The organism is Nitrospirota bacterium (genome assembly GCA_015233895.1).
GTDB lineage: Bacteria > Nitrospirota > Thermodesulfovibrionia > Thermodesulfovibrionales > Magnetobacteriaceae > Magnetomonas.
Genome location: JADFXG010000017.1, coordinates 1 through 57671, shown reverse-complemented (window position 1 = coordinate 57671; position 57671 = coordinate 1). Strand labels below are relative to the sequence as shown.

51 protein-coding genes and 1 tRNA gene (1 of these 52 running past the window's edge) are annotated in these 57671 nt (G+C 41.1%); 28 read left to right on the top strand and 24 right to left on the bottom strand.

Going from position 1 to position 57671, the window contains the following annotated elements:
• The 3 genes in view from HQK88_11630 to gmd are tightly spaced (at most 15 nt apart) and all read right to left on the bottom strand, a layout consistent with a single transcriptional unit that may run on beyond the window.
• Positions 1–361: the 5' portion of a DNA alkylation repair protein gene (locus tag HQK88_11630; GenBank protein ID MBF0617452.1), read on the bottom strand. The gene continues 332 nt to the left of window position 1, outside the view; the window shows 361 of its 693 coding nt (coding positions 1–361); it begins with the start codon at positions 359–361; the stop codon falls past the left edge of the window.
• 15 nt (positions 362–376) lie between these two features.
• A complete protein-coding gene (locus HQK88_11625) occupies positions 377–1327 on the bottom strand; it encodes a GDP-L-fucose synthase (GenBank protein MBF0617451.1) in 951 nt (316 codons plus the stop codon).
• Positions 1328–1335: 8 nt separating this feature from the next.
• Positions 1336–2448 carry a GDP-mannose 4,6-dehydratase gene (gene gmd, locus HQK88_11620; GenBank protein ID MBF0617450.1) on the bottom strand — a complete coding sequence of 371 codons (1113 nt, stop codon included), beginning with the start codon at positions 2446–2448 and terminating at the stop codon, positions 1336–1338.
• 173 nt (positions 2449–2621) lie between these two features.
• Here gmd and HQK88_11615 point away from each other — a divergent pair, with 173 nt between their 5' ends.
• The 4 genes from HQK88_11615 (at position 2622) to HQK88_11600 (ending at position 7995) form a co-directional block, all read left to right on the top strand.
• Positions 2622–3185, top strand: a complete 564-nt coding sequence (locus HQK88_11615; protein ID MBF0617449.1) for a YfiR family protein — start codon at positions 2622–2624, stop codon at positions 3183–3185.
• Between the two features lie 6 nt (positions 3186–3191).
• A complete protein-coding gene (locus HQK88_11610) occupies positions 3192–4826 on the top strand; it encodes a HAMP domain-containing protein (protein MBF0617448.1) in 1635 nt (544 codons plus the stop codon).
• Between the two features lie 17 nt (positions 4827–4843).
• Entirely contained in the window at positions 4844–6385 is a 1542-nt protein-coding gene (locus tag HQK88_11605) for a response regulator (GenBank protein ID MBF0617447.1), read from the top strand.
• Positions 6386–6519: 134 nt separating this feature from the next.
• Positions 6520–7995 (top strand): hypothetical protein, encoded by a 1476-nt coding sequence (locus HQK88_11600; protein MBF0617446.1) that lies wholly within the window; start codon positions 6520–6522, stop codon positions 7993–7995.
• A 9-nt stretch (positions 7996–8004) separates the two neighbouring features.
• On the opposite strand, the gene HQK88_11595 is transcribed toward HQK88_11600, so the two are convergent.
• The 5 genes from HQK88_11595 to fumC form a co-directional block, all read right to left on the bottom strand.
• The gene (locus HQK88_11595) at positions 8005–8685 is read right to left on the bottom strand and encodes an ABC transporter ATP-binding protein (GenBank protein MBF0617445.1); all 681 of its coding nucleotides are present in this window, start codon (positions 8683–8685) and stop codon (positions 8005–8007) included.
• Between the two features lie 14 nt (positions 8686–8699).
• A complete protein-coding gene (locus tag HQK88_11590) occupies positions 8700–9728 on the bottom strand; it encodes an NAD-binding protein (protein MBF0617444.1) in 1029 nt (342 codons plus the stop codon).
• Positions 9729–9789: 61 nt separating this feature from the next.
• Positions 9790–10236, bottom strand: coding sequence for a hypothetical protein (locus HQK88_11585; GenBank protein MBF0617443.1), 447 nt, complete (start codon positions 10234–10236; stop codon positions 9790–9792).
• Positions 10237–10238: 2 nt separating this feature from the next.
• Positions 10239–10811 carry a SocA family protein gene (locus tag HQK88_11580; protein ID MBF0617442.1) on the bottom strand — a complete coding sequence of 191 codons (573 nt, stop codon included), beginning with the start codon at positions 10809–10811 and terminating at the stop codon, positions 10239–10241.
• A gap of 158 nt (positions 10812–10969) precedes the next feature.
• Positions 10970–12364, bottom strand: coding sequence for a class II fumarate hydratase (gene fumC, locus HQK88_11575; protein ID MBF0617441.1), 1395 nt, complete (start codon positions 12362–12364; stop codon positions 10970–10972).
• A gap of 509 nt (positions 12365–12873) precedes the next feature.
• Here fumC and HQK88_11570 point away from each other — a divergent pair.
• The 3 genes from HQK88_11570 (at position 12874) to HQK88_11560 (ending at position 16847) form a co-directional block, all read left to right on the top strand.
• On the top strand, positions 12874–14016 hold the full coding sequence (locus HQK88_11570; GenBank protein MBF0617440.1) for a flagellin FliC: 1143 nt from the start codon (positions 12874–12876) through the stop codon (positions 14014–14016).
• Between the two features lie 178 nt (positions 14017–14194).
• Positions 14195–15337: a flagellin gene (locus tag HQK88_11565; protein ID MBF0617439.1), complete on the top strand. Its 1143-nt coding sequence runs from the start codon at positions 14195–14197 to the stop codon at positions 15335–15337.
• Positions 15338–15704: 367 nt separating this feature from the next.
• Positions 15705–16847, top strand: a complete 1143-nt coding sequence (locus HQK88_11560; GenBank protein MBF0617438.1) for a flagellin FliC — start codon at positions 15705–15707, stop codon at positions 16845–16847.
• A gap of 95 nt (positions 16848–16942) precedes the next feature.
• On the opposite strand, the gene thiE is transcribed toward HQK88_11560, so the two are convergent.
• From thiE to efp, 4 genes are read right to left on the bottom strand one after another with little or no spacing between them, the layout of a single operon-like run.
• Entirely contained in the window at positions 16943–17608 is a 666-nt protein-coding gene (thiE, locus tag HQK88_11555) for a thiamine phosphate synthase (GenBank protein ID MBF0617437.1), read from the bottom strand.
• Entirely contained in the window at positions 17605–18957 is a 1353-nt protein-coding gene (gene accC / locus HQK88_11550; protein MBF0617436.1) for an acetyl-CoA carboxylase biotin carboxylase subunit, read from the bottom strand. The genes thiE and accC overlap by 4 nt, the downstream gene beginning before the upstream one ends.
• Positions 18958–18991: 34 nt before the next feature.
• A complete protein-coding gene (accB, locus tag HQK88_11545) occupies positions 18992–19429 on the bottom strand; it encodes an acetyl-CoA carboxylase biotin carboxyl carrier protein (protein MBF0617435.1) in 438 nt (145 codons plus the stop codon).
• Positions 19429–19989 (bottom strand): elongation factor P, encoded by a 561-nt coding sequence (gene efp, locus HQK88_11540; protein MBF0617434.1) that lies wholly within the window; start codon positions 19987–19989, stop codon positions 19429–19431. The genes accB and efp overlap by 1 nt, the downstream gene beginning before the upstream one ends.
• 233 nt (positions 19990–20222) lie before the next feature.
• On the opposite strand from efp, the gene HQK88_11535 reads away from it, so the two are divergent.
• A complete protein-coding gene (locus HQK88_11535; GenBank protein MBF0617433.1) occupies positions 20223–20639 on the top strand; it encodes a hypothetical protein in 417 nt (138 codons plus the stop codon).
• 400 nt (positions 20640–21039) lie between these two features.
• Positions 21040–21183 carry a tyrosine-type recombinase/integrase gene (locus HQK88_11530; protein ID MBF0617432.1) on the top strand — a complete coding sequence of 48 codons (144 nt, stop codon included), beginning with the start codon at positions 21040–21042 and terminating at the stop codon, positions 21181–21183.
• A 78-nt stretch (positions 21184–21261) separates the two neighbouring features.
• On the opposite strand, the gene HQK88_11525 is transcribed toward HQK88_11530, so the two are convergent.
• Positions 21262–21345: transfer RNA gene (locus tag HQK88_11525), tRNA-Leu, on the bottom strand.
• Between the two features lie 47 nt (positions 21346–21392).
• The gene (locus tag HQK88_11520; protein ID MBF0617431.1) at positions 21393–22379 is read right to left on the bottom strand and encodes a GGDEF domain-containing protein; all 987 of its coding nucleotides are present in this window, start codon (positions 22377–22379) and stop codon (positions 21393–21395) included.
• 336 nt (positions 22380–22715) lie between these two features.
• Here HQK88_11520 and HQK88_11515 point away from each other — a divergent pair, with 336 nt between their 5' ends.
• Genes HQK88_11515 through HQK88_11500 form a run of 4 tightly spaced genes read left to right on the top strand, consistent with a single transcriptional unit; the run spans position 22716 to position 28474 of the window.
• The gene (locus tag HQK88_11515) at positions 22716–23861 is read left to right on the top strand and encodes a hypothetical protein (GenBank protein ID MBF0617430.1); all 1146 of its coding nucleotides are present in this window, start codon (positions 22716–22718) and stop codon (positions 23859–23861) included.
• Positions 23862–24650 carry a FecR domain-containing protein gene (locus HQK88_11510; protein ID MBF0617429.1) on the top strand — a complete coding sequence of 263 codons (789 nt, stop codon included), beginning with the start codon at positions 23862–23864 and terminating at the stop codon, positions 24648–24650. It begins immediately after the preceding gene.
• A gap of 19 nt (positions 24651–24669) precedes the next feature.
• Positions 24670–26418 (top strand): hypothetical protein, encoded by a 1749-nt coding sequence (locus HQK88_11505; protein ID MBF0617428.1) that lies wholly within the window; start codon positions 24670–24672, stop codon positions 26416–26418.
• A 49-nt stretch (positions 26419–26467) separates the two neighbouring features.
• Positions 26468–28474 carry an adenylate/guanylate cyclase domain-containing protein gene (locus HQK88_11500; protein ID MBF0617427.1) on the top strand — a complete coding sequence of 669 codons (2007 nt, stop codon included), beginning with the start codon at positions 26468–26470 and terminating at the stop codon, positions 28472–28474.
• Positions 28475–28542: 68 nt separating this feature from the next.
• Here HQK88_11500 and HQK88_11495 read toward each other — a convergent pair whose 3' ends face one another.
• The 4 genes from HQK88_11495 to HQK88_11480 form a co-directional block, all read right to left on the bottom strand.
• Positions 28543–29412, bottom strand: a complete 870-nt coding sequence (locus HQK88_11495) for a response regulator (GenBank protein MBF0617426.1) — start codon at positions 29410–29412, stop codon at positions 28543–28545.
• Positions 29413–29425: 13 nt separating this feature from the next.
• Positions 29426–30925 (bottom strand): PAS domain S-box protein, encoded by a 1500-nt coding sequence (locus HQK88_11490; protein MBF0617425.1) that lies wholly within the window; start codon positions 30923–30925, stop codon positions 29426–29428.
• A gap of 237 nt (positions 30926–31162) precedes the next feature.
• Positions 31163–32026, bottom strand: coding sequence for an OmpA family protein (locus HQK88_11485; protein MBF0617424.1), 864 nt, complete (start codon positions 32024–32026; stop codon positions 31163–31165).
• A gap of 72 nt (positions 32027–32098) precedes the next feature.
• Positions 32099–32989 carry an MBL fold metallo-hydrolase gene (locus HQK88_11480; GenBank protein ID MBF0617423.1) on the bottom strand — a complete coding sequence of 297 codons (891 nt, stop codon included), beginning with the start codon at positions 32987–32989 and terminating at the stop codon, positions 32099–32101.
• A 214-nt stretch (positions 32990–33203) separates the two neighbouring features.
• Here HQK88_11480 and HQK88_11475 point away from each other — a divergent pair, with 214 nt between their 5' ends.
• From HQK88_11475 to HQK88_11465, 3 genes are read left to right on the top strand one after another with little or no spacing between them, the layout of a single operon-like run.
• Entirely contained in the window at positions 33204–35675 is a 2472-nt protein-coding gene (locus tag HQK88_11475; GenBank protein ID MBF0617422.1) for a hypothetical protein, read from the top strand.
• Between the two features lie 4 nt (positions 35676–35679).
• Positions 35680–36684, top strand: a complete 1005-nt coding sequence (locus HQK88_11470) for a phosphatidylserine decarboxylase (GenBank protein MBF0617421.1) — start codon at positions 35680–35682, stop codon at positions 36682–36684.
• Between the two features lie 14 nt (positions 36685–36698).
• Entirely contained in the window at positions 36699–37757 is a 1059-nt protein-coding gene (locus tag HQK88_11465; protein ID MBF0617420.1) for a prolipoprotein diacylglyceryl transferase, read from the top strand.
• A 501-nt stretch (positions 37758–38258) separates the two neighbouring features.
• On the opposite strand, the gene HQK88_11460 is transcribed toward HQK88_11465, so the two are convergent.
• The 5 genes from HQK88_11460 to HQK88_11440 all read right to left on the bottom strand — a co-directional run bounded on the left by HQK88_11460 (position 38259) and on the right by HQK88_11440 (position 44430).
• On the bottom strand, positions 38259–38750 hold the full coding sequence (locus HQK88_11460; protein ID MBF0617419.1) for a hypothetical protein: 492 nt from the start codon (positions 38748–38750) through the stop codon (positions 38259–38261).
• A 96-nt stretch (positions 38751–38846) separates the two neighbouring features.
• Complete coding sequence (locus HQK88_11455; GenBank protein ID MBF0617418.1) at positions 38847–39497, bottom strand: DUF1641 domain-containing protein; 651 nt, start codon at positions 39495–39497, stop codon at positions 38847–38849.
• A gap of 63 nt (positions 39498–39560) precedes the next feature.
• Positions 39561–40700: an NAD(P)/FAD-dependent oxidoreductase gene (locus HQK88_11450; GenBank protein ID MBF0617417.1), complete on the bottom strand. Its 1140-nt coding sequence runs from the start codon at positions 40698–40700 to the stop codon at positions 39561–39563.
• A gap of 24 nt (positions 40701–40724) precedes the next feature.
• Positions 40725–40970: a sulfurtransferase TusA family protein gene (locus HQK88_11445; protein ID MBF0617416.1), complete on the bottom strand. Its 246-nt coding sequence runs from the start codon at positions 40968–40970 to the stop codon at positions 40725–40727.
• Between the two features lie 244 nt (positions 40971–41214).
• Positions 41215–44430, bottom strand: a complete 3216-nt coding sequence (locus HQK88_11440; protein ID MBF0617415.1) for a hypothetical protein — start codon at positions 44428–44430, stop codon at positions 41215–41217.
• A 222-nt stretch (positions 44431–44652) separates the two neighbouring features.
• Between HQK88_11440 and HQK88_11435 the strand changes: the two genes are divergently transcribed.
• Together HQK88_11435 and HQK88_11430 are read left to right on the top strand one after the other, a co-directional pair.
• On the top strand, positions 44653–44961 hold the full coding sequence (locus HQK88_11435; protein MBF0617414.1) for an antibiotic biosynthesis monooxygenase: 309 nt from the start codon (positions 44653–44655) through the stop codon (positions 44959–44961).
• Entirely contained in the window at positions 44958–46148 is a 1191-nt protein-coding gene (locus HQK88_11430) for an iron-containing alcohol dehydrogenase (GenBank protein MBF0617413.1), read from the top strand. Before HQK88_11435 ends, HQK88_11430 begins: the two co-directional genes overlap by 4 nt.
• A 25-nt stretch (positions 46149–46173) precedes the next feature.
• Here HQK88_11430 and HQK88_11425 read toward each other — a convergent pair whose 3' ends face one another.
• Positions 46174–46872, bottom strand: a complete 699-nt coding sequence (locus tag HQK88_11425; protein MBF0617412.1) for a Crp/Fnr family transcriptional regulator — start codon at positions 46870–46872, stop codon at positions 46174–46176.
• Positions 46873–47435: 563 nt separating this feature from the next.
• On the opposite strand from HQK88_11425, the gene HQK88_11420 reads away from it, so the two are divergent.
• The 10 genes from HQK88_11420 to HQK88_11375 all read left to right on the top strand — a co-directional run bounded on the left by HQK88_11420 (position 47436) and on the right by HQK88_11375 (position 57380).
• Positions 47436–49169, top strand: a complete 1734-nt coding sequence (locus HQK88_11420) for a caspase family protein (protein MBF0617411.1) — start codon at positions 47436–47438, stop codon at positions 49167–49169.
• A 93-nt stretch (positions 49170–49262) separates the two neighbouring features.
• Positions 49263–50636, top strand: a complete 1374-nt coding sequence (locus HQK88_11415) for an outer membrane protein transport protein (protein ID MBF0617410.1) — start codon at positions 49263–49265, stop codon at positions 50634–50636.
• Between the two features lie 129 nt (positions 50637–50765).
• Entirely contained in the window at positions 50766–52205 is a 1440-nt protein-coding gene (locus HQK88_11410; protein ID MBF0617409.1) for a hypothetical protein, read from the top strand.
• 134 nt (positions 52206–52339) lie between these two features.
• Positions 52340–53197 carry a helix-turn-helix domain-containing protein gene (locus tag HQK88_11405; GenBank protein ID MBF0617408.1) on the top strand — a complete coding sequence of 286 codons (858 nt, stop codon included), beginning with the start codon at positions 52340–52342 and terminating at the stop codon, positions 53195–53197.
• 104 nt (positions 53198–53301) lie between these two features.
• Entirely contained in the window at positions 53302–54129 is an 828-nt protein-coding gene (locus HQK88_11400) for a cytochrome c biogenesis protein CcdA (GenBank protein ID MBF0617407.1), read from the top strand.
• 6 nt (positions 54130–54135) lie between these two features.
• Positions 54136–54801, top strand: coding sequence for a hypothetical protein (locus HQK88_11395; protein MBF0617406.1), 666 nt, complete (start codon positions 54136–54138; stop codon positions 54799–54801).
• A gap of 19 nt (positions 54802–54820) precedes the next feature.
• Complete coding sequence (locus HQK88_11390) at positions 54821–55453, top strand: hypothetical protein (GenBank protein ID MBF0617405.1); 633 nt, start codon at positions 54821–54823, stop codon at positions 55451–55453.
• Between the two features lie 12 nt (positions 55454–55465).
• On the top strand, positions 55466–55996 hold the full coding sequence (locus HQK88_11385) for a TlpA family protein disulfide reductase (protein MBF0617404.1): 531 nt from the start codon (positions 55466–55468) through the stop codon (positions 55994–55996).
• The gene (locus HQK88_11380) at positions 55993–56220 is read left to right on the top strand and encodes a DUF4266 domain-containing protein (protein ID MBF0617403.1); all 228 of its coding nucleotides are present in this window, start codon (positions 55993–55995) and stop codon (positions 56218–56220) included. Before HQK88_11385 ends, HQK88_11380 begins: the two co-directional genes overlap by 4 nt.
• Complete coding sequence (locus HQK88_11375) at positions 56217–57380, top strand: DUF3570 domain-containing protein (GenBank protein MBF0617402.1); 1164 nt, start codon at positions 56217–56219, stop codon at positions 57378–57380. Before HQK88_11380 ends, HQK88_11375 begins: the two co-directional genes overlap by 4 nt.
• Positions 57381–57671 lie beyond the last annotated feature (291 nt).

Sequence of the window (57671 nt, the reverse complement as noted above, 5' to 3'; positions counted from 1 at the left end):
CAAATGAGGTTTTAACAAAGAGCTTACTGCAAACCTGGTCACAGACATCCCATGAGTCAAAGTCCTTAACCCATCGTTCCATCTGCTCCTCGGTAACATCCCTCGGAATATCAATAAGGGCAGCAAGGATTCTTGCCTCATGGATTAAGCTATCCCAGAGTTTTAATGCCAGCCCGTGTGATTTGCCAACCTCACGTACGATTGCCTTAAGTGCCGGAATTGTTATGCCAAGGGTGTTTTCCGGATTTATCCCATACCTTGCCATACCCTCTACGTTTTTAGGATTGGAAAGAGACTTTAGTGTCAAAATAATTTCTGAAATTTTTGTTTCAATGTCACCGGTGTAAACGGATTGTTTCATGCCTTTATCAACAGGTTATTTGATATTTTCATAGTTTTTACAAAACCAGTCGTAAGTGCTTCTGATACCGTCCCGCAGGGTTATTTTGGGGCTCCAGCCGAGTTTTGTAAGTCTATATGTATCAAGGAGTTTTCTTGGAGTGCCGTCGGGTTTTGTACTGTCCCATATTACCTCACCCTTAAAACCTACGACATCCTTTACAATTTCTGCAAGCTCGGCTATGGTCTGATCTGTACCGGTACCCACGTTTATTGTTACGTTGTCATTGTAGTTGTCCATTAAAAAGATTAGAGCATCAGCAAGGTCGTCAACGTGTAAAAACTCCCTGCAGGGGCTGCCTGTTCCCCATAGAACGACAGGACTTTCAACGCCTCTTTCCATTGCAGCTTTGCTGTCATGGAATTTCTTTATCATCGCGGGTAAAACATGCGAATTGTTAAGATCAAAGTTATCGTAGGGCCCGTAAAGATTAGTGGGCATTGCTGAGATATAGCCTGTACCGTACTGTCTGTTGTATGACTGACAGAGTATTATACCAGCTATTTTAGCAATAGCGTAGGGCTCGTTTGTGGGCTCCAAAATGCCTGCTAAGAGATACTCTTCTTTCATAGGCTGCGGGGCAAATTTGGGATAAATGCAGGAACTACCCAAAAAAAGCAATTTCTTTACGCCGCTTAAATAAGAGTTGTGAACCACATTTGTCTCTATTACCAGATTGTCATATATGAACTCGGCTGGATATGTGTTATTTGCCATTATACCGCCGACTTTTGCGGCTGCCAAAAAAACATATTCCGGCCTCTCTGCCATAAAAAACTCTTTTACCGCCTCCTGGGATTTAAGGTCCAGCTCCTCCCGCCCCCTTACCACTATGTTAGAGTAACCGCCAACCTCCAAACGCCTCATCACGGCGCGTCCCACAAGCCCTCTGTGGCCGCTTACATATATTTTTGAACCTTTATTCATCATAAAAACTATTTCCTTATCCAGTTAAATCCCTTGTTCTTTAGAATTTGGCGGCTCTCCCCAGGGCTGCTTAATCCATGAGCCTCAAGGTCGGCATCCACCATGATTTTAACAAGCTCGTTAAATATTATTTTAGACTCAAACCCCAACTTGTCTCTTGATTTTTTAGTATTAGCAAGCAGATAGTCAACCTCAGTGGGTCTGAAATACCGGTTGTCGATTTCTATTATAACATCGCCTGCCTTAAATGGCAGCTTATTAACACAGGATTTAACAATACCTTTTTCATTTACGCCTGTGCCTTGCCACTCTAACTCAATCCCGGCATATTCAAATGCACTTACCACAAATTCCCTAACTGAGCGGCTCTCACCGGTACCAATAACATAGTCCTCAGGGGAGTCCTGTTGAAGGATTAACCACTGCAATTGGACGTACTCAGGAGCAAAACCCCAGTCGCGCCTGGCATCAAGGTTACCAAGGAACAGTTTGTTTTGTTTTTTTGTAATCATTGCGGCAAGAGCACGGGTTATTTTCCGTGTCACAAAGGTCTCTCCCCTTCTGGGGGATTCGTGATTAAACAGAATGCCGTTACAGGCAAACACTCCGTAACCTTCTCTGTAGTTTACGGTTATCCAGTAGGCATAGACTTTTGCAGCGGCATAAGGGCTACGCGGACAAAATGGCGTGGTCTCATCCTGTGGAGGATTCGCTGAGCCAAACATCTCAGAAGACGAGGCCTGATAAAACCTTGCTCCTACACCGCTTCTTCTGACAGCCTCTAAAATTCTTACAGTTCCAAGCCCTGTTATATCCCCAGTGTATTCCGGCATATCAAAACTTACCCTGACATGGCTTTGTGCCGCAAGATGGTATATCTCATCCGGTTTTACATTATAGATAAGGTTAGTTAAAGTCCCTGAGTCAGATAAATCTCCGTATTCAAGAAAAAACCTTGCTGCACTTTCGTGGGGATCCACATACAGATGATCTATTCGTACGGTGTTAAACGTGCTGCTGCGCCGTATGAGACCATACACCTCGTACCCTTTATCAAGCAGTAACTCGGCAAGATAGGAGCCATCTTGCCCTGTTATCCCTGTTATCAATGCCCTTTTCATCTGTCGCTCTTATCCTCCAGCCAAATCTTTTGTGTTATCTGTTTATGATTATCCTTATAGCATAATTCTGTCAAGTATTTATCCGGATTTTCCTTTTACATGAACCACTGAAAAAGGTTATATTAGTTTCAACAAGTGTTGCTTGTAACGTATAAAGATAGGAGTGACAAGTTTTGATGCTAAGATATTGCAGCAGAAATTTAATAATTTCTTTAAGTATAATAACGCTGTCGTTTATTTTATTATTGCTTAATCCTAAAGCAGTTTTCTCTGCCCCCAAAAAAGAGCTTGAAACAAAAGCCACTTTTATCCTGAATTTTACAATCTTTGTAGAATGGCCAAGTTCGGTATCTGCTGGCTCAAATGACATTACTACATTAAATATTTGCGTATTTGGCAACACACCGCTTGTTCAGGCACTTAATTTACAAAAAGAAAAATATAATGCTTCAGAAAGAGTCAGTATAATCGCTGTAGATGACACAGATAAAATCTCCAACTGTCACATATTATTTATCGGGCAAGCCAATACCGCCGATATTTCAACAATGTTGGCTCATCTTGAGAATAAGCCTGTTTTAACGATTTCAGACCAACAATCATTTAACAAAAACGGGGGAATCATACAGTTTGTTATAAGAGACAATATGGTCAGGTTCAAGATTAATAATGAAGCAGCAAAGAAAGCCGGGCTTACTATAAGCTCGCAACTTCTTGAGCTGGCTGATGAAAAATAATTAAAGATGTTTAACAACGACTTGCTTATATTTACTAAAGGAAATATCAGAAAAAGATTAATGCAGGTTAATCTTCTTTCCATTGGTGTTGTGGTTATTATGATAGGTTTGGTGATAGTTGTTGAGGGGGTCATCTCATTTAAAATGGCTTTGATCACTGATTTGACGTTAAAGGCCAAAATGATAGCAAAAAGCAGCGCAGCCGCCATATTATTTTCTGACAGTAAAAGAGCGTCTGAGATTCTGAAAATGCTAAAATACTCGCCAAACATTGAGCTTGCCGTACTGTACTCTAAAGAAGGAACTATTTTTGCGCAATACGAAAAGGAAAATAGTGAGACAAAGATGTCCCCGCCTTTGCCGCGAGAGGACGGTTATTTTTTTGAAAAGGGTTCTTTGCTTGTTTTTCAAACAATTACCTACAATAAAAATTATCTTGGTACTGTTTATATCAGATCAAACATAAAAGCCCTCTACCAAAACCTTGTAACTAAATTTCTCTTTGGAATCTCAGTTTCATCTGCTGCATTTTTAATTGCAATATTTTTTATGACAAAGCTTCAGAAGTCGATCATAGGTCCCATATATAGCATCCTGGACGTAATGAATACGGTAGAGGCGCAAAGAAATTACACAATACGGGCAAAAGTGGAAAGTGATGACGAAATTGGGATGCTTGCCCATGGTCTTAACGAAATGCTTTCACAGATTCAGACATGGAACTCCGAACTTGAGTATAACAGGCGAAACCTTGAAGAGCTTGTAAGTATCAGAACACGTGAACTGGCTGAGATAAATGTTAAACTTAATGCAGAACTTATCGAGCGTAAGCGAATAGAGGATGAACTCAGGTTTAACACAGCACTGCTTGAAGATTTAAACCGAACCCTTGAGGAAAGAGTTATTGAGGAGGCGGCAAAACGCACAGAGCAGGAAAAAATGCTTATTCAGCAGTCACGTCTTGCCGCTATGGGTGAGATGATTGGTAACATTGCCCACCAGTGGAGGCAGCCGATAAATGTAATCAGTCTTATCCTATATAAACTTAGCCGGGCCTACAGCGACAATGCACTTACACAGGAAATTATGTCAACCTCAGTGGCTAAAGCGCAGAAGCTTATCGAGGGGATGTCAACCACTATAGATGATTTCAGAAACTTTTTTAAGCCAGATAAGGTCAGGGAAAACTTCTATCTGGCTGCCTCAGTGCAAAACACTGTGTCATTGTTTGATGCAAGCTTTAAAAACAGCGATATAAGTGTACATCTTGATGTCAAAGACAATGGATTGGTAAACGGCTATCCCAATGAGTTTTCACAGGCACTGCTTAATTTGTTTTCTAATTCAAAGGACGTTATAATAGAAAAATCCATTCATCCCGGCCTTGTCTCAATACAAGTCGGAGTGAACGATAGCAAAGCTTTTCTGAAATTCAGTGATAACGGCGGCGGTATCCCTGAAAACACAATTGACAGAATATTTGAGCCCTACTTTACAACCAAAGAGCAGGGCAAAGGAACCGGTGTGGGACTTTATATGTCAAAAATGATAATTGAAAACAATATGAACGGAAAACTTACAGTGCATAATGTTGACGACGGAGCTGAGTTTTTGATAGAATTACCTCTGGTAAATATATAACTGTTCAGCAGAGCCGCATGATTGTGAAAACAGAACAATACGACAAAAGAAAAGTGTTAAAACTCGTCTCTGTCCTTTATGTTGAGGACCAGCCGGATACGAGGGAGGAGCTTGCGGATATTCTTAGAATGGACGTCGGAGTGCTTCTAGTGGCTGAGGACGGCGCTCAGGGGTTACAATTGTTTGAGCAACACAGGCCGGATATTGTTGTTACCGATATTCAGATGCCAAAAATGGACGGCCTTACCATGGCAAAGGCCATAAAAGACTTAGACTACAATGTGCCAGTTATAGTTCTCACCGCTTTTAATGAACCTCGGTATCTGATTCAGGCCATTGACATAGGAATAGACAGCTATGCTACCAAACCCACTAATCCCGATAAACTCCTTGAAACAATTTATAAATCAGCGCTGACAATTTTTCAAAGACGTGAAATAGAGAAAAAAACAAATTCCATGCGGTTTATTCTTGACTCAAACCCCTCCTTTATGATGACAATGGATGGAGATGATATAGAATACATAAACAGGACTTTTCTAAAATTTCTCGGATTTGAAAATCTTGATGAATTTAAAATAAGCTGCATGGATTTGTCCGCTATAGTAGCAAAAATTGACGATGAAACTCCAATTTTGAGCTCAGAAACCTCGTGGCTCAAAACAATAGTTACTGCTGCAGAAAAAGAACACGTGATATATCTTAAAGAGCACGGGCTGGAGGGAAAAGTAAGACCGTTTGTTGCTACAAAATGCAAATTTTCTCTCTCCTACTACATCATAACGCTTACCGAGATAGCGGCTATCGAGGCGGAACGTGGTAAGCTTAAAGACGATGCGGCAAAGGCTAAAAAATTATTGGAGGTCCAGAGCAGAGCAGCACAAATGGGAGAACTGATTAATGCAATAGCACATCAGTGGAAGCAGCCACTTAATTTGTTAGCCCTCATAATTCAGGAGATGGAAAATACCGGACTTGACGGAAAACAATATAAGGATTTTGTGTCTGGTTTGGTAAAGGAAGGGATGAATCAGATATCGTATATGTCAAAAACGATAGATGATTTCAGAGATTTTTTTAAGCCTTCAAAAGAAAAAAAACCTTTTTATCCACTGTATGCAATAAATAACGCCCTGGATATTATTGGTAAACAATACAAAATCAACGACATCGCTATAAACATAGCCGGTGATAAACATGCAACTGCCTTTGGATATCAAAACGAATTCAAACAAACAATAATTAATTTACTTAATAACGCAAGAGACGCCTTTTCGTCAAACCAAACACCAGATCGCAAAGTGGACATAAATGTTAAAGACAATGGTACAAAGATAACGATAACAATACAGGACAATGCCGGTGGAATCCCAGCCCACATATTGCCGACAATTTTTGACCCCTACGTGTCAACCAAAGGCGCAAATGGAACAGGCATCGGACTTTCTATATCAAAAACTATCATAGAGGACAATATGGGCGGCTCTCTTAGCGCCAATAACACGGCAGACGGAGCACTGTTTACAATAGAACTCCCAGTGGAAAAGTGGAATCTATAGATAAGGGCAATGCGATTATAGGGAGGGCAGCGTCCTCCCTTACCACTTTTCCTTACTTATTCCCTTACTTATTTTCCATGAAAAAGGTTATATTAAATGTCATGATATTACTGATATTTTACAAGGACTGCTGAGTGTTAGTTAGGGCATCTGAGGACATCCACATTCCTATGCAGTTTCGGGTTGGCGTTAAAAACATGTTTTTTGACTGGTGGTATGTTGAGGCTGGATATGGGATGCCATTTTGGAGATTCTATCAGGATTTATATGGAACGCATCCGTGGCTCAGTCCGTATGGGATAGAGCTTAAGATAACAAAACCTGAGATTTCAGATTATCCGATTGCGGCAGATGATCCGCTTGGCTTAGTGGGCGCTTACAGCACTCTTATGTTTGACAACGGAAAGTACCGCCTTTGGTATTGCACGTATGATTTCAGTGAAAAAGGAATTCAGGAAAACGATAAACTCTGTTATATGGAATCGGATGATTGTAAGCACTGGCATCGCCCCGAACTTGGCCTTATAGAGTACAAAGGCAGCAAGTCAAACAATATAGTGTATGGCTGGGGTGATGAGCGCACAGGGGGAGTTCTCGGTGCCCACGGCGCAACCGTGTTTAAGGATGACTCAGCACCTGCGCCAGAACGTTATAAACTTGTGCACCTTGGGCAGGCAAAAAAGGTTAAGGATGTGTTTAATTGGCTTTATGGGGCAGTATCTCCAGATGGAATACACTGGACACTACTGGATGAACCTGTACTGGAGTACTTAAGCGATACGCAGTCAGTCGCCTGTTATATAAAGGAAAAAAAGAAGTATGTTTTGTACGTAAGGGGTTGGTCTCCGCAGAATCGTCATGGATTTGGAGGTAAACGGATAGTAAGAAAAACCGAGTCCCGGCAATTTGGCAAATTTCCACCTCCAAAGGCAGTGTTAACACCTGAGATTAGCTGGGGACCCTCTGCCGATATATACACAAACAGCTACAATAAGTGGCCCGGCGCCGACATGGCACACATAATGTTTCCGGCTATCTACCACAGAGACACCGACACTCTAAGTCTGCATCTGGCGCTAAGCAGAGACGGCAACCGGTGGTTTTTCCCTTCGCAATCGGCACTTTATTCAAACGAGGAAAATCCCGAAAAAATCACGACGTATGCCGGAGTTGGTCTGGTTCCGTATGAGGGTAAACAATGGGCACATCCTGTGTTTTTTTCCCGCCGTGCCCATAATGAATACCGTGCCGAGCGGCCTGCCATATACCTTGCCACAGTCAGAGAGGACGGCATTGTGGGAATTGAGGCCCCGCTTATGGGGGAATTTTACACGTATCCGTGTATATTTAAGGGCTCTGAAATGCTGATTAATTCGGTTTCTTACCCCGGAGGGGAAATCAAAATCGAGGTGCTGGAGCTGAAACCCAGACTTGAGGCGCCAGTTTTTGACGGATTTTCATTGAACGATTGTGATGTCATAACCGGCAACAACCACTGGAGTCCGGTAACTTTTAAAGGTAATAAGAACATATCAAAATTAGCCGGTAAAATTATAAGATTCAGATTCAAATTGATTAGGTCCAGAGTTTTTGGATTCATGTTTATTTGATTAATTTTTCTAAAGCGAATCGTTATTACTTATAAGACCGTCTCGTATGTGATAGGCTCTCCTGGCAATCCTTGCCACGGCAGCATCGTGAGTCACCATCAGAATGGTTTTTCCTGCGGTATTTAAGTCAACAAGGGTTTGCATGACCTCTGATGCAGTTTTAGAGTCAAGCTGGCCTGTTGGTTCATCACATATTATAAGGGACGGTGAATTGATAAGGGCGCGTGCTATAGCCACTCGCTGCTGCTGGCCGCCGGAGAGCTGCCCGGGTTTAAAATCCGCCCTGTCGGACAATCCCACTCTGGTAAGTGCATCAAGTGCCAGCTCCCTCGGATTATCCACCGGTGTTTCTGTATAAAGCACTGGTAACAAAACGTTTTCTATGGCTGTTATATAGGGCAGCAGGTAAAAATGTTGAAACACAAAGCCTATTAACTTATTACGTATAGCAGAGAGAGCATCGTCGTTGTAGTGAGACACGTCAGTGCCGTTAAGCTTGTAGCTGCCAGAGGTGGGAACGTCAAGGCAGCCAATTATGTTTAAAAGGGTTGTTTTTCCTGAGCCTGAAACTCCTGTTATAGCAGTAAAATCCCCTTTTTCTATTATCAGATTCACACCCCTTAGAGCCTCCACAGTGATTTCCCCGACACAATACGTTTTCTCTATCATTTTTAACTCACAGTGTGGCATTTTTTGTCGGCTGCTTATAAATCTCTTAGTTCCTCACGGATGTCTATTCTTTGCTGCGGCGTAGCTAAAAAAACAAAAGTATCCAAGGGATTTACAATAAAGTCCTCCTTTGGATTATATGTCCATTCAGAGGCGCTTTTGATAGCAAGGAGCAAGATATCAGGATGCTTTTTAAAATTGATATCAGATAACTTTTTAGGGGTAAAACTCTCCGGCAACGTAAATTCCTCAATGCGGAGATTTTTGGATTTATCCCTGAGCATAACATCAAGAAATGAGACGACAGCAGGGCGGAACATCTCAGAGGACATTCTCATGCCGCCAATAAGATGTGTGGATACGACTACATCTGCCCCGGCTCTTTCCATTTTGGCGATGTTTTTTAACTGTCGGCAGCGGGCTACTATTTTAAGTGAGGGATTTAACTGTCTGGCACTGAGGCATATCACAAGGTCAACGTTATCGTCTCCGGCTGCGGCAAACAGTCCTTTTGCCCTCTCTATGCCGCAATGAAGCAGCACGTTGTTGTCTGTGGCATCCCCCTGTATGTAGAGCTGATCGGGACAGGTCTCCAGCATTTTTTCTATTTTTTTCATATCTATATCTATCAAAACCGAAGGCCGCTTTGTTAAATTTAATTCACCGGCAATGTAAAGACCGTTACCCTCCGCCCCACAGATAATATAGTGATCCGTTAGCTGTTTTATCTTTTTTTCCATCTTATTTATCCAAAATGCCTCCTTCAGGTCTCCCTCTATGATAAAAGCTGTAAAGTTCGAAAGTAAATAGCTCATTGTTCCAATGCCTGCTAATGCCAAAAATATTGTAAACAACCTGCCCTGAGGTTTATCAGACATATCTATTATCTCGCCAAAACCGATAGTGGCTATGGTTGAAAAAGTCATATAAAAGCAATCTAAAAATGTATAATGTTTATTTCCTATATACCAGTACCCAATGGTGCCGATTATGGAGATAAGAACCAGCGGTATTAAGCCCAGTAAGAATTTTTCATAGAAATGTGCAAGTACTTTCTTTTCCAAAATTTTTTACCTAATCTCTGTCCAGTATGTAAAATTTATCTTAAATTTAATAAACATTGTATTAAATTTGTTCCAGCATTTTTTTAATATATTTAGAAATGAGTGGGCTGTTTATTACAGATTGTTTTATTGCATTTCTTAGAAACGAAGGAATTTCCCTTTCTTTAATATCAAAGCCAATATCAGGATTAATCCTGTTAAGCAGTTCTGCTTTTTTAATCAGCTCTGCGCTATTACAATCAACAACGCAGTCTTTTAAAGTAAATGGCAGATCTTGTTTTTTTATGCTAACAAGGCTATCAGCTGCTTTTGGATTTAACCTGTAATAATAATTTTGTCTGCTATTTACTTGCGATGTTATTATACATAACAGCAAACTTGAAGTATCAGTTATTGGCACATTTACATAGTAGTGCGCTGGTGCTTCAGGGTCGTGTTTACAGTCTTTAAAATGACATATACAAAAGTCTGAAAGATATTCAATTATTAGCTCTGCCGGTAATTCCACGCTTAATCATAATTTCCGGTAAGTATTTTCCCAGATTCTGTCAGATGTTCCATCGGCATAGTTAGAGGGTCATTATCAAGTAAAGACAGCAACTCCTTTGTGTTTATAGGTTCACTTCTGCTTTGCCCAGCTTTTAATAACTGTTCGTGTTGATACCACTCAGGGTATTTATGCGTATAATCTCTAAGCTCCCACTGCGTCATACGTCCAAATTGATTAATCACAAAGTCAAAAGATTCTATATCACTTTCAGATAACATGTCAAAATCGCGTTCAGTGGCAGATTGTTTGGCTTTAAAGGTGTAAGTGTCAGTTTCCTCAAACAATGCACAAGCACATCTAAGCTCACTAGCAGAAAGGCTTTTGGAATTAAAACTCAAAACATCTTTAACTACAGAGCCCACTGGCCCGTGCTCCATAGCTAAGTACTTATCTCTGGTAACAGTGCGGCCATAACGAATAAGATGGAATTTATCGGCAAGGTAAATTAACTTAATCAGTTTCAATTTATCTGAAGGTCCAAGCTTACTCAACAGATAAAACACTGCTTCAATTACAGTAGTTGTATTTGTCATTATCAACCACCTCGCTTAGCATTATATATGTTAAAACAAATTGGCATAAAAGTAAATAATAATATTTTACCCATTTTAAATTAGAATTGTAATGGTATATAGCTTTACTCTGTAGAATAAAAGCTCTTCTATACAATAAAAAATATCTGCCTTGTATTTCAAATTGAATTTGAAATCATTTTTGCCGGATCCACATGCCGGTCAAATTCCTCTTCGGTCAAAAGCCCAAGTTTGACGCAAGCCTCTTTGAGGGTAATTTTGCACTGGTGGGCGGTTTTAGCGATTTTTGCGGCATTATCGTACCCCACAACAGGATTTAACGCTGTTACAAGCATGAGAGAGTTTTTTACATGAGAGGCGATAGTGTCCTCATTGGCTTTTATACCGCAAACGAGGTTTTCGTTAAAAGACCGGCATGAATCGGCAAGCAGGTTTATGCTCTGTAATAAATTATAGATAATCACTGGTTTATACACGTTTAGCTCAAAATTGCCTTGAGAGCCGGCAAACGCTATGGTTGCATCGTTTCCCATGACCTGAGCACAGACCATAGTCAGTGCCTCACACTGAGTGGGGTTTACTTTGCCTGGCATAATGGATGAGCCTGGTTCGTTGGCAGGAAGAGTCAGCTCCCCAATTCCTGAGCGCGGTCCTGATGCTAACCATCTGATATCGTTTGCAATTTTTAAAAGTGCAATGCTCAGAGTCTTAAGTGCACCGGAGACAGACACAATCGGCTCGTGTGAGCTGAGAGCGGCAAATTTGTTTTGTGAGGGTTTAAAGGGTAATCCGGTCTGTTTAGAAATATATGTTGAGGCACACTCTGCAAACTCAGGGTGCGCATTAAGGCCGGTTCCTACCGCAGTACCCCCTATTGCTAAGTCATATAGGTAAGGGATAACGTTTTCTGTTGCAGTTATGCAAAAATCCAGCTGTGCCACATATCCTGAAAACTCCTGCCCTAAAGTAAGAGGCACTGCGTCCTGAAGATGAGTTCGCCCTATTTTTATAATTTTGGAAAACTCCTCTGATTTATCATTTAAACCGTCCCTGAGAGCTTTAACAGACGGCATTAGCCCTCTTGTCAGAGTGATGGTTGCCGCTATGTGCATGGCGGTTGGGAAAGCGTCGTTTGAGGACTGGGATTTATTAACGTCATCATTGGGATGCACAGGCTCTTTAGAGCCAATAACGCCGCCAACTGACTCTATAGCACGGTTTGCAATTACCTCGTTAACGTTCATGTTGGTCTGAGTGCCGCTTCCTGTTTGCCAAACGGAAAGCGGGAAATGACTGTCAAGTTTGCCCTCTATGATCTCATCAGCGGCTTTAGCAATCAGGTCTGCCTTAACGGCGGAAAGCTGCCCCAGGTCCCTGTTAGCAAGGGCTGCCGCTTTTTTTAAAACTCCAAAGGCGCGTATTACCTCTATCGGCATTTTCTCAGCCCCTATTGAAAAAAACCTCAGAGATCGCTCAGTTTGAGCTCCCCACAACCTGTCAGCATCAACCTCAATGCCTCCCATTGTGTCTGTTTCCGTGCGTTTAGCCGCCATGCCGCCGTCCTCCTAAGCTTAAGTTATCAACAATACTCAGAACCATCGGTAAGTATTATAGTAGTTTTGAAACAGTTTTTTCACACAGTATTAAGTTTTTATAAAATACTGCCGATAAGTTGACTAAGAGCAGCAAAGAGGCTGCAAGAAGGTAATAAGTAGTAAGGCGTACGTAAGAGCAGTGTGAGATATTGTAAGGATACAGTATTGCAACATAACTAACGAAAAGTATAGAACTAGAGTTTTAAGATTTAAAGCGGCAGCCGGATGCTGTCAGAAATTGTAACATTACAAGGAGGTTGACATGACTTTACTAACTGCAGCAAAAAGAATAACTCCTCTACCCAAAACCATAAACGATACATAACACTTGATGTTGCCTTAATTTATTAATGATTAATAAATTAAGCGATAGCGGCGTAACTGTTTCAGAAAATGTTTGAATTAGTTTGTTTGTAAACTAATAGCCGGATGCTATTAGACTAATATGAGACACACGGAGGTTTATCATGGCTTTTGTAATAAACACAAACATAATGTCTATCAGTGCACAAAACAATCTAAGGAAAACCCAGAATCCCCTTCAAACAGCAATGACGAGATTATCATCAGGCTTGAGGGTAAACTCAGCGGCAGATGACGCAGCAGGGCTTGCAATCGCAACAGGCATGGACTCACAAACAAGAGGTTTGACAGTTGGCGTAAGAAACGCAAACGACGGTCTCTCTATGGTTCAAACGGCTGAGGGCGCAATGGATGAAATAACAAATAACCTTCAGAGAGTCCGGGAGCTTGGCGTGCAGGCAATGAGTGGCCAGTACGGTGCAACCGATGTCGCCTACATGCAAAAAGAGGCAAACTCACTTGTAGAGGAGATAGGGAGAATCTCCGAGCAGACCAAATTTAACGGTGTGCGGCTGCTTGCTGGTAATTATGACACTGTTGCGAAGTCAGGCATTACCACAAAGATAAAGTTTAACACAAGCTATTCAGCAAGCGACTCAAGTATAAGCATAGCGGTACCTTCTCTGAACACGGATGCCTTAGGCGGCAAAACATTTAAGGCCAGCAGTGATGGGCTCAAAGATGGGCTGACCATGTATTTAAAAGACATTCACACTACTACTGGTACAAGCGGAATAGCTATCGTTAACGGTCAAACCATGGCAGTAGGAGACACCTTGCTTATGGGTACAGCTGGAGCACCGCCTCCGCCAAACTGGACATACAGTACATCTATGTCAACATCAGCGTTAGCTACAACGCAGCCAGGCGCTATCAGTTACACCGGTATAGCAGCGTTTCAGGTTGCTAAACTCGATACTCAGGGTAATTTAGTCCGCGATGTTCAAGGCCATGTGACCTTCACATCGAACGCTTCAAACACTGTAGCTGTTATTGACGAGGCTTTGAACACTGTGAATTCTGCAAAGGCAGATATGGGAGCTAAAGCAAATCAGTTAGAGGCTGCTATTAATAACTTAGGCAATATAATACAGAATACACAGTCAGCACGGTCAAGAATAATGGATGCCGACTTTGCTACTGAGACGGCAAACCTTACCAAGTCCATGATTCTGCAACAGGCCGGTATATCGGTTCTGTCACAGGCCAATTCGTCTCCGCAGAACGTGCTTTCACTGTTGAAATAAAAAAATATGGTAACACGGAGGTTAACAGGAGTGGGATTTAATTCCCAATAGTTTGAAAAACTGAAATATCAGGAGGTGGTGAAGTGTAGAAAAAGGTTACCGGTAGTTGGATGTACGAGTTTTAGATAACTAAAATAATAGCCGGACGCTATTAATAAAATGTGCAAGGAGGTTTATCATGGCATTTGTAATAAACACAAACATAATGTCAATTAACGCACAAAACAATTTAAGGAAAACCCAGAATCCGCTCCAAACAGCAATGACGAGATTATCGTCAGGCTTGAGGGTAAACTCAGCGGCAGATGACGCAGCAGGGCTTGCAATCGCAACAGGAATGGACTCACAAACAAGAGGTTTGACAGTTGGCGTAAGAAACGCAAACGACGGCCTCTCTATGGTTCAAACGGCTCAGGGTGCAATGGATGAGATAACCAATAACCTTCAGAGAGTCCGGGAGCTTGGCGTGCAGGCAATGAGCGGCCAGTATGGTGCAACTGATGTCGCCTATATGCAAAAAGAGGCAAACTCACTTGTAGAGGAGATAGGGAGAATCTCTGAGCAGACCAAATTTAATGGTGTGCGGCTGCTTGCCGGTAATTATGACACTGTTGCGAAGGCAGGCCTTACGACAAAGATAAGTTTTAACACAAGCTATGCAGCAAGCGATTCAAGTATAAGTATAGCTGTACCCTCTCTGAACACGGATGCCTTAGGCGGCAAGACATTTAAGGGCAGCAGTGATGGGCTCAAAGATGGTCTGACCATGTATCTAAAAGACATTCACACGACTACTGGTACAAGCGGAACAGCCATCATTAACGGTCAAACCATGGCAGTAGGAGATACCTTGCTCATGGGCAAATCTGGAGCACCGCCTCCGCCAAACTGGACATACAGTACATCTATGTCAACGTCAGCCTTAGCTACAACACAACCTGGCGCTATAAGTTACACCGGTATAGCGGCGTTTCAGGTTGCTAAACTTGATACTCAGGGTAATTTAATCCGCGATGTTCAAGGCCATGTGACCTTCACATCGAACGCTTCAAACACTATCGCCGTTATCGACGAGGCTTTGAACACTGTGAATTCTGCAAGAGCAGACATGGGAGCTAAATCAAACCAGCTTGATGCTGCTATTAACAACTTAGGCAATATAATACAGAATACACAGTCAGCACGGTCAAGAATAATGGATGCCGACTTTGCTACTGAGACGGCAAACCTTACCAAGTCAATGATTCTGCAACAGGCTGGCATATCGGTTCTGTCACAGGCCAACTCGTCACCGCAGAACGTGCTCGCACTGTTACGGTAGAATGGGAAAACAGTAGGTTAACATGAGTGGGATATAATGCCCGATGATTTGAAATTAGCAATTCTCCGTGGTTTTTACCACGGGGAATTTTTCTTGTTGTTGAGATACCCTGCGGCTTTGCCGCGGGGATAGTCATTATCAGGAGGTGACTAAAATGTAGAAAAGAGCTTATACCAAGTAGCCTTCAATCGCCTAACTTTGTTGGCATTGTCGCAAGCTCCTCAACGTACTAAAAAGTACGCCTGCGTCGCTTGCTCCTCGCCGCCTCGTTATGCTTCTGAATACAACTCGGTATTAAAAGTATGTAGATCTGCGGACTTAAAATAATAGCCGGATGCTATTAAGAAAAAGTGCAAGGAGGTTTATCATGGCATTTGTAATAAACACAAACATAATGTCAATTAACGCACAAAACAATTTGAGGAAAACTCAGAATCCGCTTCAAACAGCGATGACGAGATTATCGTCAGGCTTGAGGGTAAACTCAGCGGCAGATGACGCAGCAGGGCTTGCAATCGCAACAGGAATGGATTCTCAAACAAGAGGGTTGACTGTTGGCGTAAGAAACGCAAACGACGGTCTCTCTATGGTTCAAACTGCTGAGGGTGCAATGGATGAGATAACAAATAACCTTCAGAGAATCCGGGAGCTTGGCGTGCAAGCAATGAGTGGCCAGTATGGTGCAACCGATGTCGCCTACATGCAAAAAGAGGCAAACTCACTTGTAGAGGAGATAGGGAGAATCTCTGAGCAGACCAAATTTAACGGTGTGCGGCTGCTTGCCGGTAGTTATGACACTAACACAAAGACAGGCCTTGGTGTTACGGCAAAATTTAACACAAGCTATGCAGCAAGCGATGCACAGATAAGTGTCTCTATACCCTCTCTGAACACGGATGCCTTAGGCGGCAAAACATTTAAGGGCAGCAATGATGGTCTCAAAGATGGGCTGACCATGTATTTAAAAGATATTCACACCAGTACCGGTACAAGCGGAACAGCCGTCGTAAACGGTACCACTATGGCAGTAGGAGATAAATTGTTCATGGACGGAAATGGAACACCGCCTCCGGCAAATTGGACGTACAGTACTTCTATGTCAACGACACCGTTAGCTACAACGCAGCCCGGCCCTATCACTTACACCGGGATAGCGGCGTTTCAGGTTGCTAAACTCGATGCTCAAGGTAATTTAGTCCGTGATGTTCAAGGCCACGTGACATTCTCATCGAACGCTTCAAACACTATCGCCGTTATTGACGAGGCTTTAAACACTGTGAATTCTGCAAAGGCAGACATGGGAGCTAAGTCAAATCAGCTTGATGCGGCTATTAACAACTTAGGCAATATAATACAGAATACACAGGCAGCACGGTCAAGAATAATGGATGCCGACTTTGCCTCTGAAACGGCAAACCTTACCAAGTCCATGATTCTGCAACAGGCCGGTATATCTGTTCTGGCACAGGCTAATTCTGCGCCACAGAACGTGCTTGCATTGATAAGGTAATTTTAGGACAATCTTTCGGGAGGAGGAGGGGGAATGCCTCCTCCCTTTTTTTGTTTACAATTGATACATGGTATATTATGCTTAGCTAACCTATCTTATCTTTTAACCATGTTTGTTGAAATTCTATTCGAAACGGTATCAACAAACTCAGCAGCAGTCTTTCCAATGTCTTCACTTTCCATGATACCGGAGGCAACGGCAACAGCATGAGCGCCAGCCTCTAACACGAGTTTGACGTTTTCTTGCACAATCCCGCCTATTGCTACAACAGGAATTGACACTTGGCTTAGCACCTGAGAAAGCATCTCAATACCTTTTGGAGAACCGGCATCTTTTGTCGTTGTGTGAAACACAGGACCGAATCCTATGTAGTCAGCGCCCTCCTCCTCTGCCCTTACCGCCTCCTCCACGCTATGCGTGGATACTCCGATTATTATATGCCGCTTTTTAGCAAAAACCTTTCTGACATATTTAATCGGCATATCATCCTGCCCGATGTGCACTCCGTCAGCATCCACCGCAAGGGCAATGTCCGGGTAGTCGTTAATAATTAGTTTTACGCCGTTTGCCAATGTCAGAGCTCGCAGCACCCTGCTGGTTTTAAATATCTGAAGCCTGTCGCTTGTCTTATCTCTTAACTGTATCCACTTAACGCCGCTCCCTATAGCAGACACCGCTGAGTCAAAGGCTGGTTTAATACGGTCGCCTCTGTCCATAATCAGGCAAAGACCGCTTTGATAGAGTCCTCTGTAAGTCATCAAATGTGGCCACCTTTTAGTCTTTCAAGATATCCGGTGTCAAATTCACCGCTCAGGAAATCAGGATTAGTAAGAACTGTTTTATGAAAAGGAATTGTTGTCTTTATCCCTTCAATTTTAAACTCTGAAAGGGCTCTTTTCATCTTGTCAACGGCATCCTTACGGGTAGCGCCGTGGGAGATTACTTTGGCAATTAACGAGTCATAGTAAGGCAGCACGGTACAACCGCTATAGATGTACGTGTCAACTCTGATGCCAGGGCCTCCGGGCAGGTATAAAAACGTAATCTTACCGGGTGACGGCACAAAAGTGTACGGGTCTTCGGCATTAACACGGCACTCAATCGCGTGTCCATGTATTTTTATATTTTTTTGTTTTATGCTTAGCGGCAGCCCTGAGGCCAGCCGTATCTGCTCTTTTATTATATCCACGCCTGTTACAGCCTCTGTCACCGGGTGCTCTACCTGCACTCTTGTGTTAATTTCCATAAAGTAAATGCTGTCATCTCTGTCAACAATGAACTCCACTGTTCCCACATTTCTGTATTTAAGGACTTCAGCGGCTTTAATCGCATATTTACCAAGTTTTTCTCTTAGTTTTTCCGTAATAACAGGTGATGGGGATTCCTCGATGAGTTTCTGGTGCCGGCGTTGTACGGAACAGTCACGCTCGCCAAGATGAATAGCTGTGCCGTCGCTGCCAACCGCTATCTGAACCTCAATATGCCGGATAAGGGGTATATATTTTTCGATATATAAGTCGCCAACACCAAACGCAGCAAGAGACTCTGCCTCTGCCGCTGAAAATGCCTGCTCAAGCATTGACTCCTCTCTGACTATCCTCATACCTCTGCCGCCACCGCCAGCTGAGGCTTTAATTATTACGGGATAGCCAATTTTTTTGGCGATGCCCAGGGCACTCTTTTTATCTATAATGTTGCCGTCACTGCCGGGAATAACCGGAATGCCGTGTTTGCGGAGGATCTGCTTAGCACGGGACTTATTTCCGCCGAGTCTGATGTTTTCCGGGGTGGGGCCAATGAAGGTAATTCTGGATTTTTTGCACGCCTCGGCAAAGTGCGGGTTTTCAGAAAGGAATCCGTATCCGGGATGAATTGCACCGGAGTCGGTTATCTCAGCAGCACTTAATATTGACGGAATGTTAAGGTAACTATCTGCCGCTTTTGGCGGCCCCACACAGACCGACTCATCTGCCAAAAGGACGTGCATAGCGTCTTTTTCTATTTCTGAGTAAATAGCCACAGTTTTTATCCCCAACTCCTTACAAGCACGAATTACACGTATGGCTATCTCACCTCTGTTAGCAATCAGTATTTTTTTCAAAAGGGACATTTATTTCACTCTCACCTTCTAACGGGCGCTGCCGTTAAAGCGGATTTATATGAAAAAGCGATTCGCCGTATTCTACCGATGTTTCGCTTTCGTGGAATATCTTAACTATTTCGCCGTCACATTCACTTTCGATTTCATTCATGAGTTTCATTGCCTCAACGATACAGAGCACCTGTCCGCTTTTAACTTTATCCCCAAGCTCTACAAAGTTAGGAGCTCCGGGGGATGGACAGCGGTAGAAGGTGCCAACGATTGGAGATTTCACAGCTACGTATTTATCCTCTTCTACTGTCTCAGACAAGGACACCTTCGGGGTATCAGCAGCCTCTGTATGCAGCTGTGCCTGACTTACTGCCGGCCTGCTAAGTCCTCTGCGTATTTTTAACTTAAGCCCATCCTCTTCGTAAAAAAACTCGGTTATGTCAGTTTCCTTTAAGAAATCCGACAGTTCTTTTATCTTTTCCAGATCCATTATTTCACCCTCTCTATGTACTCAAAGGAACGTGTGTCAACCTTAATGACATCGCCCTCATTGATGTGAAAAGGAACCTTTATTGTCGCTCCGGTTTCAAGCACTGCAGGCTTATTTCCGCCTGAGGCAGTGTCTCCCTTAAAACCCGGGTCGGTTTCAGTAACAGCAAGCTCTACAAAGATGGGAAGCTCTACGGCAAGGGATTTTTCCTTGTGAAAAAGCACTGTCACCATCATGTTTTCTTTGAGAAACAGTTTGCTGTCTCCGAGTTGCTCTTCAGTCATAGGCAATTGCTCGTAACTTTCCATATCCATAAGGTAGTAGTAACCGTCCTGAAAGTACAGGTACTGCATCTGCCTTGCGTCAAGATTGGCTTTAGGAAACTTGTCTCCGGAGTTAAATGTATCCTCTATAACCTTACCGCTTTTGAGGCCTTTCATCTTAGCTCTTACAAAGGCTCCGCCTCTGCCCATTTTCACATGCTGAAACTCTATAACCTCATAGGGTTCGCCCTTATACTCTATCTTGGTTCCCCTTCTAAAATCATTTGTTGCTATCACACAAACCTCCAAAAAACGTGTTTTTTGTCATGAAATCTCCAGTTACATTAGTATTATCTCATATTGAATATAATACACCACGCACACAGAGTTTGTATAGAGGGGGGTTGTTGGTGGAGATATTTCAGATTTTTTCTTGACAAATATCATGGACTTAAGATAGCATATTTAAGGGTTTATACGGGAGGAATGCCGAATATATAGTAAACGGATAAGGATTAGGGGGCTTTATTATGGAAAAGTTGACAGATGAGATGAGAGATGCTATTTTAATCTCAATGAATGAGGGGCTAAAATCTCTCAAAGTAGATGTGAGCGCTCTCAAAGGGGATGTAAGCGCTCTCAAAGTAGATGTAAGCACTCTCAATAAAAAATTTGATGAAAGAGACATTATTATAAGCTCGATGAATGAAGGGATAAAGGCTCTCAAATCAGATGTAAGCACGCTCAAAGGGGATGTGGAGTCTCTCAATAAGAAATTTGACGAAAGAGACGTTGTTATTAACTCAATGGATGAGAGCATAAAAGTTATCACCAAAGAGCTTGCAAAAAAACCAGATGAGGAAAGGACTCGCCAGATAGTTAGAGAAGAGCTGGACAATGCTTCTTTTTCGACAGATCAGCCGATTAAACTTAAAAGAATTTCCTGATTCATTTGTCTTATTTGTTGTAAGGTTCAATTTACGGCCGATTTACTCATTGCTTTTGTAAGTTAACGCTGGCTCTCCGTCTGTAGTAATAAACCCGGAAAGTTCAAGAAGTTTTTTGTCTTAAACCATATTTTTCAAAACAGCGAAAAGAGACGACACGTCGCGCACAAGACCTTGTCGATGCGCACCCGCAAAACGAAAAACCGCCGACAAAACCATGACGGAGTCCAACATTAGACAAAAGAATACTTTTTGTCTAATGTTGGCAGAGACTTCGCAGAAACAACCTCAAAAACGGTACCGCTGTCTTTGATGGTTTTACCCAATATTCATCATGTATATATATTCATCTGGACTAATAATATCCATTTGAAGCTTATTTTTTGTATTATCAGAGAGAGTGTTCAACAATCTCCGGCATCGCCGAGCCTTTATATGGGCAAACAGCGGCATGAGTACCTTGGAGATCATGCAGAGGCCTGGTCACAGCAATATCTCCACTACAATGGGATACCGAAGATTGTTGGGGTTTACGCGGATATGACTTTCTCCAAATCTTCCCCAAAATTGGAATAAAAACAAGGGGTTGACGAATATCGTCTAACCCCTTGTTTTTATTGAATGCCGGTGGGGGGAATCGAACCCCCACCCGGTTGCCCGGAACGGATTTTGAGTCCGTCGCGTCTGCCTGTTCCACCACACCGGCCTACATCATGAACAGTTAATAAGCTATAATTATGAAATCAAAGTGCATCAATCAGAGATCTTAACGATACCTTTTCCCGTTACTTTTGCACTATACAAGGTTGCCTTTGTGCGTGAAAGTAAGTCCTCGAGTTTTTCGTTTTCTTTAAGTTGTGCAATTCCTATGGATAGTGTCGTTTGCAATTGCTTATCCGTAAAGCGGTTTGAATTTATTTTTTCCACAAAGCGGTTTATGACACTATGTGCATTTTCTACTGATGTCCCAGGCATATAAAGAATAATCTCATCTATCCCATACCTTCCCAGAATATCAATTCCCCTGACAGAGGCCCTGAGTTCATCAGCCATCTCACAATAAAGCTCATCGGCTGTATCCGGACCATAGATAGATGTCACCTCCTTAAAGTTATCCATATCCATCATGCAAATAGAAAGAGACGTTTTTGTCCTTTGAGTCTTGTTATACTCATCAATCAGCCTGTTATAAAAAAAGTGATAGTAAAGTAGTCCGCATTTTGGGTCAACACGCCTAAGTTCATTAAGATGTGATAATATGCGCTCTTTCCTTAAGGATTCCGAACAGATATTTGCAATGGCAATCAAATAATCCTTCATATGGGCAGTGATTTCCACCTCGCTGTCAAAAAAAACAGCAATAAACCCCATAGGCCTGTCCTCTGTCTCAAGCCTTATCAATGCTGCAACTGAATAGTCTGTCTCCATACGAACATCATTGTAAACATCCTGAGGATCGGTATTTTTAACAACAAGGAAACTGTCAGTGAGAAGTATTTTACCAACTGCAGCTTTACCTGTTGCACGTTTATACGAATGCGTGTAGTGGGCCGACAGGTTGTACCGGTTATTAATTTCAAGATACCCGCTCTGAGGGTTTTTTAGTACCAGAGCTGCAGAGGATGCTCCTAACACATCTTTCAACGAAAACAATATCTGATGCACTGTATGCACGGAAGAGACCTGTTGATTCAGCTCGTTTATCGAATTACAAAGATTTTTGAACATTTTTGTTTGCATAACCCACAACCTCCCTATTCCTTATAAAAATTTTATCATTGCTCTTTTTGTATTATAACATTTCTGTTAATAAAAGTATTTCTGTCGGCGTTATTAATTTTCAATGCTCCACTGCTTTAGTGGGCGCTTATGACTGCAACCCGGTACAAATAGTGTATAAAAAAATTTTTGACATATCTTCGTGTATTGTGTTAAAATCTTTCAAATATTGTAAGTACGGCTGTTTGTGTGATGAGTTCAGTAGTGAATAAACGGATGGCCTGTCGAATCTTTTTTCAATAGCATAGCTCATCGCAAAGTCATTTGTTTATGAAAATGCAAGCGGTAGGAGGGTGCATGAGAAAATTAATACTTGTTTTTCTAATTTTGTTTGCCGTCTTTTTCTGCAGTACCGGTTTGTATGCTGATGAGTCTAAGGCAACAGATTCAGAGTTAAAAAGCTCCTTGTTTAAGGACCCTGTGAATCCTGAAGTGAACCTTAAGCTTGGCCGCCTTTATTATGATGAGAAATTATATGATGAGGCAAGAGACTATTTTGAAAATGTCATAGCTTTGTCACCTGGTAGTCCTCAGGCTACAGAGGCACAGGCCTATCTTGATAAAATCAAGAAAATGTATGGCCCTAAGCCGTGGTTTGTTAATGTCTCCGGAGGAATTCAGTACGATAGTAATGTGCTTTTAGTTACCGACAACAGTTTTCTACCCTCCAATGTATCAAGAAAGGATGACTGGAAAGAGGTTCTTTATTTTAGCGGAGGGTATTCCTTTGTAAAAACCGATAAGTTAGAGGCTATGGCTCGTTTGGGGTTTTATCAGAGTATAAACAACAGGCTTAAAGATTACAATATAACACAGAGCTTGTTTGAACTGTCTGTGCGTTACATTGCCTCGGATTTTGTTAAGTTAGAAGGTAAGTATGGGTTTGAGTACGTTTTGGTAGGCGGCGACAGGTTTGATTATGACCATTATTTTTCGCCCTCAGTTGTACTTATGGAGGGTAAAGACACCTTTACGGCGCTTGAATATCGTTACAAGTACACAAAATTTATTGACGGCGCCAACTTTCTTACTAATTCAGAAAGAACAGGGGGAAACCACCTCATAGGACTGAAACAGAGATTGCCCTTGTTTGACAAGATGTCTTTAGAACTGGGATACGCTTATGACAAAGATTTTGCAGACACTGACAATTGGAAATATGACGGCAACAAGGGGTTTGCCAGCCTTGATGTCCTGCTGCCTCTTAACTTAATGGCTAATGTCTATGCAGAGTACTATAGGAAAGACTACAACGGAAGGTTTGAGGGTTCAAGCGTTAACCGGTCGGATAATGCACAGACTTATTCGGGGTCATTAACTGAAGTTTTATCAAAAAACCTGAGTCTGTCTCTGGCAGAGTCTTACACGAAAAACAATTCTAACACTGAGGCTTACAGCTACGACAGAAATATTACAAGCCTGTTTTTGAATGTGAGGTTTTAAATGAAAAAAATCAAATCTACTCTCATACTGCTAATATTATCGGCGTTTGCAATGGCCTCTGCTGAGGCAGTGGATGATGTCGCTAAGGTTGTTGCACTGAAAGGTAACGTTTTTATAGAAAGGCCACAGGGTCAGGTGCAGGCAAAGGTTAAGGATGATGTATTGTTAAACGATACAGTGTCAACCAGGGAAGAGTCTAAGACAAAAATTCTCTTTATAGATGATAGCGTTTTAACTCTGGGAGAGAAATCTAAGCTTGTTGTTAAGGAGTTTATCAGCAGCAAGGACGACAGGGGTAAATCTGTTTATAATCTCTTAGATGGTAAAATCAGAACGATAGTGGGCAGAACCAATTTTGAAGTTCACACGCCTAATGTGGTTGTGGCAGCACGAGGAACTAATTTTTATGTGGAAACCGGTATGAAAAATAATGTGCATTATTCCACAGTGGTGTGCTTTGAGGGAGTTGTGGACATAAAAAGCATAGATGCAAGCGTCAAAGGCACGGTAATTCTGACTCCGGGAATGATGCTTAAAGTGACAGAACATCAGCAGAATATGCCGCAACCTGAAAAATCAACTCCTTCTGTTTTGTCTGCGACGTACCTTGACAGCTCTACCAAAACACAGGATACAGGTGCACCAACAATGACTCAGGCACAGGCAATTGCTGACACTCTGTCTAATGTTACGGCTCCGCCGATTCCACAGCAACCGCCGCCACCACCGCCCACCAGTAATGCTCCTGCAAATACAACGCCAGTTAAAATTAACATAACATTTCCATGATTATAAAAATGGAGGAATTATGAGAAATTTGTTATTAACTTCTTTAGTTATCATATTTGTTTCTTTGGCTAGTTGCGGTAATGGGGGAGATGGTAGAAGTGGTGCCTCCTCAGGGTCGTCTTCAGACTCTAAGTCATCTTCAGGCAGCGGCTCATCAGCAAGCAGCAACTCAGCACAAACCCCTGTCACTATCACACTAGGTAGTGGCACAACGTCATCATCTCTTGCGAAAAACTTCTCTGCGATGAGCGCCTCTATTCCCTCAAACATAACTACCATTACAATAAAAGTATCGGCAAGCGATATGACAACGATAGATCAGAGTGTCTCTGTGGCCGGGCAGTCCTCAGTGACAACAACGTTATATGTGCCAAACGGCTCAAACAGATATTTTGAGGTGCTTGCTCTGGATAGCTCCTCGGCGGTCAAATATAAGGGCTACACGACTTCTGACCTCTCCGGGGCTTCCGTGACACTATCTATCAGCATGAAAGTATCTTATACAATGACTGATTACTATCCACTTGACAACACTGACAGATGGCAGTACTATAGAACACGCACTACCTCTGTTGGCACAGATACTGGATATGAGATGGATCTAGTATCCGGCTCTGAAACTGTAAATGGAATAACCGGCAAAAAACTATATCTTGATATTGCCTCAGGAACAGGGGAGTACACCGTTGATTCAAATGGCAGTACCGGCTTTTATCGCCACAAAGAACATAATTTGAATACTGATAGTAGTGGTAATAACTATTACACCGATAATGTTTATAGCCCGCCCATATTGTTTTCACTACCCTATATTACAGAATCTGAGCAGTTTTCGGGAACATTTACCAGGACCTCCACAGTTGAGTCAACAGGCTCCTCATCAACATCTACAGTCACAGGTAACGGCCAAATGCAAGGCTTAGACAATGTAACTGTTTCTGCAGGAACATTTGAGTGTCTCAAGTTTTACTATACATTTAATAACTCTGATGGTTCGTATGGTAATTTGACCTGGTGGTATGCAAAAGGTGTTGGAATTGTCAAAAAAACTGAAAACAGGTATCTGTCCGGTGGTAGTTTGGATGGTTCTAAAACATACGCATTAAATTATGCCAGTATTAACGGCACAACATATGGCACAAGGGTGTCGGATAATTCGTCAGCCTCAGTGAATATTTTGTATAATTCACAAGACGGAACTTATAAGCTTCAGTTTACTGTAAATTCTGACTATATATCCCATATTAGTTCAGCATCTGTATCAGGGAGAAACGTAACTAATTTAGGTTTACACTATCAAAGCTATGGCTCCAGGTTATATTATTCTGCAAGGCAGAGCTTTGGCAGCACATCTCCAACGGCAGGTGATGTTTACACCTTTACTATTAACCACAATGACGGCACATCTGAAACGCTGAGAGATACAGTCTATGCTCTTGGAGTTGGTGTTCCAACCCTCGTTTCACCAGCAAACAATTCCACAGTTACAGCTACGCCAACTTTTACATGGAGCGCTCCTGCTACCGGTTGCGTTTCAAGATACTTCATTGATGTCACTGATTCCAGTGGCCAAACGGTGTGGGGTTATCTGACTCCTGATGCGACAACAACAGGCATCACATTTAATCAAGACGGTACAGCCTTATATTCTTTATTCACCGGAGGCACTTATAACTGGGCTGTAGGAGCAAATGATGATTGTAATAACCAACATAACGGCACAGATAATGCCGCATTCTCTTCTAAGTATTCATTTACAGTGCGATAGGACTACTGAAAACGGGATGAGGCCGGTATAAGCCTCATCCCACAATTTTATGGCTGATTTAAAACAATTAAAACTCAGACGTTTTCTGTATTTTCTCACTGCAACCATCACGTTGTTTTATGTTGTGCTTGCACTTCGTGATCCGGCTTTTATAACTGAAAACCTTGAAACAAAACTACTTGACTTGAGAATTTATGTAAAAAATGTGCTAAAGACCGATGACACACCCAAAGACATTTTAATAGTTTATGTGGATGATAAGAGCATAAAAGAAATAGGCCGCTGGCCATGGAAAAGGGATGTTGAGGCTGATTTGCTGCGTAATATTTCAAAGGATGCGCCAAAAGTAATAGCAGTGGATGTAATGTTAAGCGAAACTGAAAATGCAGCAAGTGACGATAAACTGGCAGAAACTATAAAGGTGGCAGGCAATGTTGTTTTAGCAACGGCATTTATTACTAAAAGCAGTGATTCGTCTTTTGCCGGGTCATCCGATGCGCCAGATTTCCTATGGGATTCGGCCTTTATGGAGGTAAAGACAGTCTCCAATATAAATTGGAAAAAATGGGCTATTAAACCTGAAAAAGTGCTTCCTCCCATTGAGAAATTCGCCCGATTCTCTTCACTTGGCCATGTTTATACTCTGCCGGATTCCGATGGTGCTATAAGATACGCAATTCTTTATGTTAATTTCGGCACAGACTGTTACCCACACCTTGCTCTGCAGACGGCACGCATTGCTTTGGGGTTAAAACAGAAAGATATGATACTCTTCGGCGGCTCCAGTATTAAGCTTGGAAACATGTATATCCCTATTGATTTAAGTGGACGTGTTATCATCAATTACAGGGGAATCAAAACTAACTACATTTCAGTTTCTGCCTCTGATGTGATAAGAGGTAAAATTGAAAAGGGGTTTTTTAACAACAAGATTGTTTTTATAGGAACCTCGGCTTTAGCAACTTATGACCAGAAGGTAACAGCCGTTTCTGCAAATTCCTCAGGTGTGAGTATTAATGCCAATATAGTGGAAAACATCCTTTCCACAGGTTTTTTACGAAGGAGCCCAAATGTTATTGAAATAATTGTAATATGTATCGCGGGCATTTTGTTTGGACTGATTTCAAGATTCAGAGCCGCCTTAAGTTCCATTTTAGCGCTCATCTGTATATCTGTTTACATGTTCTTCTCATTTTATTTATTGATTAAATCAAATCTTTGGCTGAATATAACCTATCCGGTTGCCGCCATGGTTTCTCTATTTAGCTTGCAAACCATCGTTAAGTTTCTTGCTGAGGAAAGAAGGGGACGGCAGATACGAGGCATATTTTCAAGATATGTATCCCCTCAAATTGTAAATGTTCTTATAAATAATCCCGAAGGAACACATCTTGGTGGAAAACAACAGACTCTGACTATTTTATTTACCGACATAGTAGGGTTCACTACGATTTCAGAAAAGCTTACCCCTGAAGAGGTAGTGCAAATGTTAAATGAGTATTTTAGTGACATGGTGGAGATAATTTTCAAATGGGGTGGAACTCTTAATAAATTCATAGGGGATGCTATCATGTGTTTTTGGGGAGCACCGGTAGAGGATAATAATCACGCAGTTCATGCCATTAAATGTGCTCTGAATATGATAGCTAAAAAAGAGGAAATACAGGTCAAACGCCTCTCTGAAGGAAAAGCTCCTATAGACATAGGCATAGGCATAAACTCCGGCGAGGTTCTCATTGGTAACATAGGTGCAGTGGGAAAACAGATGGATTACACTATAATAGGCGATAATGTAAATTTATGTTCAAGAGTAGAGGGACTTACAAGAAAATTCAAAGTACATATTCTTATTTCGGAAAATACTTTCAAAGAGATACGCCCTCACATAGACTCAGGTTTGCTTTACAGTGTGTCGGTAAAATGTGTCGGTAGGGTTGCCGTAAAGGGTAAAGCGCAGCCTGTCAGTGTTTACGACGTTAAAGGTTTGCCAACAGGTGAGGCCTCTGAGATTGTTGATGAAATATTTGATGAAGTTATTTACATGAAAGACAAGTAAATTGGTACCCTTAAGGAAGGGGCGAGCCCTCCCTTAAGTTATACGATTGAATTAAAATTAGATACTGATTATTTTGAATAGCTCAGTACGTTAGCTATTATATCTGCAAAAGAAGTCAGCACCTCTTCATCGGCTATGTCTCTTCTGTGTCCATCAGGCACATAGACACAGATCACCCCCATGAGTTTACTCGCAGCAAGTATAGGCACACAGTAGTGGCCATGCGGCACGGCATCCTGATTAAGTTCATGGCGTTTATCTATTCTTTCGGCAAACACTATCTCTTTAGTTGCTATAACCACACCGCACAGACATTTACCAATGGTTATTTGTTCACAATCCGGCGTTCCTATAGATGCTTTCAGCACAAGCACATCAGGATTATCCTCAACTAAAAAGATGGCGCCCTTGGTTTGAAGAAAAAGTCTCGGAATTGACGTTATCAAAGTAAGTGACTGCTCTAATTTTTCTTTCAAAGTAATTGGTTTCAAAAAAACCTTTAAAATTGTATTTATGACCTTATTTCTGGCCTCCATTCTGTGCTTATAGAGGGCCATGCTGATTGTCACCAGCAAATCTCTGACTGCAAACGGTTTGATTATATAACCGTATGGTTCCGTCACACGTGCACGGCTTAGAGTGTCCAAATCAGTATGAGCGGTCAGATACACGATAGGAATGTTATAAAGTGTATCAATTTGACCGGCAGCTTCAATGCCGTCCATCTTACCCTCAAGGGTTATGTCCATAAGAATAAGGTCAGGCAATAGATCCCCTGCCTTTTGTATCGCCTCCTCTCCCGATGCGGCAATATCCAAAACATTGTACCCCAGTTTTTTTAACTTCATCTCGATGTCCCTGGCAACGATTATCTCATCCTCTACCACCACCACTCTTATCCCTGTCGGAATTCTGGTGCCTGCATCTGTCTGATTCATGTTTTTCACCTCTTCAAATTATTATCTTAAATTCTGTTCCACCGTCTGTGTTTATCTCTATTGTTCCTTTTAGTTTCCTTACAATAAGATCATGTATTAACTGTAAACCCAACGATTTTACTTTTTTAATATCTATGTCTTTTGACAGACCCACGCCATTGTCGCTGAGCGTAAGGTAAAGTTTATCGTCTTGTCCTCTGTGGAAGCTGACCTTTATCTGTCCGCCGGAATTGCCTGGGAATGCGTATTTCAGAGAATTTGTAATAAACTCATTAATGACCAACCCGCAGGGAATTGCTATATCAATATCGAGACTGTGAACGCCGATATCTGTCTTAAGCTCTATGCCACCGTGTCTGAGGCTGTATGAGCTTAACAGCTCAGAGGCCAGTGAGTGCAGGTATTCGCCAAAATCCAGCGTTGACATATCTGTGGATTCGTATAGCTTTTCGTGAATCAGAGCCATCGCTCTGATGCGGGTTTCGCTGTCTTTAAATATGTCGTGCAGCAGGGGGTCTGAGATGGTTGCAGACTGAAGGCTCAACAGGCTTACGATAATCTGCAAATTGTTCTTCACCCGGTGATGCACCTCTTTAAGCAGCATGTTCAAATCCTTTACATTTCCGCGGATTTGTTCCTCCATCTCGGTGCGTTTTACAATCTCATCGCGAAGCTGTTTATTGGTCTCAGAAAGAGTTTGTGTGCGTTCTTTTACCAAACTCTCAAGGTGCTCATTGTATTGGCATATTTGCAACTGCATATTTTTGCTGTTAGTTATATCCTCAAAGGTTATTATAACAGCTATCGGACTCTTATCGTCATCCAGCACGATTTCTGACTCGATTTTAACATACATATCTTTGCCAGAAGCGTTATTCTTACAGAGACGCTCTGCGCTGTAGTTTTTAAATTCATCCATGCTCTTTATATGTGACAGACAAGGTAGCACATCTCTGGCCTTTTTTTCTGTTAAATCAGATATGTTTAATCCGTGCACTTGAGCCAATGCCGAGTTTGTCGTGACTATCACGCCCTCCATGTCGGTAACACAGACGCCTATTTTCACAAATTCCATAGACTTTTTTAGTGTCAGCAGGTTCTTTTTAAGTTTATAGTCGGTTGCATCCCTGAAATATAAAATTGTATAGAGCTGCTCCTTAATTTTCATTACAGAGAGCGATATTTTGCAATATATTTTTGCATGGTCTTTTGCTATCGCCTCTGCATAAATGGTTTTAGCATCAGAGATATATGCGCCTGGCTCAGGTCTGTCAATATTTTTTAGTATTGTTTGATGATATTTGTTAGATATTAAAGTTCTAAGGAAGTTTTTACCGGTTATCTCTTCTTGTTTATATTTAAAATATTTTTCAGAGTGCTCATTCCAAAAAACTATGTTGTTGCCGATGTCCAATACAGCTAAAGCATCGTTTACGGCAGCGCTCATAAGATTAAATATATCCTCTGGGGACTGAACAAAGTCAAGTGTCTTGTTTTGTAGCGAAACTGACAACCCTGCCTCGTTAACCTTTTAAATCTCTCAGGAAAAACATATCCTAGTCTTCCGGTGTTGTCAGATCGCTTATTTTGAACATAGCCTTAATTAAAACAAATCCACGCAAATTAGTCAATAGCAACGGTTAGAAAAAAGAGGCAGCAACGCCAGAGATTGTAATCCACGGGCAAAGGCTTTTGTCTGCCATTTGCCCGTGGACTTAAGTAGAGTCAATTGATACGCTTATTTCATGCTTTAGTTTGGTTTTTCAGTTTTCTTTTCAGTTTTCTTTTCAGTTTTTTCAGCCTTTTTAACTTTTTTGGCTTTCTTGCCTTTTTTAACTTTTTTAACTTTTTTCAGCTCTTGTTTCACAGCTTTTGCAGAGTCGTCGGAGTCCATTTCAACCTGTGAAGACATACGAATCTCCACACGTCTGTTTTTTGCTCTGCCAACTTCTGTGGTGTTAGTAGCTACAGGCTTTGAAAAACCATAACCGTTTGAATTGATACGGGATTGGCTGATACCATGTTTCTCAAGATAGCCTGCCACTGTCTCAGCACGTTTCAATGAAAGAGTGTCATTGAGTTTCTTTGAACCCCTGTTGTCGGTATGTCCGTCAACATCAATTCTCGTATCAGGGTACAGTTTAGCAAACTCAATAGCCTTCTTTAGTTCGGCACTGTACTTGGCCTCTATGTTACTCTTGTTGGTAGCAAAGTTAACCAGAGTAACTTTTGCAACTTCTTTCCATCCGAGCGCCTTTGTTTTGGTTTCAGGCTTGACTGGTTCAGGTGCAGGTGGTTGTGGTTTAACAGGGCAAAGGACATTAGCCATCTGGGTTGCCTTCTTAGCCATCTCAATACCCTCGGTAGTGTGGCACTCAAGGTACGTATCATAAGCATCGTCTCTCATCTTTGCCGCTTTACTAAACAGATCCGGACACTCTTTGTCTTTTCCTGAAGCCTGTGCCTTTGCTATTGCATTGTCAGCCTCAGGGAGTTCCTTGTGGTAATACCAAACAGAGTGCTTTGGTGCGTACTGAAGGTCAGCGCAACCAGATAACACAAACGCAACAGCTGCAACTAACAACATTAACTTTAACATCCCGCTTTGTCTCATAAAATTACCTCCTCTTGTTTTTTTGTACAGCATTGTTAGTGAATCTTAACATTAAGGCACTCACAGTTTTATTTATAAATCAATCTCCTCACCCTCTATAGCTGCAGTTATCTTTAAACCTTTGTGCTGCAGCTCGTTGCACTTGTCAATGGTGTACTGTAGAAGTTCATCCATTTTATCATCAGAGCGTGAGGGTTCATGATGAAATATCACAAGGTGTTTAACTTCAGCCTTAATAGCAAGGTCAAGGGCATGGAAAGTTGTACTGTGGCCCCAGCCGATTTTTGTTTGGTACTCAGTATCTAAGTATTGCGCATCACAAATCAGTACGTCAACTCCTCTTACAAATTCCACGGTTCTTGAATTCTGCTCTTTGACTATCATTTCGATTTCCTCGCGCTCACTGTCGTCAACCACGGAATTTGCCATAAAATTATAGTAGGGTTCGTTATCTCCCGTATAAACAATACTATTATCACCCTCTGTCACACGATAACCAAAACAAGTTACGGGGTGGTTCATAAGTTTTGACTTTACCGTAAACTCGCCTACCTGAAGTGTTTCCTCCTTTAAGTCTCGGTAGTTAATTGTAGCTGAGAGTTCATCGGAGTTTACAGGGAAATACGAATAGACCATCTGCTGTGCCATAATCTCGCTCAGGGTTTTATCGAAGTGGGGAGGGCCATAGATATTGATTACATTTTTAGGGATATAGGCCGGGATAAAAAACGGAAAACCGTGAATATGGTCCCAGTGGGTATGAGACAGAAACAGATGGATAGTTAGCGGGGACTTTGGAGCAAGCCTCTCCCCAATTGTTCTTATGCCGGTACCGGAATCAAAAATCAAAATAGTGCCCTCTTTGCCTGTAAGCTCAATACAGGACGTGTTACCGCCATATCTGACAGTTTCTTTACCAGGAGTAGGGATTGATCCCCTGACGCCACAAAACCGTATTTTCATCCTCTGACTACACTCTCCTTTGTTTACAACATACCGTTTATACTAACATTAGCAATCATAAAAAGGAAACAAATCTTCATAAAAGTGCCGTAGATTTCATAGCCATACTCATAGTTTTTTTAAGTTTTTTATTATGGTGTACCTCTGTTATTTAACACAATGTTAATCAAACCTTAATAATGATGCAACAATTTATACGTACAATAGCTTGTACATGAAACTGGGCAATATAAAAGATACTGACTCATTGCGATTACATGAAAACCTCGATACAAACGGTTCTGACAAAACGATTCAGGCATTTTTTGATAAACTGGGTGTTGACCGGACATCTCCGGAGCGTTTGCTTGAATCGCTTCCGTTTACCGCCTGCGACACTACGGCAGGGTCTGAGACAGAGCTTCAAACGGTTGTCATTGGAACCCCGGGTTCTGCAGATCTACCGAGATATATACTTGATTCTAATTATTTTAAAAACATTAAAAAACGGCAGGCAGCAGGTGAAACTCCGGCAAAAACAGTCCTTGAAGTTGAAAATTTCATACAGACTAATCACGAGGGTATCTGGGACAATAGCTGGGTACGTTTCCCCCGCAAGCTGCTAAGCAAAGCATCAAGTGCAATGTTAGATTACGACTTGCTTGCAAACAAGCAAGACCCTCTGTCAGAGCCAAGAAAAGACGCTGCAAATTTTATACTTTTTGAAAACGGTGAAGAGTTAGTACGAGTTCCTGTTAGCTACCTGCTAAAGCTTGCCCTGTCCGATTCCATTTCATGGCGCTTAAACAGGGAAAATAAAGTAACGGACACTGCTGTGCAGACAGGGAAGCGGCTGCTTGGAAATTTTATAAGTGATAATACCTCCCCGGAAACTCATTCTTTCTACATAACCCCGCTTATGCCCGCTTTCAGCGGAGGTAAGGCAATAGCGGCAGAAACCTCAAAACGCTTTCTTTTTACCCATCTCCTTAGCGCCTATGCAAACGAGAAATTCAAACTAAAAGCGTCCGGCCAGCAAGTAATAGTGTTCAACTCTCCGCATCCGCCGGTGCGGTTAAAGCGGCTCAACGAGTGCATTTCAGACTCATTTTACCGTGAACTGTTTGCTAATCCTTGTCTTTCCGGCTGGAACGAGGGAGAGAAAAAGTATGCCTATATGAAGCTCTGCCATGAGGTGCTAAGCAGAAGCCAGCTTAACACCATAGGCAAACTGAAAGATGCTGGTATCATAACGAACAATCTCGTAGTTTTGCCAAACATATCCAATATCTGTCTTTCAAATAACGGCACTCACTTAAGCCTTGGAAGCCTCAGGATAACCAGCGCTTTAAAGGCTGACTCTCACCAGAATGCTTTCCGGGGCCTTACTGCGGCTCATGAAAAATACACAGGAGACCTTGTCATTAAAGTGTTTGAGCACTTTCTTCCCCTATTTATAGGCAGCTACAGTGCCGCTCCATACAGGCTGGAGTTTTCCGATTTTCATCCTGAGAAAATCCTTGGGTTTTTGCCGCACGAGCTTCATTACACACATCTCAGAATGATCTGGCGCAGGTGGAAAAAAAAGGCAAGGTTTAAAATACTGAACAGGCCTGTTACCCCATTTGGGCCCTCTCTTGTTGACAAAACAATAAGCCGACTCTTTAATTTTAAGGGCGACTACGTTGATGATTATCGCCTTATAAATTACCTCGTTGCAGTGCTAAGCACGGAAAGCTCCCCGTCCCTTGACGGTTCACTGGGTAACGAACAGCGTCTCAAACGGGATCTGATGCACATGGGGGTATTTGACGAAAGGATGTCCACATATCTGTTTTATCGCATGAGAAAGTTCGTCGAGATAGGTTACTCTGGTTTTGAAGGGCGTTACTATTCTCTTTTTGAAAGTATTTTATCCGACCTTGGTAATTCAGCAGGACTACAAACTCTGATAACTCTTTATGCCTATTATATGTTAGCCAAAGGGGATGTAACACACGCAGATATACCGGATACCCCGTTTGTGGAAAGTGAGAGGCGGCAGATTATCTTCGGTACGGCTATCGGTATTCCAACGTTTTACGTAAGAACCGATACAAAAAACCTGTTCCTGAGGAAAATCCTTACTAAAGTAAAACATATCCGTTCAAGCTCAAGGTACCCGGGCTACCTGAGAGTGCTCAACCGGGAGTATTTAATGGGACTACTGAGGGTTATTACGGAGGATGCTGCTCCGCTTATTGAGCTTTTAGATCTTCATGGTACAATAGCCGACCTGAAATTAAGAATCGAATCTCCTTCAGAATTTGCCACATCATCCAGAATTACCAAAGGGATTTTAAATGTATCCGGAGCTCTGGCTCCGTTTAAACTTTCGGCAGATGAGTTTAACGAAAGCGCCGAGAAATATTATCGGGGCACTTTGAGAGTAAACCACTTGAAAGAGGCATTTTCTTTGTTGAAAGAGAGCTTGGTTAACGAACCATGTCAGTCAGATTTTATCTATGAAAAATACCGGCGCTGCCTCAAACCGATAATTGGTAACCGTTCACTGGAAGATTTTATGGATTCTCTTGAGAAAAGCCTCCTAAACGAGACACTCACACTTGATGAGATTCAAAAACTCATAAGTATAATGCTTCTTGATACACATAAAGAAACCGAGCGGTATAATTCGATTCTCAGTAAGTGTGCTGATAAGAGATAATGTGATACCGCACCAGTATATAAACAGAAGGTCGGGCGAAATAGTTACCGAAAAGGTTTTTGCCGACAGAACGATTCACTGGCTGTACTCCCACATAAAAGAAAACGCTCCGCTGCTTTTTAGAGCACTTACAGGGCAAAGAGCATCCTCACTGTTAGGTTATTTGAATTACGAAAACGTTCTCTGTTCAAAGCTGACAAGCCACAGTAAATTTATTAAGGAAACAGGTATTAATTTAGCTGAATGTCTTGACAGCCCTGAGAAACTATCAACCCCGCGGGCACTTTTTGAAAGAAAAATTCGTTACCATGAAACTCGCCCAATGCCGGAAAATAAAGAAGCCATAGTTTGTCCCTCTGATGCCAGAGTAATTGTGGGGTCTCTTAAGGAGATGTCAGCGCTCCCCGTAAAAGGCAAACTCTTTGACTTTGAAGAGTTGCTGTCTAAAGACAAGACTGATTGGCTCAATGCGTTTTATCAGGGAGAGTTCGCAATATTTCGGCTTACGCCTGAAAAATACCACTACAACCATGTACCGGTTTCCGGCATTGTAGTGGATTACTATGACATAAGCGGCAGGTATCACAGTTGTAACCCAGGAGCGCTTGCTGTTGAACTTACTCCGTATTCTAAAAACCGGCGCAGCCTGACCATTATAGACACCTCTGTGGCGGGCGGTTCAGGATGTGGACTGGTTGCGATGGCTGAAATTGCTGCGCTTATGATTGGAGACATCCACCAGTGTTACAGCGATAAAGCTTACGACAATCCGGTTTCAATTAAACCGGGACTTTTCATGAATAAGGGGCAACCCAAAAGCCTGTTTCGTCCGGGAGGCAGTACGGTAGTGCTGCTGTTTCAAAAGGAGAAAATATCGTTTGCGCCTGATATTGTCTCCAACATGAATAAAACTTTCGTAAAGAGCCGTTTAGCTGTGGGATTAGGAAGAGCGCTTGTGGAAACCGACGTTGATGTGCGATCCTTACTGGCAGAGACAAAAAATCCTTAAAAGGAGTGTCAAATATGAGCTTTAACCTATTGTTTATCCTAACCTTTACTGTGCTAAGTTATACCTATCTTATATGGGGTTTTAAAAACCTTCAGCGTGAGGACATGCAGGTTGCTGCAACTATTCCGGTAAGAAAGTCCATTGGTTCTGAGCAATGGGAGGGGATTAATTTTATATGGTACGGAGTTCTTATAGCTAATGCTACGGCAATTTCTATTGCCCTGTTTTTTATCCTGACCGTGGGAGCGGATATTCCTGTGTCAGCATCTGCAATCATCATAGCGGCTATATTGGCAGTGTCCATGCCTGCTTCAAAAATCATAGCCCGGGTAGTGGAAAAGAAAAGTTCCACCTTTACAACAGGCGGCGCCTTTTTTGCCGGATTTTTAATGACCCCTGTCGCCATATTTATAGTTAACGAAATTTTTGGTAAATATACTAACCATACTGTCCCGGTTATGACAGTGCTTGCCGCAATGGCCATAACATACGCTACCGGAGAGGGGCTTGGACGTCTTGCGTGTATAAGTTTTGGGTGCTGTTATGGAAAGCCGTTAAATGCCTGCAGCCCTTTTGTACAGCGGATATTTAGCCGGTTTAATTTTGTATTTACAGGGAAAACAAAAAAGATATCTTATGCCCACGGCTGGGATGGATTAAAAATAATACCGGTACAGGGGATAACGTCTGTTATCAATCTTTCAATTGCCTGCGTCGGTATGTTTTTATACGTTAACTCGCATTTTACAGCGGCGTTTCTGATTGCCTTGATACTTTCGCAGGGATGGAGAATATTGTCTGAATTTATACGATCCGATTATCGAGGAGATAAGAAAATTTCATGGTATCAGATAATGTGCGCTGCATCAATACTTTTTGCAGTGATAATTTCGTGTTTAACAACAGAACCGGCTTTAGTCCGGATAGACACATATGCAGGGATTAGGGTTTTTACAGAACTGACTGCTGTGATGTTTTTACAAATTGTGTGGATTTGTACCGCTATCTATTTAGGTAAGAGCAAAGTGACAGCCTCAAGGATTCTACTATTTGTCAGAGCAGATAAAGTGTAATATCAAGCACCATTCAACCGCTTAACTTTGTTGGCATGTGTCAAAAGCTCCTCACAGAGTGACTGCCTGACTTCATGTGTTGTTACGTCCTCGAATAAATGTAACATTATTTAACTTTGATATTAACCAACATGTACTCAGTAAAAGTATCACAAGTTTTATTATATTGACATAGAAAGCAATTATTTATTTCTGAAAGGCTCTCATATTTTTCGCAAAAAATTTTCATAGTACCACTATCCTCCCTCAGCATAATAAAAGCAAAAAATTTTCTAATAGTTGATATGTTTTTACTTGCTTATGTTAATTTTTTATATTCCGTCATCATCTAATTCCTGCACAATCACATTATAAGTGTCAAACATAGTCAATCTTATTCCCTGTGAGTGAATAAGGATCATTAAAAGTGTAGCCCTGTAGAAAACCACAGGGCTACAAATAAAAAATGGAACGAAGGTAAAATAAGATTAATTTAAGTCATTCAACATCGTACAATGTTGTTTACATCTTTGTAATAGAACGTGCGATTTTATTTCCTTTCTCTACAATGTAAGTGACAGTCACTTTGTCTTTAACGTTGACACCGGTTAACAGACTACCTTCACAACTAAAGCCTGAAAGAAGTGTTTCGCCTCCTATAATCAGGATTCCTTCATGTACGTTTAAATGCTCTACTTTTCCAGTAAACGTCTGAGGCTCCTTAATATCTAAACGCACAACTGACTTTGCCTTATTACCATCTTTACTTTCTGCATATTCTACTTTAACCATATCTCCAACATTAACCTTGTTCAACATGCTACCATTACAATCAAAGCCTACATCTATGTCCTTTCCATGTACCGTTAGCACTCCTTTGCTTGAGTCAACATAGCTTACCATACCAGAAATATCCCCAGCATATGATGCACCAACCATTAAAACTAAAAGAACTAAAACTAAACACGACTTTTTCATTCTTACCTCCCTTTTTTTGTTTTTATTTACCTTCATCCACTTTTAATGCACTACAACTAAATAAGTAAATTCACCCCGTAAACCAACAAATACCCTTATTTCCATTGTTTTTAGACACACGATATTTACCTTTCATTCTGCTTCTTGATGGCTTTTTGTTAGGCATTGTTGAAAATTTCTTGTTAAATGTGCCATTAAAGTTACTCCTTTTTGAATTTCAGGATCTCTCATAAGAGAAATCATACTTCGCAACCCGGTTTTGGGTGGCGTTTTTGTAAAGTTTTCTACGGTATCTGACACACATTCAGTCATGCTTTTGAACATTTCTTGTGTTTGTTGAGTCATTAATATCTCTGTAAATGAGGAAAGCGTTGCCACAATTCTTTGGATCATGTCATCAGTTAAGGCATTGTATGCAAAAGAAATGACATCTGAAAGTTCTATTAGTACTTTCAGCGCACCAGATTGTTGCAAAGACTTCAGACCCCTAAGAGAGTCCACCATGGATGAATCGGAAGCCTCAAATGCAAGACTATAGAGATTGTTTGCCATACCTGCATTATGAGTAACCATGTCATCTGTAAGAGAGTTAATAACAAAGGAAACGCTTTCAAATATACTAATTAATTGCTTAAAATTCTCTGATTCTTTCATGGCCTTAATCTCCTGAGGAATCTCAGTCAATCCCGAACTTTGCACATTCAAAAGTATCTTTCTTAGATCATCGAGTTTGCCAATTATTTCATTACACTCTTGTGTATTTAAAGCAGAATTGTCTTTCACCTTATATATCCTCCTCGTAATTGTGTTAAATGTCCAACTTTGTTCCAATTGGTTAAGCAACTTTTACAATATCCCCTTAACAGTTGACCAGTACAGTTTGTTATAAGTTAACTTCATCCAATGGAGCATTTTTGAAGGTGTTGTTGGTTTAGGAGGAGTAGTATAGTTGAACCAGATATAGCTGGCTGCATCAAATCCGCTTTCAACAAAACATAAGACCTTACCGTCATATTGCCGTAATGAAACCCCTGTTGTGATTTTAGATGTTATTATTTCGGCAACAACCTCTGATTCAAAGTGTGCAGTGGAACCAGCTTTACTTATTGGAATATTTGTTGTATCTCCAACAACAAAAACATCTTCGTGATTGTCGTTATTTAAGTATATCTTATCGGTAGGAACCCATCCATCCTTTCCAATTCCTGATGTTTCTATAACTTGTGAGCCTTTGTGAGGGGGGACAGCGATTAAGAGGTCATATCCAACCTCGGTGCCTTCCATAGAATGTACTATTTTTTTGTCAGCATCTATCCTCTCCATATTAAAGAGTGTTTCATATTTAATACCTTTTCTTTCAAATTCCTGGACTGCCCAGTTACTTACAGGTTCAAGTGCATGAACTCTGTTTATAGGGTATGTATAAAAAATTTCAGACTTATTAAGAATACCCTTTTGACTAAAATAATCATATAGCAGAAAAGTCATCTCAAGAGGTGCAACAGGGCATTTATGAGGAACACCTACTGATATAACAACCTTACCCCCGTTGAATCCTGCCAAAGTGTTGCGAAGCCTCTTCGCTTCATCCATAGTATAAAACGTGTGGCCACCTTCTGCTAAACCCGGTATTAGTTCAGGCACTGTTCTTGAGCCTGTAGCTATGACGAGATAGTCGTAATTTATATTACGCCCGGTCTCGGTAACAACCTTTTTGTTGTCCCTGTCAATATTTACTACAGGATCAATTAGTACATCAACGATTGGATCAACCAAAGTCCTCTGGTCCCTGACAATATCCTCTGGCAACATCCTGTCAAATGTGACATATAACAATCCTGGTTGATAAATATGGTAAGGCTTATCTGTTATCATATTTATTGTTACCTGCCCGACCTTTATTTTATCACGCAAGCTCCTTGCCAATAAGTTAGCAACAACAGTACCACCTGTACCGCCTCCCAAAATCACAATTTTTATAGCCACAATAGCTCTCTCCCTTTTGTTATATTATTTTACTTTCTGTACTATGATTCTCCAATGGTCTGACAGCTCCTCTATATCAACAAGCTTTTGACCAACTTTGTTTAACCATGAAGGTACGTCACTTGCAGATCCTTTTTCTGATGTGAACAGTTCGATAAATGATCCTACTTCTGCCGACCTGACCGCCTTGATTAACTCCATAAGTGGGCCTGGACAAGCACTACCTCTTGCATCTATTGATTGACTGATTTGTGTACTTTCCATAATCATGTCTCCTAAAATATTAAGGTTTAGATTGCTATGCAATCTGATTACAATATTTATTGTGAACAAAAAAATGCTCAGGATATAGGTGAATTTCAGTGTGCTTCCACCAAATATGTCTTTACCACGATTGTTAGGACTTGATGTTCTATGCTCCAGGCCAACTACCTTATAACAATATCACTATTGTCCACCTGAAAATTTTTAAGACGCCTGAAGTTTAACGTATGGCTGGTTAGTTATTGGATAGTTATTTTAAGAAAGTTTTTTTTATATAGGCATCCATATTAACCCCGGGTTTTATGCCCAATTTTGAAAATAGCACTTCACTAAACCTGTTATAGACTCTGTGAGCCTCCACGGTGTTTCCCATTTTAGTGTGGCAGAAAATCAAAGACCTGTAAAAATGTTCGGCAAGCTCATCAACCTTAACGGCTAACATGCAGTACTGCTGAGCCTCATACCATTGTTCTTTCTTAAGTGCACAAGAAACAGCCGCAGAAAGTATATCCATAAATTGATTTCTTAGCTTTACCCTTGTAGGTTTAATCCACGGATAGTTTTCATCTCCTGGCAAAAATTCACCGTTATAGAGTTCTATTGCCGTATCTGTAAGATTTCTTAAGAGGCTGATATTATCGTCACTTAATTCATTGTTATCTGATAAACGTTCCTTCATGGTTTTTGTGTGGATCTCATCAAGTAAAAAAACATCGGTCTGACAGTATCTGAAATCCAAAGAGACGTTTCCTCCGGAAAAAATAATTATCTCATTGTTTCCCAGAAATTGCCTGAGCTTATGCAGTGTAAATTTAAAAGACATATATGCCTCATCACCGTCTGAGTCAGGCCAAAGTATGTCGGATATATATGACTCATTAACTCCTGAGGTGTTTGAGGCTATCAGGGCTTTAAGTAAAGCCATAGCATTTTTCTGAGACTTACCTTTAGACACTATGGGGTTATCATCCTTAACAATATGAAATTTGCCAAACGTATAGAACCTGAAAAGAAAGGGCCACTCTTTAAGTTCATAATAAGGCTCCTCAGGTAATATTGAGCGTTCGCGTATTACCTTACGCACATATTCGGTCTCAATATCAGCTTTCAGCGCTTCAACAAAAAGTTGTCTCATTACTTTAGGCCGCCAAAATACCATATTTGTTATGTTTAATTGCGAACTCTTTTTTAGCGCCTTCTGTAACAGTACCAATCCCCGCTCTCTGTCGCCCAGTGTCAGGTAATAATATGCCTCAGGATATAAAAAAATAAAATCAATTTCAAAACCAATAACGCCCTCAACACTCTGACGCGACAGCGTCATATGATTTAAGGCATCGTCATACATTTTCATTTCAAAACAGGCTTGTGATAACCCAAGGTGAGTGTACATTGAAAGAAACGGGCCTTCGGTCATTTTAGCAAAAAACATCTGTAAGTTGCCGTTGTTAACTGCACCTGAGTAGTTCTCAAGAAGTAAATCCCTGTAAACCAGCACGCAGTGAAGGTTTGCCTGATCAAAGTAGCTGTTGGGAGGTAGTTTTGAAAAAGCATAATTTATAAACTCCTCCGCCTTGTCAAATTTTCCGTCCGATAATGCCCCATATGCTCCCAACGTACAAAGTACCGGTTCAAAAACAAAAACTCCATTTTCTGCCGATATGGTAAGCCCATTTTGGACAACATCCAAAAACTTCTTAATATTTGTGTCTATGATATGAAATTGTACGCATTCCACCATTGACCACATAAGCTGCGTCATGGGCTCAACGGAGTGATTTTTTAAAAAAGGAGTCATTTTCTTTACAATTGCCCTGCATGTTAGAAAAGTCCCCCTGTACATAAAAAATAGATGCAATTTTGCAGCCAGTCCTATTCTGACATTAAGGTCAATATCATTGTCCATTAATTCTAATGCTCTGTTTAGCCACACCTCGGCTGAAGCCATCTCAGGCTTACGGAAAATTAAAATACCTATCATAGAACTAACCACACTAATTTCAACATTAAGTGACGGAAAGTTGAAGTTCCTATCAACATTGGCATCAATCCAATCAATCCACTTGTCAAGTCTGAAAAAAATTCCACGCTCTACAAAGACGACATCAACATATCCTGACCATGAAAGCAATATTCCATCCATGTCTTTAATAGCAATAAAGCCGTTAAAAGCGTTTTCAAAAAGGCTGAGCGCCAGAGTGGTGTTAGTCGGGAAAAAGCAACAACCCTTAAAATACAAAAACCACGGCTGATTTTCTATAAGATTATCTGGAAGTGCATTTAGCCATCTCAGAAGTGTCTCTGTTCGTCCTTGCGTTAAAAATTGAGCTGCATTAAGCAAGATTATGGATGAAAGAGTTTCCCAGTCTGAGTTTTCAATACATAGCCCTGAGGCATCATCCGTAAAGTTATGTTTCATAAGAATTTCTATTGCCTTTCTTCTGATAGCACACTGCTCCTGCTGAGAAAAAAATGCATCTGCTTTTTCCAGTAAAAACAAGCGAAACAGAGGATGATAGCTGTACGTGGTTTCTTTTAAGCCGTGTTTTTCTATAAAATAATTCTTCTTTACCATGTAGTCCAACACTTTACCTGCGCCTGTGTAGCCGGATAGAGACTGTGCAACCTGAACCGTCATTTCCCGTATGTATGCTGTTTTAAGCAGAAACTCCTGAGTATTTTTTTCTAAAAAGCCAAAGATCTCTGAGGTAAAATAATTAAATATCGTCTCTCTGTTAGATGAAAGCCATGAGCTGTAGTCTCCGGAATTGAATTTTTCATTTCGTACGATAAGCGCAGACACCCAACCGTCTGATACGTTATACCTGCTATTAATTTCATCCTGAGACATTGTACCGTGCATATGGGTAAGCAAATCAGCTGTTTCCTGATATGTAAATTTTATGTCCTCCCATCCAAGATTATATACCTCGTTTCTTATTATCATAGGAGAAAATATCGGTAAAGGGGTTTCTCTGCTTATGATTATTACCCAAACATTTTCCTTTGGCAGGACAGATAAACCCGTGTAAACAATATTGTGCAGTTTAGAGTCATGTGAGAGGGCATGATAATCGTCAAGCACAATAATAAATGGAGTTGATACTTTCTGATACAACTCATTGAAGTAGTTTTCAGTAAATCTGGAAACTCCGCCGAGATACTCCGGAGTGAGCAGAGGCAATTGCTTTTTTTTATTACGTCCGGCTTTTTTTGCAGCTATTCCCATAGTATAAAAAAAAGAAGCTATATCATCATCGTAACTATCAATTCGATACCAAATACACGTAATGTTCTTACTGTCAATAAAACTGGAGACAAGCGTAGTCTTACCAGAGCCTGCAGGGCCGCTTACCCACAGCACCTTCCTTTTCAAACCCTCGGTCAGCTTATCATCAATACGTTCCCTGTAAAAGACATTATACAGAACCGGTTTTGATATTTTATGTATAGATATGTTTTCCAATAGTCAGTAACCTACCCTCGAAAGGGTGAAACAGTCATGTACTGCTATAATAGAACATAGTTTGTTATTACTGCAACTATAACCTGTTGAACCATGAATCACCGCCGCCTGCATTTGCTTGTGACTGCTACTTGATATAAACCAATTCATTTTCAAATTTGACTTTGGCTGTTCGATTCGTTTACACTAAACCAGTCACAATTTAAGAAAACGGAGTGTATTATGATTGTAACAGCAGTAACCGTGTATGTTAAACCGGAGCATATTGGTGATTTTATAGAGGCAACCGGAAAAAACCATGAGGCCTCAGTAAAAGAACCCGGCAATATGCGCTTTGACGTTTTACAGTGTAAGGATGACCCCGGAAGATTTCTGCTCTATGAGGCGTATGAATCTGAGGCGGCATCAAAAGCACATAAAGACACCAGCCACTACCTCCTGTGGCGTAAAACCGTAGAGCCGTGGATGGACAAGCCCAGAGAGGGTGTTGCCCACTCTGTAATCTACCCCACAGCAAGGACAATGTGGTGATAAATCCATTTACTTTTGCTAAAACTCCTTATGTTTACTTTGGCGACGGCAAATTCCAAACACTTGGTAAAATTGTTGCCAATACCGCAAAAACCATAATTCTACTGACAGGCGGTAAATCTCTGGTTAACTCAGGTAAATTTGAGGCGCTCTCAGATGATTTACAAAAACACGCCGTTACCTTTTATCATGAAACCATAACGGCTGAACCCACCCCTGAACTAATTGATAAAATAGCTGATAAATACCGCAATAACAATATTGGTGCAGTGCTGGCTATTGGCGGAGGCAGTGTCATTGATGCAGGTAAAGCGGTCTCAGCAATGTTACCTGTTAACGGTTCCGTCTTTGACTATCTTGAGGGTGTGGGTAAGGGGCTAAACCACAGCGGTAAAAAGCTCCCCTTTATTGCCGTTTCAACAACTGCCGGTACCGGGAGTGAGGCCACTAAAAACGCTGTACTCAGCCGTGTTGGCGTAAATGGTTTCAAGCGGTCACTAAGACACGACAACTTTGTGCCTGATGTGGCAGTTATTGATCCACGTCTTCATCTGTCTTGTCCTTCAGGCGTTACCTCTGCTTGTGCTATGGATGCATTTACTCAACTTTTGGAATCATTTCTCTCCACTAAAGCATCTCCCGTTACAGATGCGCTTTCTATGGATGCTATCCGCCTTTGCCGCAAAAACATTGTGCTCTGTGCGACAACCCACGCTGATGACCTTAATGTGCGGGCATCTATGGCTTATGCCGCTTTTATTTCAGGAGTAACACTGGCTAATGCCGGTCTTGGCGTTGTGCATGGCTTTGCCTCATCCATAGGAAGTTATTTTGAAATACCTCACGGTGTTGTCTGTGGAACACTTGTAGGCGCCTGTACAAGAAAAAATATTGCCCGTCTAAAAGAAGCCGCTAAAGATATGCCCTCTGCCAATGCCGCTCTCCATAAATATGCGCAAGCAGGAGCCAGTCTTACAGACTCACCGTATGATGATATAAATGCCAATTTAAACTCTCTTACCGGCAAAATTGATGAGTGGACTGAATTGCTTAAAATTCCAAAATTATCGGCTTATGGTATAAAATCAGCCGATTTTGAAAAGATAGCCTCCGAAACCGGCATTAAAGAAAACCCGGTCTCTCTGTCTAAAAATGACCTTATTGAAATTTTAACTGAACGATTATAGAATAATTAGGTTGTTTTTTGAGGGGTTAATTTAAGTGTTGTTCCTTTTGAAGATATTCGCTTAATTTTTCAATGTTTTTCAGCTTTATTCGTTCACATGATGTCTCTATTAATCCTTTGTTTCTGAACTTAATAATGGTTCTTGATACAGAGACCCTTGTAGAGCCGGTCATATCGGCTATCTCCTGGTGTGTCAGTGAGATTTTTAACATATCGCCATCGGCATATTTAAGCAGCAAGGATGCAATGCGGGTTTCTATGTCCATAAATATCATATCTCGCAGCATGTTTTCCATGTTGAGCCTTTTGTCGCCTATCATCTGTATAAGTTTAATTGCAAGGTCAGGCCTGGATTTTAAAAAACCCTCAAAAGTCTCTTTTTTTATTTCAAGCCCTGAGCAGTTATCCATAGCATCTGCCCCTGTGCTTCTTTCCTTTTCCCCGGCAAGTGTCATTTCACCAAAGAATTCACCTGGCTCCACTATATCAAGAATAAACACTCTGCCGTCATAATTTATCTTTGAAAGTTTTATGTAACCACTCTCTAAAAAAAACAACGACTTTGACTCCAAACCCTGCATATAAAGGGTCTGTTCTTTTTTTAAATTGAATGGTTTGGATTGTTTGTGTAAAGAGGTGAGTTCCCCGCCGCTTGTTGACAAAAATAGCGGGTGAGTCTCAAACATAACTATTTTTTTAGATTTATTTTCTACCGGATATCTCATTTTGTACCATTCATGCCATCTAACATATTATACCATAAGTGCTAAAGTTTGGAGATTGCAGACGCTTTACCCTGCGTTTAATACATTTGTGTTTGTGGATAAATAGTATATAAATTTTATTACTTTTTTCCGATAATATGGTTACAAAAGCTAAAAAGTTTTTTATTGACTAACATTTTTTCTATTGACAAGTAATTTTGATATTTGTTAATTTAGCTAAGTGAATCTATTGCAAATTAAAATTGAAACGATAGATTCGTATGTTTTGCTAAAAAGGAACCTAGTTAGTTGTGTCATCTGTCTGCCTGTCTGTCGCAAAGCAATACGCGCAGTAGTAACGCCGCAATCTCCGTACAAAACACTGTTTTCTCTTGTTTATGTAAATTTTGCTATGAATCAAATCATAAACACCAACTGTGCTTGTGTTCACAAAGCGTTCTTAATAAAAACTTCAGGCTATATTGGCAATTAAATTAATTTCATGATGATTTAATTAGGTTAAAGGGGGCTGTGCTATGGCGACAAGAGTGATGAGAGCAATACTGTGTTTGGTGGTGGTTTTTATGCTTTTTCCCATATTAGGCAAGCTTTCATTAAATCACCTTTTTGAATTTGCTGATGCAGAAGCATTTTCGTATTTCAGTGAAGCAAATACTCACTATAAAAATGGTGTTGCTGCTCTTAAAAATGGTGATTGTGAACTCGCCATTGCATCTTTTAAGAAAGCAATAATGACTGAGCCGACTGATCAATCCATAAAGGTGGGAATGTTCACAGAAGAGTACTCACCAAATAAGATGTTAAAAGAAGCAGAGAAGACATGTGCCGTTGCCTCCTCCTCTCCTAAAACAGATGCCCAAAAAGATACACCGCAGTCAGCACCCTCGCCCCCACCATTAACTATAGCTCTTAAGGGGCCTGTGGAAAATAATCTAACATTTGCAAATAACATTGAATCAGTTGAAATAAGCGGTTCAATAAAGGGCGGCAAAGGTAAGGTTAAGTTGCTTATTGATGGTCAGGAAATCCCGATTGATGAAAATAAGATTTTTTCAGCTACCGTGCCCTTGCTTGGAGGCGAGAATAAATTCAACATATTGGCCGTTGATGAAGGTGGAAAAACATTTACGAAAAAACTTGTTTTAGTAAAAGCGCAAGAACAAGTTGCTCAGAAACCATTGCCGACACAATCTCCATCACCATCACCCTCTCCCACACCACATATTATAGTGAAGAATACTACGCCTCCTTTGATTTCAGACATAAAAGTAAATAATAATAACTATAATGCTCAAGGCAATGTTGTTAGCGGTCAAAAAGCAGTTGTAAAAGCCTCTGTCTCAGGCAAATCAGCAATAGCTTTGGTTTATATAAATGGCGCTGAAGCAAGTATGGAAAAAGAGGGTGAATTTTATTCAACAGTACTACTTAAGCAAGGACAAAGTGAAATTGAGATAACAGCAGTCGATTTGGATAGAAATAAAACTATCAAGACAGTAAAAATTATAAAAGAAGATAAACTTCCTTTTGAACTGAAAGGCAGGTATTTTGCTCTCATAATAGGAATAAACAAATACAAAAATATCCCGGGTCTTACTACAGCAGTTGGGGATGCTAAGAAGGTTGCTGAGGTACTTAAAGATAAGTATGGTTTTGAAGTAAAAACAATGCTTGATGAGAATGCAACGAAGGACAATATAATAGATGAAATAAACATGTACAGAGAGAAGCTTTCAGCAGACGATAAGTTTCTTGTTTACTATGCAGGACACGGGTATTTTGAAAAGGGTAACCAGAAAGGTTATTGGCTGCCTGTTGACGCTGTAGACAGCAGAACGACTAAATGGATTTTAGTTGATGAGATAACATCAGAGCTGAATCTTATAAGAGCGAAACAAATATTAATAGTAGCAGACAGTTGTTATTCAGGGACATTTAATAGGGGTGTTGAGATAAGGCTAACATCAAACAACTCCAAAGGTGCAAATATAAACTACCAGGATGACAGAGTTGAATATGTGAAAAAAATGCTTTTTAAAGCAAGCAGAACACTTATGGCAAGCGGTGGAAATGAGCCTGTGTCTGATGACGGAGGCAGTGGGCATTCTATATTTGCTTCGGCTTTTTTAGATGGACTTTTAAATATTGAGGATAATTTCTTTACAGCTGAGGAGTTTTTTGTAAAACAACGAGTGAAAGAGAGAGTTCTTGGAAAAGGAAACCAGACACCAGAATATAATGCTATCAGAAATTCTGGTGATGACGGAGGTGACTTCGTGTTTGTGAAAAAGAAGTGATTAGGTAAGTTTTGTAAAAGTGGAATACTTAATGATTAATTAGATGAAGCTCACTATGAGTTTATAATAAGTTTTGTAAATGGAGGCAATCAGTTGTTTATTAATCTTATCAGAACAGAAACTTTAAAGAAAAAGTCGTTAGGGATTGTTATTTTATTCATTTCAATATTGTTGTTTGTATCCCAGGCACTAGCCATAGACAATACGTTTGAGTGGGTGGGTGTGGATTTTAACTTTTCACCTCCCGGGGCAAGAGCATTGGGTATGGGTGGAGCATTTGTTAGCACAGCAGATGACACTACTGCTCCTATAGCAAACCCGGCTGGTACAGCCCAGCTTGATAAAATGCAAATATCGTTACAATATAGCGATGGCACTCAAAATGGTAACAGCGGGTCATATCACTATAGCGGCGTTGGCGGTCCTAATGATATTGTTACAGTTGGCCAAACCACAGAACGTGGAACATCCTCAAAACTATCGTATGGCTCATTTTCGACACCGATTTTTAATAAAGCATTAAATATAGCCTTATTTTATAGCAAAACTGGTGATATAGTTAAAAATTCTACAGTTTCTTTTCACAACTCTACCAACGGGTATGCAATCTGGCCAATTGAAACCAATCTATCTATAGATGAATACGGTCTTAGTTTATCTAAAAGTTTTTTTGACAATAAACTCATGTTTGGAGCCGGGCTTAGCTCAATACATATGACTTTAAAAAGTTCTTTTTCTGAATCAATAGCGGGTGGTTTTGCAACATCATCTGACACAACATATTTTTCAGATAACAATAATTCTTCCAATGGTTCTGGTGCAAAAGTGGGTTACCGCTTTGGTATTCTCTATAAGCCGCTGTCATGGTTAAACTTTGGCGTAAACGGTGCCATCATGCCTGAGTATGATTATAAAACTTCATATAATATAACAGGTTTTTTAAATAGTTTAGGCAGCTTGGGTGGCGCCCAGGTAATCTCGTATAATTTTACAAACAAACTTAAAGTTCCTGACTCCTATTCATTTGGTGTTTCCGTGAGACCCATACAGAACTTGCTGATATCCACAGAAGCGAAATATGTGTTGTATTCACAACTAATGAGAGATTTTCACGTCGCATACGATGCATATACGGGTTCAACAAGTGATCCAAGAGCGACATATTCTGCTTCAGATTTTAAAATCAATGATATAGTTGAGTACCATTTAGGGACTGAATATATGTTTAACATCACAAAAGAATTACCGTTAGCCGTGAGGCTTGGCACCTATTATGTACCAAAACATTCATTGGAATGTACCACAAATCAGAATATGAAAGATTTAGGCTTTGACGGTGGTAAGAATCTTTGGCATGTAACCGGAGGTGTTGGAACAGTAATAGTAAATCATTTACAGCTTGATTTAGCAGTTGATTTAGCAGATATAAACAATAAGTTCATTGTATCTTCAGTGTATCAATTCTAGTGCAATTACTGGGGAATGATTTCAAAGTTAAGAAACACTCCTCTGTAATAATTCAACAGCATCTTTTGAGTTTTTTATAAATGAGAAAAGTATCGGAATTGTTTTTGATGGAATATTATGGAGACTGTAATGACTTATTTGGTAAAGTACAAAGGACTATTTTATTACATAATTGTGTTAACAGCGGTAGTGTTATTTTTGCTTTACGGAATACATAAAGGTGCTTGCGTTACAACCTCATCTCAGAACATTTCAGGCAGTACAGATACATATGCATTAACACTTGGTGGCAGTTCTAACGATGCCGCTTACTCTATATCAAGCACAACAGATGGCGGATTCATAGTTGGAGGTTACACATGGTCATTTGGTTATGGTAACAAAGACATGATGGTAATTAAGATGAGTAAATCTAACTCAATAGACTGGCAATACACATACGGGGGAGCTGATAACGACAGTGTTCAATCAATAAAACAAACAACAGATGGTGGTTATGTTGTTGCAGGTTATACTAATTCTTTTGGTGCCGGCTGCTATGATATGTGGATATTGAAGTTAGACTCTGCCGGAACGCCAACATGGCAGAACACTTATGGTGGACATGGTACATGCTACAACGTAATAGGTTGTTCCAACACAGGAGCTGGCATATCAGGCATAGAATATGCTAAATCCATAGAGCAAACATCTGATGGCGGATATATTGTATTAGGTTATACAGGCACCTTCGGTGCAGGTTCAGATGATATATGGGTGCTTAAGCTTAATTCTAACGGAACTATAAAGTGGCAAAAAACGTATGGGACTACAGAAGTAGAAAATTCTTATTCCATAAAGCAGATATCAGACGGTGGGTACATCATTGCAGGAAACAGGATATCTGTATGTGATTTAACTGCTGATATTTTATTTATCAGATTAGATGCTGATGGTAATGTGATATGGGCAAAGACGTACGGTAATGGAAATCAGTCCTTTACATTTTCAGCAATAGAGAGTATCTATGGTGGGTACATTGTTGCTGGTTACACTAACGCTTTTGGGACAGGGGATGAGGATGTATGGGTGCTTAAATTAGATCCCACTGGAGCCATAGAGTGGCAAAAAACGTACGGCGGTACTGGAAATGACTTTGCTTACTCTATCCTTCAGACAACCGATGGAGGCTATCTTGTAGCCGGAAGCACTAATTCTTTCGGATCAGGCGCTTATGACGTATGGGCTTTGAAGCTATTTAGTAATGGTGAGATTCAGTGGCAAAATGCTTATGGTGGACCTGGCGATGATTTTGCGAGCTCTTATTCTATTGCTCAGACATCTTATGGCGGCTACTTGTTAGCTGGAAACACTGACTCTTACGGAGCTGGAGGTTCTGATTTCTGGGTTGTTAAAGTTGCACCTGATGGCTCCTCAGGTTCATTTACAACTCACACTCAGGCACTTTCCGCAAACACGTATATAACTGGAAAGGATATTGTGTTAATGTCGTTAAATACAGGTGTCACACCTACACCCACTAATGTATCACCAGTTAAGAGCTCTGTAATTATGGGACTTCAGAACTAAAGACATTTAAGTCTCTAACAGGAATCCACTAAGTTGTTTACAGTTTGTTTCATATACACACTTGATTTTCTGTAATAATTTGTGTTTATTTATATGAGTGTGTTTATAGAAATTTTGACTGAGGTGCAGTTGGTTTGATAGGAGAGTACTTAACAAGGTGTCGAAATGAGGCTGGAGTTTCCATTGAGGATCTTTCAAAGAGAACTCGTATACGTTTGTATTATCTCAGAGCGCTTGAAAAAGAGGAATTTCATAAAATCCCCGGTGAGACTTATGTCAAAGGCCACATACAGACATATCTTAAAGCTCTCGGACTGGATCCTTCCGAGGGACTGAGGGTATATCATGGTGAGAGCAATAAAGTACAGACAGACACTCACAGCGTTACTAAGACCAATGATTTTATCTCCATCAAGACTGATACTGTAAAACCGGTAAAATCATATAAATATCTAAATGCGGTGATTATCATTTTGATAGCCTGTCCGGTTGTTTATTTTTTGTATAGCCACAAATTTAAAAGTCCGCGGTTAAAAACAGATATTATTAACAAAGCACAAACAAATATCAAAGAATTTATAGATACAGTTAACTCGTCAAACCATGACAACACACCTCAAGCGGTGCATCAGACAGTGCCTCAACCGGCTAAGGATACCTCCGCACAAGTAACACAGGTGCAGCAGCCTGCCGTTAGTCCGTCTCCGGTTGCAACTAATGCAAAACGGCATACTCTGTCGCTGAAGGCATCGGATTTAACGTGGCTCAGTGTTAAAATAGACGGCAAAGAAACAAAACAAATGTTTCTCAAACCTCTGGAAACTGTGCAATGGGTCGCTGATGACAATTTTGTATTAAAACTGGGTAATGCCGGAGGCGTTAAAATAGTTTTCGACGGTAAAGAGCTGGATGGTTACGGGCAAAAGGGAAGCGTTGTTACCTTGGAACTGCCCCCAAAACCAACACCCTCTGAAGTACCAAATCCAGAGTAAGTTAACCAATAAACCCGCAATCACATCAGCTTGACTTTATGTACCGGGTATTTGTTTAATAAGACAACATTGTAAATTGTTAAACCGCGTGAAGGGGGTCTAAGATGGACTTATCACTTTTTACAGTTTTCACGGCAGGGATTTTGACGTTTCTTGCTCCGTGTGTGCTTCCGATTGTACCAGCTTACCTGTCTTTTATTGCTGGAGTGGAGGGTGGTGCGGATTCCGGCAGCGTTAAACGAAATATAGCTAAAACTCTCGTTCCAATATGTTTTTTTGTGCTGGGGTTTTCTGTGGTGTTTATTATTATGGGGGCAACTGCTACAGCACTTGGGCGTTTTCTTGTTGACTACCAGCAGTACATAAACCGCATAGGCGGTGCTCTCGTTATATTTTTTGGCCTACACTTTACAAACCTTTTTTTGCGGGAGGATTTTGTTAAAATCTTTGCAGGAATTGGACTTCTCATAGCCGGAGCGTTTGCTTTTGAATTTATCGGGCAGCAGGATTTTATGGCAGTTATGGGCGCCTGGGCTATTGTGTTTGCACTGTATTTTTTTTCAGCCCATTTGCTTCTTTACAGACAGCTTAAAGCAGAGAATAATGCGGCGGCTGGTGTGTTTAGCTCATTTGTCGTGGGGCTTACCTTTGGTGCCGGCTGGAGCCCCTGCATTGGTCCAATTCTCGGCTCAGTCCTGCTTTTAGCCTCAAGACAGAGCACAGTCTATCAGGGTATGCTGTTTCTTGCCGTGTTTTCACTGGGATTAGGGATTCCTTTTATAATTGCCGGAGCTTTCTGGGCAACATTTCTTAATTTTGTCAGAAAATTTGGTAAATTCTTTGCTCTTGTTGAAGTTCTGGGCGGTGTTTTATTGATAACTCTTGGGTTACTGCTGCTTACCGGAAAACTCTCTGTTCTTTCTGCATGGTAAACAGATTTGGGAAATGTCTTTAAAAGATCTCTAAAAGTTGTTGTAGGCTTTGTACTACTTGCATTAATGGCTTTGGTTGTTCTTTCATGCGGCTCAGGCGGTGGAGGCGGTGGTTCGTCATCCTCAGGCTCCACATATTTCTCCACCACAACGACAACTACCTCCACAGCCTCCGGCACAACACCCGGTTGGCATAATCAGGGGCTGAATTGTCTATACTGTCATAGCACTGTGTTTGCCGGCAGCACCAAGCAATTACTTATCGGAGGGACAGTGTTTAAAACCGTAACTGTTTCAGACACTGATAATGTATCCAATGCCTGTAATGCTAATGTTCATGTACAATTGGTTGATCCTTCTTTTACTGTTGTTTACGACTCATTAAATTACGTTGATACAGTGTCAAATGCAGATAATGGGACAGGAAACATATTTATTCTTTCAAGAAAACTTTCATCCTTAACCGGAGAGTATTACATGCGGCTTGTGACAGGCGACAATATAACAATCGGCCAAAGCAGGAATCTTCATACATTTACAAGCAATTACGACAATTCAACTCCAGCTGACTTATTAAACAGATACTCGTGTAACGTTTGTCATAATGCAACGCCACAATTCAATGCAGACGGCCGTTTGTATCCCAATATAGACGCATCCAAATGTAATTAATGGAGGCACACAGACGAGCATGGCGTGTAATTGCTATAGACTTGCGATAAGAGGAACGTACTTTGGCTCTATTTTACTTGTGCTGATGGCTCTGCTTACGGTTTCGTGCGGCTCAGGCAGTGGAGGCGGCAGTAGCAGCTCATCCGCATCGTCCTCCAGCTCAAACACCGGTTGGCACAATCAGGGCAGGGATTGTCTGTACTGTCACAATACTGATCTTGAAACTAACAGACATCTGCTTATCGGAGGAACTGTATTTAAGTCAGTTACTGTATCAGACGTTGATAATGTAACAGATGCCTGTAACACCACACTGTATGTTCAATTTGTAGATAGTACTTTAAACGTGGTTTACGACTCCTCAAACTACACCGACGCGTCATCCACCGGAGGTAATGGAACAGGAAATATATTTATTCTGTCAAGAAAACTTTCATCCTTAACCGGAAACTACTACGTGCGGCTGATAACAAGCGATGGTACCGTAATCGGTAACAGCAGGAGCCGCCACATCTTTACAAGTGCTTATAACAATTCAAATCCATCCGATTCATCGAACATGTACTCATGTAACGCTTGCCATACGGCAGTGCCTCAGGGTGGCGCTGACGGTTATTTGTATCCCAACATAAACTCATCAAAATGTAATTAAAGGAGGTAGAGAATGTTTACAAAACTTGTAAAAATATCACTGATTGCTTTTGCTCTGATTGTCTGTACGGTTACTTTTGCATACGCAATAACTATGGAGGGTCAGCCGGCGATTGACTTTAAACTTCCAGGGTTGTTTGATACATCAAAGGTGTATTCGCTGTCGGATTTTGCCGGTAAAGTGGTTCTTCTAAATATATGGGCTAGTTGGTGTACCGGCTGTCAGGATGAAATGCCTGAGTTTATCACGCTTGCCGATGAGTTTAAAGACAAGGGGCTCGCTATTGTGGCAGCGTCTGTTGACAATAATGCCGCTAAAGCCGTTGATTTCCTTAAAGGACTTGAGGCTAAAACCGGTAAAAATTTAAACTTCACCGTTTTGTACGACAAAGACAAGAAAATCGCAAATGATTACAAACCTCGTGGTATGCCTGCCACATATCTGATAGATAAAACCGGTAAAATTGCAAATATTTTCCCTGGGTCATTTACAGCTGCAAATATCGGCACTCTCAAATCTGCAATTGGGGCTTTACTCAAATGAAACTGATTACTTTAGCGATAGTGATTATTGCAGTTGCCTTTTTATCGTCGTGTTCAGAAAAACTTGCCATAGTTAAGCCGTATGAGAGGGAGTTTTTGGCTGAGGACAGGATGTTTTTTAGCCCGATGGAGGGAAGGAGCGAGTTGGAGGGGCACGTGTTTTTGATTAGAGAGGCTGCTGAGGGCGGTGAGGGGACATTTCAGGGAGGATGCGGCTGCAGATGAGGCGGCATAAGAAATTATCTAAAATTGGCGCTCTGCTTTTCCTTACTCTATTGGTGCTTCTTTCCTTAGCGCTCCTTAGCGCTGAGGAGTTAAAAGACAAAATCTCTCTCGGTTATGATTTCTACTATGATAGCGGCGACACTAAAGTATATTCTCCAAACATAGGAATTTACAAAAGAATAACCAGCAACTTTCTTCTAGGAGGTAAATTCAGTGTAGATGCCATCACCTCTGCGACCATGTATAACGGAGGGCGGAAAAAGGCCGTTGATGCCGTGACAAGCGCTACCCGAAAGCATGGGACATTTGACGAGGTGCGGTATGCTCCCAATTTCTTTGCCATGTACAAGGATTACGAAAACACATTAACACTTGGTGGCTACTATTCCACTGAAAGGGATTATACAGGGCGCTCGGTATATGCCGATTATACAAGACTTCTTAATGAGCAAAACACAGCTTTGGGGTTGTCTGTGTCTTATGCTTTTGACAAGTGGCATCCATCGTTTGCAAGAGCACTCTCAACAGATGACAGAAATGAAGCTGAAATAGATATGTCTGTTACCCAACTGTTTTCTCCCACATTTTCCGGGCAGTTTATTTATTCATTTATAGATAAAGACGGCTATATGGCCTCTCCCTACTACTACCTGACCACAACTACATTCACCGTATTTGAGCGCTACCCTCAGCAAAGGATAGGCCACGCACTGGCGCTTAAACTTGTAAAGGCTCTTGATCCCCTTACAAGCCTGCACTTTAAGTACAGACTCTATACCGACACGTGGGATATAAACGCTCACACGTTTGAGGCTGAACTATATCGTGAAATCTCAAAAACGGTAACTCTTGGGGCAAGATACAGGTTTTATACACAAGGGGCTGCCGACTTCATGAAATCCATCAGCCAGTATAAAAGAGATGACCAATACATAGGAGTTGACTACAGATATAGCGCCTTTAATTCAAACACCGTTGGGCTTGCACTTATCCTTAAACCCAAAACGGCTGAGACAGCCTTTATAGATTTAAGCAAGATGAAAATAAAGTGCAGCGCCGATTATTACGTCACATCTAAAAACGATTACATCAGGTACTGGTACAATATGGACAGAATGAGAGCGCTGTTTACGTCTCTGACAATAGACTACGAGTTCTGAAATAACAATTTAATTTATCTGTGTGTATCTGTGTCCATCTATAGTTAAAACTTTTTTACTGATTTTAGGCAGCCTGTAGGGATAAATTCATTAAACTGTGTCAAGTCTGAAACTCCGTCACACAGTGATATCCAATATTAGCCTGCCCTCGAAAAATAAAGCAGGTTGAGAAATAGTTTGGCTCCAGTTTCTTAAAGGCTGGCTCCATTTTTCTGAACAGGGGCATCCCCTATGGGGAGGTTCTGAATCGACAGATACAGGAGCTTTAGAAGTGCGGTTTCGCTGGAGAAA

Excerpts from the sequence above, each read along its gene's own strand:
- HQK88_11475 (MBF0617422.1), top strand. The coding sequence starts at position 33,204 with ATGAAACTGGGCAATATAAAAGATACTGACTCATTGCGATTACATGAA.
- HQK88_11410 (MBF0617409.1), top strand. The coding sequence starts at position 50,766 with ATGACTTATTTGGTAAAGTACAAAGGACTATTTTATTACATAATTGTG.
- HQK88_11445 (MBF0617416.1), bottom strand. The coding sequence starts at position 40,970 with ATGATTATGGAAAGTACACAAATCAGTCAATCAATAGATGCAAGAGGT.
- HQK88_11465 (MBF0617420.1), top strand. The coding sequence starts at position 36,699 with ATGAGCTTTAACCTATTGTTTATCCTAACCTTTACTGTGCTAAGTTAT.
- HQK88_11435 (MBF0617414.1), top strand. The coding sequence starts at position 44,653 with ATGATTGTAACAGCAGTAACCGTGTATGTTAAACCGGAGCATATTGGT.
- HQK88_11565 (MBF0617439.1), top strand. The coding sequence starts at position 14,195 with ATGGCATTTGTAATAAACACAAACATAATGTCAATTAACGCACAAAAC.
- HQK88_11400 (MBF0617407.1), top strand. The coding sequence starts at position 53,302 with ATGGACTTATCACTTTTTACAGTTTTCACGGCAGGGATTTTGACGTTT.
- HQK88_11570 (MBF0617440.1), top strand. The coding sequence starts at position 12,874 with ATGGCTTTTGTAATAAACACAAACATAATGTCTATCAGTGCACAAAAC.
- HQK88_11595 (MBF0617445.1), bottom strand. The coding sequence starts at position 8,685 with ATGCCACACTGTGAGTTAAAAATGATAGAGAAAACGTATTGTGTCGGG.
- HQK88_11420 (MBF0617411.1), top strand. The coding sequence starts at position 47,436 with ATGCTTTTTCCCATATTAGGCAAGCTTTCATTAAATCACCTTTTTGAA.
- HQK88_11510 (MBF0617429.1), top strand. The coding sequence starts at position 23,862 with ATGAAAAAAATCAAATCTACTCTCATACTGCTAATATTATCGGCGTTT.
- HQK88_11580 (MBF0617442.1), bottom strand. The coding sequence starts at position 10,811 with ATGACAAATACAACTACTGTAATTGAAGCAGTGTTTTATCTGTTGAGT.
- HQK88_11605 (MBF0617447.1), top strand. The coding sequence starts at position 4,844 with ATGATTGTGAAAACAGAACAATACGACAAAAGAAAAGTGTTAAAACTC.
- HQK88_11625 (MBF0617451.1), bottom strand. The coding sequence starts at position 1,327 with ATGAATAAAGGTTCAAAAATATATGTAAGCGGCCACAGAGGGCTTGTG.
- HQK88_11610 (MBF0617448.1), top strand. The coding sequence starts at position 3,192 with ATGTTTAACAACGACTTGCTTATATTTACTAAAGGAAATATCAGAAAA.
- HQK88_11495 (MBF0617426.1), bottom strand. The coding sequence starts at position 29,412 with ATGAATCAGACAGATGCAGGCACCAGAATTCCGACAGGGATAAGAGTG.
- HQK88_11480 (MBF0617423.1), bottom strand. The coding sequence starts at position 32,989 with ATGAAAATACGGTTTTGTGGCGTCAGGGGATCAATCCCTACTCCTGGT.
- gmd (MBF0617450.1), bottom strand. The coding sequence starts at position 2,448 with ATGAAAAGGGCATTGATAACAGGGATAACAGGGCAAGATGGCTCCTAT.
- HQK88_11425 (MBF0617412.1), bottom strand. The coding sequence starts at position 46,872 with ATGAGATATCCGGTAGAAAATAAATCTAAAAAAATAGTTATGTTTGAG.
- HQK88_11515 (MBF0617430.1), top strand. The coding sequence starts at position 22,716 with ATGAGAAAATTAATACTTGTTTTTCTAATTTTGTTTGCCGTCTTTTTC.
- HQK88_11390 (MBF0617405.1), top strand. The coding sequence starts at position 54,821 with ATGGCGTGTAATTGCTATAGACTTGCGATAAGAGGAACGTACTTTGGC.
- HQK88_11485 (MBF0617424.1), bottom strand. The coding sequence starts at position 32,026 with ATGAGACAAAGCGGGATGTTAAAGTTAATGTTGTTAGTTGCAGCTGTT.
- HQK88_11375 (MBF0617402.1), top strand. The coding sequence starts at position 56,217 with ATGAGGCGGCATAAGAAATTATCTAAAATTGGCGCTCTGCTTTTCCTT.
- HQK88_11380 (MBF0617403.1), top strand. The coding sequence starts at position 55,993 with ATGAAACTGATTACTTTAGCGATAGTGATTATTGCAGTTGCCTTTTTA.
- accC (MBF0617436.1), bottom strand. The coding sequence starts at position 18,957 with ATGTCCCTTTTGAAAAAAATACTGATTGCTAACAGAGGTGAGATAGCC.
- HQK88_11505 (MBF0617428.1), top strand. The coding sequence starts at position 24,670 with ATGAGAAATTTGTTATTAACTTCTTTAGTTATCATATTTGTTTCTTTG.
- fumC (MBF0617441.1), bottom strand. The coding sequence starts at position 12,364 with ATGGCGGCTAAACGCACGGAAACAGACACAATGGGAGGCATTGAGGTT.
- HQK88_11500 (MBF0617427.1), top strand. The coding sequence starts at position 26,468 with ATGGCTGATTTAAAACAATTAAAACTCAGACGTTTTCTGTATTTTCTC.
- HQK88_11535 (MBF0617433.1), top strand. The coding sequence starts at position 20,223 with ATGGAAAAGTTGACAGATGAGATGAGAGATGCTATTTTAATCTCAATG.
- HQK88_11460 (MBF0617419.1), bottom strand. The coding sequence starts at position 38,750 with ATGAAGGTAAATAAAAACAAAAAAAGGGAGGTAAGAATGAAAAAGTCG.
- HQK88_11560 (MBF0617438.1), top strand. The coding sequence starts at position 15,705 with ATGGCATTTGTAATAAACACAAACATAATGTCAATTAACGCACAAAAC.
- HQK88_11385 (MBF0617404.1), top strand. The coding sequence starts at position 55,466 with ATGTTTACAAAACTTGTAAAAATATCACTGATTGCTTTTGCTCTGATT.
- HQK88_11520 (MBF0617431.1), bottom strand. The coding sequence starts at position 22,379 with ATGCAAACAAAAATGTTCAAAAATCTTTGTAATTCGATAAACGAGCTG.
- accB (MBF0617435.1), bottom strand. The coding sequence starts at position 19,429 with ATGGATCTGGAAAAGATAAAAGAACTGTCGGATTTCTTAAAGGAAACT.